We start from the raw sequence: 57671 nt of genomic DNA on the forward strand, positions 1-57671 counted from the left end.
GTTCTTTTTCGAATCTCTCGATTCCATTACTCTTATATTTCTGTCCCGATCAATCGGGACGGCTGTCAATTCAATATGTCTACGAACGTAATTTCTTTGTCTTTCGCCTATCTCTCAAAGCGGATGCAAAACTAAAACTTCTTTTTGTTTCCTGCAAGAAAAACTTAAAAAAAATTTGAAGCTTTTTTTTCGCCTCATTCTCTCAATTCTTCTCCCAATCTATCAATGAACTTTCCATGTTTTGCGGGGTGCAAATGTAGAAAGCATTTCCGAATCCCGCAAGCTTTTCCGAATCTTTTTTTTTCGAAAATTTCTTTTCTTCAGATCCTTCCTTCCTGCCGGTATTTCGAAGAGCGCCTTTCGCTGTTGCGGGTGCAAAAGTAGAACCTTTTTCCGCTTTTCCAACACTTTTGCCCAGCTTTTTTCCATCTTTTTTTTCCTTTTTTCTTAACACTCTGATAACGGACGGTTTACATCTCAAAGTTTTTTCAATACGTGTAAGTTTTTACTGATTATGTTGTGATTTTCATATTCTACGCGAAGTTTTCCTTCTACATTTTACAGAGTTTTCAGGCTTCATCTCTGTTTTTATATGATTTTTTAATTTTTAAAACTCCTCTTTCCCCGAAAGCCTCTTTATGAAAACAGGTTTAATTAGCCCCGATAGGAGTGGAAATCCTTTTGTGCCGAGGTTCGGCACAAAAGATTGTAATGGATAGCGGGATTAAGCTCCTGAAAAATCATAATATTCAAATCATACTTATATATATGCATAAAAAAACAAACCCGACTGCTTCTCAAAAACTGTCGGGTTAGATATTAGGATTTTACTTTTTACTTAGTCAAAGCGAATTGCTTTTACTGGAGATATTTTAGTTATTATATAAGATGGGATTAACAACACTAAAAAGCAAACTCCAATAGTTAGCAAGTTTAACAGCAGTATATAGATCCAATTTAGATATACTGGAGCTTGGTTTACGTAATAGTTTTCAGGGTTCAGCTGAATTATTCCAAACTGTTGCTGAATTAACAGAATTGAAATCCCGATCAAATTCCCCCAGAACAGTCCTCGAAGAATTAAGTAGAAGGCATTATATAAAAATATCTTACGAACCGACCAGTTATTTGCTCCCATTGATTTTAGAATTCCAATCATTTGGGTTCTTTCTAAAATAAGAACTAAGAGCGCTACTATCATATTAATAGTAGCAACCATTATCATGACTCCTAAAATGATTATGATATTAAAATCAAACAACTCAAGCCAATCAAAAATATAACTGTATTTCTCTATAATTGTTTTCGTATCCAGGTTAGACGAAGTTGCTTCGTACACTTTATTCCCAACTGCTTTAATTTCGCCAAAGTCATTGACAAAAATCTCAAATGCGCCAACTTGATCTTCGTTCCATTTATTGATTCTTTGAATGTGTCGAATATCGCCAATAATATATGTAGCATCAAAATCTTGAAAACCGGAATTAAATATTCCAGCAATTTTAAATCGTCGGCTGTTTGGGAGTTTTCCTTGTTCTTCTTTTATAAAAAAGGTGTTGAATTGATCTCCAATTTTTAAATTCAAACGATCTGCAAGGAATCTTGAGATAATAACATCTTCATTTAGTGCTTTTGTAAAATCAGGCAATTTACCTTCTACAATATATTCTTTAATATTATTCCAATCATAATCGGATCCTACTCCTTTAAATATAATTCCTTCAAATGCATTTTCTGTTCTTATAATTCCCGCTTTACTTGCCACTGCTTGAATATGGCTTACTTCTGGAACGGATTTAAAGTTAGGATAGAAATCTTGTTTTTTTGAAATTGGAACTGTCGTTACTTCCGAATTGTTATTATCATAATTAGAAATTATAACCTGCCCATTGAAAGCCGAAACTTTGTCACGGATTTTTTTCTGCAAACCTATTCCAGTTGCTACAGAAACAATCATCATAATTATTCCGATTGCAATTGCAGAAATAGCAATTTTTATAATGGGTGCCGAAATACTGCTCTTATAATCTTTTGCAGTGATAAGTCTTTTGGCTATAAAATATTCTAAATTCAAATTATAAGTCTTCTTTGGGTTCTTTAATTATTCCTTTCTCAAAAGTACATTTTAAAAAGAGAAATTGAGATATTCTTGCAAACAATTGCCAATTTTCATTTATAGTGGCAATTTCTTTTTCATTTCTTCTACTATATTATATGCCGCTGGACAAATTTCGACGTTTTTCAAAGTCAAATTTGAAATCTGGTAAAATTTATTTCGATCTGTATGAGGAAACTCGCGACAGGCTTTTGGACGAACATCATAAATCATACAATAGTTTTCATTATCCAAAAACGTACAAGGAACACTTTTCAAAACATAATCTTTATCCTCATCAATTCTTAAATACTGATCTATAAATTGCTGTGGCTTTTGCCTAAAATGTTTTGAAATTCGCTCGATGTCCGCCAAAGTAAATAATGGCCCTGTTGTTTTACAGCAATTAGCACACTTCAAACAATCCGTTCTTTTAAATTCTGCATCGTGCAAATCTTGCATAATGTAATCTAAATTTTTAGGCGGTTTCTTTTTAAGCTTATCGAAATACTTTTTATTTTCGTTATGCTTATCTTTGGCTAACTTACTTAAGTTATTTAAAATCTGTTTCAAGTTTAAAATTTAAAGTTGATGTGCAAAATTAAACAACTTTGAACTTGAAACCTTAATCTTTGAACTAAAACATGAAAGATCTTTTTGGAAAAGCAATATTTGATTTTTACACCAAAAATTCACCTGAGGACATCATTACCGAAACTTCGATTTCTGAAGAAGACGAAATGAGTGTTGAATACCTTTTCCGTACTTATAACGAAATGCCAAAAATAGAACAAAAGGCTTTACAATTGGCTAAAGGAAAAATACTAGATGTGGGATGCGGAGCTGGAAGTCATGCGTTATCACTACAAAATGAGCGCAATCTAGAAGTAAGCGCTATTGATATTTCAAAAAAAGCAATTGAAACCTGTCTTCTTAGAGGAATTAAAAACGCTAAAGTTGAAAATATTTTAGATTTTGAAGGGGCAAAATTTGACACAATCCTTCTTTTAATGAATGGAACAGGTATTTTTGGTAAATTAAAAAACTGCAATTCTTACTTAACTAAATTAAAATCACTTCTAAATCCAGGAGGCCAAATTTTAATTGATAGCTCTGATATCATTTATATGTTTGATGAAGATGAAGACGGCGGCAAATGGATTCCGTCTGAAAATGACTATTATGGTGAACTTGTTTTTAATATTAGCTATAAAGGGGAAAAAGAAGAATCTTTTGATTGGTTATATTTGGATTACAATACGCTTCAAAATGCAGCAATTGCCAATGGTTTAAATTGCGAACTTATTCTTGAAGGTGAACATTATGATTATTTAGCTAGACTTTCCATTTAAAACAAACTAAAAAACAATGAACGAACTAGATTTAGAGAAATTAAAATACCCTATCGGAAAATTTATTGAACCAGAACATTTTTCTTTGGAATATCTTTCTGAAAAAATTAGAGAAATTGAAACGCTTCCAGAAAAATTAGCAAAAGAAACCATTCATTTAACTGATGAAGAATTGAATACTCCTTATCGCCCGAACGGATGGACCGTGAGACAGGTTATTCATCATTGTGCTGAAAGTCATATGAATTGTTACATTCGCCTTAAATGGGCTTTGACTGAAAACAATCCTGTCATTAAACCATATGATGAAGTTCTTTGGTCTGAATTAAACGATAATTTAACAATGCCTATTCAGCCAACCATAGAATTATTGAAAGGACTTCATTTTAGATTGGGGTATATTATGAAAAACTTATCTGAATCTGATTTGGAAAAAACTTTTGTACATCCAGTCGACAATTCAGAAATTAAACTCAAAAGAATGATTGGAATGTATGCTTGGCATGGGAACCATCATTTAGCACATATTACCACATTAAAAGAATACAAAAAATGGGATTAACAAATGTTCCCTTTTTACACAGTTACACACTCCTAGTAAACAAGAAATCTCTTCATGTGAAGAGATTTTTCTGTTTTTACGGAATATTAAGATATTTATGAGTCTGTAATGAAACTCTCCATTTTGGATTATTCATAACATAATCAACAATAAGTGGAGTCATTTCTTCTTTTTTGCTCCATTCTGGCTGAAGGAACAAAATCGCATTATCGTTCACTAATTCTGCTTGTTCTTCGGCAAAAATAAAATCATGTTTGTTATAGATGATCACTTTTAATTCGTGCGCATTGTCATATACTGTTTGTGTTGGCAGTTTATTCTTTTTTGGCGAAAGACAAATCCAGTCCCACGTTCCAGACAATGGAAAAGCGCCAGAAGTTTCAATATGTACTTTTAAATTTTTCTCTTTTAAACGTTTTGTCAAAAGTGTCATATCCCAAGACAAAGGCTCTCCACCAGTTACAACAACAGTATCTGCATATTTTGCTGCATTTTCAACAATTAAATCCACGCTTGTTGGCGGATGAAGCTCAGCATTCCAGCTCTCCTTCACGTCACACCAATGACAACCTACATCACATCCCCCAATCCTAATAAAATAAGCAGCTCGTCCTGTATGCGAACCTTCTCCTTGAATGGTATAGAATTCTTCCATCAAAGGAAGCATAGCTCCTTTATTTACTTCTAATTGTATTTCTTTTGGTAACATTTTAATATTTTAAGAGTGCAAAGATAGTCAATAAAATACGTAACAAAAAAACCGATAGTTTTTTTGAACTATCGGTTTTCTATTCTTTTTTAAAAACTTAATTATTTTAAAGCTTTTATAGATTGTGTAGCATATGAATTTGCAGGATCTAAAACTAAAGTTTTATTGAAATACTCAATAGCTTTAGCTTTATCTGTATTAGCATAAGCAGCACCAATACCATTGTAAGCTTCTACAAATTTCTTTGCTACAGCTGGTTTAGCAACTTCTTCTGCACCCTTTGCTGAAATTTTAGAAACATATTCTTCATAGTTTTTAATGATTAAATCATCTTTATCTAATAAAGAATTAATTCTTGCTTTGTATAAATATGCTTCATCATAACTAGGAGCTGTAGCCAAAATTTTATCAAAAACAGCATCAGCTTTCCCTAGAGCAACAGCATCACGGCTTTCTTTTGGTTTGCTAGCATTACCATAATATAAAGAGATACCATAATAAACACTGTCGTCCAAATAGTTTTTAGACTCTGGATTACTTGCACCAAGTTCGAAAATAGAAGCTGCTTGTCCATATTGTTTTTTACTAAACAATTCTTTTCCAAAGTCAGCAAATTCTTCAACTACTAAAGGCTCTAATTCAATAGCTTTTTTAATATCAGCCAAACCTGAATCAAAAGCAGCTTGATCTACTGTACCATCAGCTCCAGTTCCTTTTTTAATTTTCGAAAGTCCTAAATAATAGTAGTCTCTACCGATTACTTTGTTAGATGGAGTATTGATATAATCTTGAAGAGATTTAATCGCTACATCAACATTTCCGTTCTCATAAGCAGCATATCCTAAATATCTGTAAATTCTAGGATTCACTTTATCTTGAGCAATCATTTTGTTAGCAACAGTTTCCAATTGCTTGTAATCTTTAACTAAGATCAAGAAATCAGCATGACGCATTTTAGAATCAAGAGAGTAATCTGTCAAACTTAAATATTTCTCGTAGTTTGTAATTGCGTTTTGCAAATTAACTTTAGCAGTAGAAGGTTTGTTTCTTGCCCATTTGTAATACGTTTCAGCTAACTCTCTGTAAACTGGTCCATAATTAGCATCTAAAGCGATAACTTCATTGAAAGATTTAATTGCTTCATCGTAAGATTTAGCTCCTTTCAACAAAACTCCTAATTGCATTTTAGCTCTCAACAAAGTATTATCAGCTGTAAAAGCGTCACGGTATGCTTTGTAAGCATCATTTTGATTGTTTGCTCCATAATAAGCATCTCCAATTGCTAAAAGTGCTTGTGCATTTTGTGGATCAATCAATAAAGCACGTTTTAAGATATCTGTAGCGCTTTTATAATCAGGATTTTCAGAATTCATATAAGCTCTAGCGATGTAAATAAATTCATTTACATCTTTTTTCTTCATGTCTTTAGTTGCTAAAGCGAAGTTAGCTTGAGCCGCTGCTGCATTTTTTGCATCAAGATCTAACTGACCTAAACCAATATAGCTTAAGTTTTTCTTGTCTGAAGCTTGTAATCCATTATTGTAATAGATTTTTGCAGAATCAACAACAGATTGGTTTAAATAAACATTCCCTAGCACAAAATTAGCTTCACCATCTGACGGTTTTGCTTTAATAATTGATTTAAGAAGCGATTTTGCTTTATCAAATTGTTCAGCATCTATTGCCTTCTTTGCTTGGTTGATGTCTTGCGCTTTTGCTGCAGTGGCTGAGGCAACTAATGCAAGACTAAAAATTTTAAATTTATTCATCTTTATCGTAATTAATTTATTCTTTATCTTTTATAATTTCACTTCTAATTTTAAGTTTACGCCCTGGAGTTTTATACGGTAGCAATCCAGATTTTAAAACGATACGCTGTCCAATATCTCCTGCTATGAATGAAGCAAACCCCATTCCAAGCCCAGAATAACCTTGACAATTGATAATAAACAAATCACGTGCCAAAGGATATTTTCCAATTTCTAAGTCATTTTGAGTAGGACTGTAATATTCATTACTATCCAAACCTTTAACATAAAGGACATTAATCTTATTAATCGTTTCAGTCATATCAGGTGTTGGTTGATAAAACCAATTAATACCAATTACACCAATCATTCCCTCATTTTCAGAAACAAATTTGATAACTTCATTATTCGTTTTAAAAGAGAAAACTCCCGACTTAGGTATTTCACCAATCTTCGCTAAATCTTTCATGTAACGAACAGTACTCGAATTAGGATTATCGAAAACAAGACCTTTAATTTTACCATCTGGTTTTCCTTGCATAAAATCGATTACACTTTTCAACGCAATTAGAGTATCATTATTGCTTTTGTTTGAAATAAAAGCAATCGCATCGTGCGCAAAAGGAGTTACCCTAGGATTAATTTTACTTTTATCGAAACGTGCTTTTTCTTCTTTAGTTAAATCACGAGTTGTAATTACAACTTTAGCTTTTTGATTTAATAAATCATTAATTACTTCAGCTTCTGATTTTGGTTTTACCGTAATTTTTGCATCATAGTAAGTACCCTCAAAAACAGCTACCTGATCATCTACAATTTGCTTTACTGTTTCATCAACCGTAATATCAAGTGATCCTTTTAAAATGGTTTCTTTATTAGTTTCATTATTGCTTTTTTGGTTGCACATGACAAACAAAAAGACAAAAACGATCAAACCTAGAGCCTTACTATATTTCAACATAATTATTCTTCCTTTGAATTAATTAATCTTAAAAATCTTATTCCCGAATATACAATCAGTAAACCTCCAAAAGCATATCTATATTTCCATTCCATGTTTAGCGGAAGTTTCTCCCAAAACATAATCATTAAACCGAGCACAAGATATATTAAAAAAAACAGTATTCCTAAAACAAGAAGAAATCGCTCTTTGAGCGATTTCTTCTGAATATTATTAAGCATATCTTTTAACATTATTCTGCAGATTGAATAGTAATAGGCAGAGAGTATAATACCCTAACTTTTTTACCATTTTGCTCGCCGGGAGTCCATTTTGGACATTTTTTAAGAACTCGAATTGCTTCTGCTCCTGTACCGTAACCGATATCTCTTAAAACTTTGATATCTGTTAATGACCCGTCTTTTTCAACTACAAACGTAACGTAAACTTTACCTTTTAAACCTTCTTCTTCTGGAGTTTTGTAATTGTTTCCTACGAATTTGTAGAATTTATCAATACCTCCTGGGAAATCTGGTTTTACTTCGATACCAGCTGTGTTATATACAGTGTTATCTTCTTGTACCACCTCTGCTACTGGTCCTTTTCCAACTGGCTCATCAACAGTTAAAACTGCGTCTGGATCTCCTTTGATAGTCTCAGCACCAACTTTTTTGTCTTTTAAATCAACAATTTTTGGTGGGTCTTCAGTTACTTCTTCTGCCTTAGCAACCACAGGTTTAACGAATTTTACCTGATCCACTTTTGGTGGCGGTGGCGGTGGCGGTGGCATGTTAGGTTTAATTTCCTCTTTTTTTGGAGGTAATTTTACCGTAGCCATCTTAACCTCTTTAACCTCTTCTTCTTCTGCAGAGTCTGGTAAGAAACTTGCAATAAGAGGAGCAGCAATAGCAGCACTAAAGATAAGAGAACCAATAACAAGTGCTTTCACAGTTGTTTTTCCGTTTGATTTTCTCAGCTCATATGCACCATATATCTTATTACGACCTTCGAATACGATATCAAGCCACTGATTTTTTATAATATCTAATTTCATACTTCTTGATTTTAAGTCGATAAAATTTAAGATTGCTCTTATTTTTTATCTATCACTTTTGTTTCTTCTGGTGTAAACTCAGGAACGATTGCATACGTTTCAACTCCAGTGATAGCCATTTCATCCAAGATATCAACCAAATTACGGTAATTTGATTTTTTCGTTGGTTTAATGATCACAATGATTCCGTTTTTAGGTTTCCCTAAAGCAGTAGAATACGCTAAAACATTTTTCTTTTGTTTTAATAATTCTCTACGGATGCCATCTTTACCATATGCAATATCTTTTGGTCCCACTTTTGGTGTTGCCAATAACCCCATATAGTAAACCATCTTATTATTCTCCCCTAACATTACTGTCATGGTACGATTTTCGTCTACTTTGGTGTCCTCAGTTTTCTTATTTGGATCATCGTCTTTATTTGGCAAAGACAAATCCATCGATTGAGGTTTTGACAACGAAGTAGTTAACATAAAGAACGTGATCAATAAGAATGCCAAATCCACCATCGCCGTTAAATCGACTTTCGAATTTTGCTTTTTACTTCTTACTTTACCACCTTTACCACCACCGCCGTCGCCGGTATTTAATTCAGCCATCTTAGTGTATATTTTTTAATTAAAAGTCTCTTCCTCTCTTACCAGTAACTAAGTTAAAGGAATTGATTTTCTGATCTTGCAAAATATCCATAATTTTTTTAATTTTTGGATATTGCTCTTTAGCATCTCCTTTAATCGCAATCTGCAATTCTTTATCATCTAAATCAATTGTAGCTCTTCTAGAAATTAGAAGCCAGTCTTTTAATTGATTATCTAACGAATCCAAAGGAATTCCAGGTTGGTTTGCTTTAGTTCTGTCTGCCGCTTTCATATCAATGATTTGCTTAAGACCTGTAATTGGCACACCAAAATCATCCATCAATGCAAATTTGGTTTTATCTTCTTCTGAAAATTCAATACCATATTTTGCACCCATACCTTCAAGAGTTCTTTTACGAACTTCTCTTCCTTTGATGTCAAAAAATACTTTCCCTTTTCCTACTGTAATAATAGCCAAATCAGTATCTGGCAATTTAGTTATAGCAACAGAAGCAGGCATATCTACAGGCAATGCCTCAGGCACTTTAGCAGTAGCGGTCAAAATAAAGAACGTTAGCAAAAGGAACGCTACATCACACATCGCAGTCATATCTGTCGATGTAGACTTTTTTTTCATTTTTATTTTAGCCATTATCTTTTATTTTATTTTTTTGATTGTGAAAAATCAAAAATTAATTATTGTCTTAAACTTCCTCTGAATTTTCTGTAAGTATTAACGATAGTAGTACCAGCCTCATCGATAGAGTAAGTTAAATCGTCAATTTTAGCAGTAAAGAAGTTGTAAGAAACAATTGCTAAGATAGAAGTAGAGATACCTGTAGCAGTGTTGATAAGTGCCTCAGAGATACCTGTTGCAAGAGCAGCTTGGTCAGGAGTACCAGCAGAAGCTAACGCACCAAACGCTTTAATCATACCAGATACAGTTCCTAATAATCCTCCTAATGTACCTAAAGATACTAAAGTAGAGATGATAGTCATGTTTTTCTCTAACATTGGCATTTCTAATGAAGTTGCCTCTTCAATTTCTTTGTGGATTACTTCTGAAGCTTCTTCGCTGTTGAATCCTTCTTTTTTAACATCTTGGTATTTTACCAAAGCAGATTTAATTGCGTTTGCAACTGAACCTTGTTGTTTGTCACATGAAGCGATAGCAGCTTCGATGTTTCCTTCTTTAATACTACCTTGAACGCTTTTCATAAATTTGTCAAGGTTAGTTTTTCCTGCAGCTTTACCGATAACAATAAATCTTTCAATAGAAAAAACAACAACCATTAAAAACATACCTAATAATACTGGTACGATGAAACCTCCTTTATATACTTGTCCTAATGTATTGATTGGATGTCCTGTTTCTGGATTACCTCCTTCGAAGTTCGCAGCATCTCCCATGATTACTTTCCAAATAAACACCCCTACTAAGATACACGCTACAATAATGATTCCTGTGATCATTCCTCCGCCATTTGAAGTGCTTTCTTTTTTAACTTTAACGTTTGCCATTTTTTTTAATTTTAATAGTTTTAAATAATTTTTATTTTTTAGTTATATTTAACTTGTAGAGGAGCAAATTTATACGTTTAGTTTAAATAAAAAAACTTTTTTTAATTTAATTGACCGAAATTTAACTTCAAATTAAAAAATATCTCATTAAATTGCCGGTATCATTTTTTAGATAAAACAAAAAAAAGGACGATAATTAGAAAAATTACAACGTTTTAGTAAATATTCAAAGATTCCTTTGATATCTTCTTAAAAAGCTGCGAATTTTTTTTTTATTAAATTTTCAATCAAAAAAAGCTTTTTCTTACTAAAAAAAACCACATAAAAAGTACCCAAAAACAAAGCAATACTCATATAACAATCTAAATTACAAATAAAAACATGAATAAAAAAGAGAATTTTATTTCAGATATAACTACAGGGTATTCTTCGAAGGGAGACAGTATTATACTTGGAGGCGCAATGCTTGACGGTGAGCCAATTGCAGAAGCCCATGTAAAAATTCCGCTAAAAACTTTAAACCGACACGGATTAATTGCTGGTGCAACTGGAACAGGAAAAACTAAAACAATTCAGGTTTTTTCTGAGCAACTTTCTAATGCAGGAATTCCTGTATTAATGATGGATATTAAAGGAGATTTTAGCGGTATAGCCAAAGAAGGTAAAGAAGAAGGTTTTATCACAGAGCGCCATGCCAAAATAAACATACCTTATAATGTAGCCGCATTTCCTGTCGAGTTGATGTCTTTATCTAAACAAAATGGTGTACGCTTGCGTGCGACAGTTTCTGAATTTGGACCTGTTTTATTCTCGCGTATTTTAGATCTGAATGACACACAGGCCGGAGTTGTAGCGGTTATCTTTAAATATTGTGATGATAACATGATGCCTCTTCTTGATTTAAAAGACATTAAAAAAGTAATCAATTATATTACAGAAGAAGGTAAAGATGAAATTGCTGCTAGTTATGGTAAAATCTCGACTGCCACAACTGGAACTATCCTTAGAAAAATTATAGAACTGGAACAGCAAGGCGGTGATTTGTTTTTTGGCGAATTGTCTTTTGAAACGGATGATTTAATGCGAATTGACGAAAACGGAAAAGGTTACGTTAATATCATCCGCTTGACGGATATCCAGGATAAACCTAAATTATTCTCAACTTTTATGCTGAGTCTTTTGGCTGAAATTTACCAGAAGATGCCCGAAAAAGGAGATGCAGACCAACCTGAATTAGTCATTTTTATTGATGAAGCACATTTAATTTTCAATGAAGCTAGCAAAGCCTTATTAGAGCAAATTGAAACAATTGTAAAATTAATTCGTTCTAAAGGTGTTGGAATTTATTTTGTAACGCAAAATCCAATGGATGTTCCAAGTGGTGTTTTGGCCCAATTGGGATTAAAGATCCAACACGCTTTGAGGGCTTTCACTGCAAATGATCGCCAGGCTATTAAAAAAACAGCAGACAACTACCCTACTTCTCCTTATTATAAAACGGATGAATTATTAACGAGTTTAGGAATTGGAGAAGCTTTGGTTACGGCGCTTAACGAAAAAGGAATTCCAACTCCTCTTGTGGCCACGATGATGCGTGCACCAATGAGTAGAATGGATGTTTTATCTCAATCTGAAATTGACGAAATAAATGGCAAATCGAAACTAGTTAAAAAATATGCTGAAGAAATCGATCGTGAAAGTGCTTTTGAAATCTTAACCAAAAAATTATCGGATGCAGCAGAAGTCGCTGCCCAACAAGAAGAACAAGCTCCTGCCAAATCATCAAAAGCAGGACCGAGTACAACAGAAGTTGTTACAAAATCTGTTTTGAAAGTCGTAACAAGCGCTACTTTTATAAGGGGTGTTTTTGGTGTGCTAACCAAAATCTTCAAAAAATAAAAAAAATTAAACCATATAAGCGATATAAGTCAATATAATACTTTCTATAAAGATTTTAAACGAACTTATATCACTTATATGGTTTAAAAATTCTATCTATTTTCTAACAATTCCAGAATCTTATTTTCTACTTCAGGCGTGTTCCATATATTTTCGATATTATCGAGTTTTAAAACCTCTTCCATAATCGCATTTTGATAATCTCCGATTGCTAAAGCTTCGGCGTACGGACGATCACTAAAAGTAACACGGCTGTAAAGCGGAATCCATTTATCTGGGTGTTTGTCTGAAAAAACTTTTTCTATTTTCTTTTGCAGCAAGAATTTTTCATCTGCCGTTTTGGTGCTCATTTCTAAGAAATTTCGATATGAAAGCTCTGCAATGGCGTCTGCATTTGGTTTTCTAGAGATCTGATATTCTGCAAATATTTTTTTCCAATCGTCTTGGTACTTTTCAATCATTTCACTCAAAACAGTGATATCTTCAAAACCAGCATTCATTCCTTGTCCGTAAAATGGAACAATCGCGTGACAGGCATCTCCAATCAAAGCAATTTTATTTTCGTAAGTCCACGGAAAACATTTCATAGTAACCAAAGTACTGGTTGGATTTTTAAAGAAATCATTTGCCAGTTCTGGAATTACTTCAATCGAGTCTGGAAAATTTTTCTCGAAGAAATCTTCGACCATTTTACGGTCTGTTAATGATTCAAAAGAGTTTTCTCCTTCAAAAGGCATAAACAAAGTACAAGTAAAACTTCCATCAAGATTTGGAAGTGCAATTAACATGTATTCGCCTCTTGGCCAAATATGAAATGAGTTTTTATCTAATTTATGTGTTCCGTCTGGATTTGCCGGAATATTTAATTCTTTATATCCCATATTCAAAAATTCCTGCGAATAATTGAACATGCTCTGACGCTGCATTCTGTGACGAATTCTAGAAAAAGCTCCATCAGCGCCAAAAACCATATCAAACTTTCTTTCTTCCCACTCGCCTCTTTCGCTTTCACCAATATGAAGTGTCGCATCGTTTAAAGTGACGTCCCAAACTTTCTGTTCAAAATGAAACTCTGCTCCAGCTTCTTCGGCAAGATCGATCATTTTTCGATTTAATTTTCCTCTTGAAATAGAATATATAGATTCGCCTTCCTGACCGTAATTCTGAAAATTTAATTTGTCTACCAAGTGAATGGCACGTTTGTCCATCGGAATTGCAATTTCTCGAACCGAATCACCAACGCCAACTGCATCCAAAGCTTTCCATCCACGGTTGGACATTGCTAAATTAATAGAACGACCAGAAAAATTTATTTTTCGGATATCTGGACTACGATCATAAACGTGAACGCTGTGTCCAGCTTTTTTAAGATAAATTGCCAGAAGCGACCCTACAAGTCCAGAACCAACTACAGCAATTTTTAATGATGTTTGCATCGAGGGAAAATCTAATATTGGGTCGTAAAAATAACTAATAATAATACATGAGCCGTAAAATAAATGAACAAATTGTTCGTAAATAGTGATTCACAAACATTATCCTGTTTTTTGATATTTTATAAATATAACAAATTGTTGTTTTATTAAATTTATTTACAGAAATTAAACATTTAATTTCGTTATTAGATTTATACAATTAGTAAAACAGAAATCATGAACATCGAAATTTTACAATCAGACATTATTTTAGAAAATGACAAAGTGCTTTTGATTCCTTTTGAAAGCGAAAGAAATATAGAACTCAAAGAAATCATTTTTGATGATGAAATCTGGAAATACATGGGAATGTATGTTCGAAATGATCAGGATTTTGAAAACTATATCCAGAATACTTTACAACAGAAAGCGGCAGGAATTTGCTATCCCTTCCTTATTATAGACAAAGCTACAAACACAGTTGCGGGAAGCACACGGTATGGCTATTTAAATAATGCGAGTCAGAAATGTGAAATTGGGTGGACTTGGTACGGAAAAGCATTTCAAGGAACAGGTTTAAACAAAGCGTGCAAATATGAGTTATTGAATTTTGGCTTTGAGAAAATTGAGTTTCGAAGAATACAATTCAGTGCCGATCTTGAAAATATAAAATCGCAAAAAGCTATTGAAAAATTGGGAGCTGTAAAAGAAGGCGTTTTTAGAAACAATTATGTCGACTCTGAAGGAAAAAGTAAAACTGATGTTTACTACAGCGTAATTTTGGAAGAATGGCAGAATACTAAACGAGATAATTTTGGAAAGTTTATCTAAACAATAATTCAGAAAACTGTACTTTAGTATGCGATTTCAAATGATGAAATCGCATACTAAAATGCAGCTATACTCCGAACATTATGTAACTCCAAAAACGGAAAGATTCATCAATAAAATCTGGTGTCTCGACAACAGCATCGGCGAAGGCCTAATCGAGAACAAACTCGTTCTTCCAAACGGCTGTTTTAATCTAGCTATTATAACTGGAAATTCTATTGAAGTTCATACGAGTAAAGCTAAATATGCAATGAACGCAGGCGTTTACTTCTGTTCGCAAATGACTAATAAAGTTTTAGTCAATATTCATCCAAAAACTAAAGTTACTATTGTTCAACTTCAAACTTGGACACTTTCTATGTTTCCGAAATACGATTTAAGCAATTTTACAGATTCGATTATTAAAATTGACACTGCAGAACTGCCTTTCAAAATTCAAATTGATGCTGATATTAAAATTGTATTAAACACTGTGAATACTTATTTTGAAACATTATCCGACTTACATTCTGAGAAAAATATAATTGAAAAAATCTGCGAAATCATAAAATTAAGAGACTTTGAAGTTTCAATTTCAGAACTTAGCAAATTATTGAATTCTTCTCAGCGATTATTGCAAATCAAATTTAAAACCGCAACCGGATTAACACTTAAAAAATATATCCAAATCTTGAAATTCAGAAAATCAGTCGATCAGATGGTAAATTCTGATTTAGAAAAACTAAAACTGACTGATATTGCACTTTACAATAAATATTTTGATCAGTCTCATTTTATCAAAAAGTTTAAAGATGTAACTAAAACCACTCCGAAAACATTCGATCCTGATTCCTATTTTCTTTCTCACAAAAGATAAGTTTTCGCATTTGTACAATTTTGTAGATTTTGATTGATTTACTTTTGCAGTACCATCAATCAAAATCAATTACAAATGAAAATCAATCAATCTTTTTTTCAGTTAAAATTTCTTTTAGTTGGAATTTTATTCGCTCAAATCCAATTTGGATTTTCTCAGGAAGCTAAAAGTTCAGCTTTATATAAAACCATTGTTTCAAAAGACAGTCTTCTTTTCAATATTGGTTTTAATACCTGCGATGTAAAACAATTTGAGAATCTTTACACGGAAGATTTTGAATTTTATCACGACAAAGACAGTATTTCTGATAAGGCTAAGTTTTTGAAAACGTTTCAAAACGGAATTTGTTCTCCAACAAGAAAATATAATTATCGCAGAGAATTAATAGACGGAAGCACAGAAATTTATCCTTTATATAAAAATGGCATTTTATATGGTGCCATTCAAATGGGAACGCATCGTTTTTACGAAAGTTCTGCTGAAAATAAAGAACAAGCTGGAAGCTTTGCCAAATTTACCCATTTATGGCTTTTAAAAAATAAAGAATGGAAATTAGCCCGATCGCTTAGTTATAATCATCAAATGACAAGTTCTACTGCTGGCATATCAAATCTTTTTGATAATGATAAGGAAACCGAAAAATGGCTGAAAGAAAATAATGTTCCCGCTTTAGGAATTGGAATTATTACAGATGGAAAACTAAAACAGATTAAAGTTTTTGGTGAACTTAAAAAAGGAGTTTCAGCACCTTACAATACGATCTGGAACGTAGCCTCATTGACAAAACCCGTAACTGCTATGACCGTTTTGAAATTAGTAAATGCAGGAAAATGGGATTTAGACGAACCTCTTTACAAATATTGGATTGATCCTGATATTGAAAAAGACCCAAATTTAAAATTACTGACTACAAGAATTGTTTTGAGCCATCAAACAGGTTTTCCAAATTGGAGATCTTTTAACGAGTCTAAAAAACTAGATTTCAAATTCAAACCTGGAACACAATACCAGTATTCTGGAGAAGGTTTTGAATATCTGCGAAAAGCATTAGAGAAAAAATTCCACAAAACATTAGATCAATTGGCTTCAGAATTAGTTTTTGAACCTTTAAAAATGACCGATTCTCAATTAATTTGGAATGATAAAATAGACCTTTCGAGATACGCCGTCAATTATGACAAAAACGGCAATGCTTATGAACCAACAAAAAATAAATCTGCAAATGCAGCAGACGATTTATTGACCACGATTGAAGATTATGGCAGATTTTTATCGAGCATCATGAACAACGAAGGATTAAGCAAAAAAGTTTCTGAAGACATGATTTCGCATCAAGTTCAGACCAAGAAGAATAAATATTTTGGTCTAGGTTTCGAAATTTACGATTTAGGAAATGGAAATTATGCTTTGTCTCATGGCGGTGCAGATCAAGGTGTCCAAACCATTTTTGTTTTGCTTCCAAAAACCAAACAAGGTTTAGTCATTTTTACCAATGTTGATGACGGTTATAAAGTTTACGAAAATATCGTGGTGCATTACTTAGGAGAAAATGGTCAGAAAATAGTTGAGATCGAAACAAAATAATTCACATACAATTGAATATCAATACAAGAACATGCTAAAGTTATTTATCCTTTTTTTATTATATATAAGTAAAGTTTTGACTAATTAATTGTGTTTAAAAATATTTGTTAGTTATGAGCATAGATCTACTTTTAAAGTAACTGGTCTGTGCTCTTACTTTTTTATATTCTGAAAAAAATAAAAAATTTGGGTTAATCTTGAAACCAAATCGCGAATCAGTCGTCTAACATTTTAGGACACCTTATTTATTTCATTTAAGAAGTTTCAATCATCAATCAAAAACGAATTTCATTAATCTAAAACCATAATCAATCCATTATGAAAAAATCAATCAAACTTATTGCACTATTTGTCGCTTTTCAGCTTTCAGCAATGAGCGTTTTCGCTCAAGATAAAGCACAACAAATTGAGCAGCTTTTAAACAAATACAACGAATACGGACAATTTAATGGTTCGGCTTTGGTGGCCGAAAACGGGAAAGTAATTTTCAAAAAAGGTTTTGGTTCTGCAAACATGGAGTGGAATATTCCGAATGAGCCTGATACTAAATTCAGATTGGGATCTATAAGCAAACAATTTACCGCTCTATTAATTGTAAAGCTGGCAGAAGAAGGAAAAATAAAACTAGATGTTCCTATTACAACTTATCTTCCTGACTATCCAAAAGAAAACGGCGACAAAATCACTATTCACCATTTACTAACACATACTTCAGGTATTCCTAATTACACAAGCGCGCCAAACTTTCTAAGAGACAAAGCAAAAAATCCATATACGCCTGAAGCCTTTGTAAAAACATTTTCTAGTCTACCGCTAGAATTTACTCCAGGCGAAAAATTCAATTACAGCAATTCGGGTTATTTTTTATTGGGTTACATTATCGAAAAAATTACAGGCAAAACGTATGAGCAGAATTTACAAGAAACAATCTTTAATCCTTTAAAAATGGTGAATTCTGGTTACGATCATAGCGATGTGATTCTAAAAAACAGAGCAGCTGGTTATGAAAAAGAAGGAAAGAAAATTGTTAATGCCTCTTATATTGACATGAGCATTCCGTATGCAGCTGGGTCTTTATACTCTACTGTAGAAGATCTAAATTTGTGGGATCAGGCGCTTTATACCAATAAAATGCTTTCTGAAAAATCGATGGAATCTTTATTCAAACCTTACATTAAAGCGTGGAATGGTTTTTACGGATACGGATGGTCAACTTATGAAGTGCCAAACGGCAACGATAAATTAACTGTTATTGAACATGGTGGCGGTATCAACGGATTTAATACTGTTATCTCTCGCATTCCAAAAGATAAAATTCTTATCGTTTTATTGAATAACACCGGCGGAACTGTTTTGGGAGAAATGAACACAGCAATTCGCAATATTTTATACAATCAGCCCTTTAATCAGCCCAAAAAATCTCTGGCTCTTGATCTATTAGATGTTTATAATGAAAAAGGAGCTATTTCAGGAACAGATACTTATAAAAAACTTAAAAATGATCCAACTTATGCCATTAAAGAGGGTGACATGAACAGAGTTGGATATCAATTATTGCAAACTGGAAAAAAGAAAGAAGCCATTGAAGTTTTCAAAATCAATGTTGAGACTTTCCCAAAATCTGGAAATGCTTATGATAGTTTAGGCGAAGCATATTTGGCTGACGGAGACAAAAAACTAGCAATGGTCAACTATAAAAAATCTGTTGAATTGGATCCTACAAATCAAGGAGGAAAAAAAGTTTTAGAAGAACTTTCTAAAAAATAGACGCATAATTATAGTTTAAATTTTTAAAAATGACTCCGAAAAAGTAGGTTTTAAATCTATTTTTTCGGAGCCGTTTTTTGTTACAACTTGGGACATTCAAATTCGGTGAATTATTTTTTTTAAATATTATTTTAGCCTCACCCAAAATAATTGAATAACCTATGAAAAATTTGAAAAACTATCGTTTTCTAACTGTCTTGCTATGCCTATTTGTTTCTTTCAAATCTTTATCTCAAAGCAATCAACCGTTAATGCCTAGCCAGCAAAACAAAATTATAATCGATAAAATTGTTGAAGCTACTCATTACAAAAACTACGTAATTGATTTCTGTCTCTCAAAAATAAATGAAGCTTCGGCAAAAGAAGGCTGGAACGAACAAAAGGCAATGGAAATTACGCAGAGCATTAACTATAAAAACTTTAGAGATGCGATCTACAATAGTTTTGTAGTGTTTGACGAAGTTGAACTGGAAACTTTATTAAAAGCTTACGAAAAAGACACTGCTTATCAGACTCAAAATGTCATGACCAACAATAGGGTTCTGATTAATAATCTGAACATTTTTGCAAATGATATTGTGCTTGGGAAATATATTTCTAAATAAGGTGCTAAGGTTCTGAGGTTCTTAACCTTTGTCAAAGTTTTAAACTTTGACAAAGGCTGTAACTTCAAACCTGAAACATGAAACCTCAAACAAAAAACCTCAAACAAAAAACCTACTTCTTAGGTTTTAAAATCAGTTTTGTTGATGTTTTTATGATTTCGTCTTTGTTTAATTTCATTTTTCTGAACTTTCCTGCATTGTACATTTCGGCTTGATCGTCGTAATGTTTGCTAAACGGATTTCCAGATTGGCCAGTTGGCAAAATACTCCAGCTGTTTTCTACATCTGAAAAATCTACAATTCTTCTGGTTGAAGGTCCACCTTTGGTATAATATTTACCTTCATCGTTAAATCCGAAAAATAAATTATTGATTACCTCATTTGAACCTGGAGAATTAAATGGCCCAACATTAAACAATCCGCGAAGCGCTTTGACTTTTCCTAATGGATGTTCGTGTTCTACTGTATGTACTTTCCCCCAATTCCATTCTGAAATATTTTCACCTAGCTGATTCTGCAGAGCAACAACAGCATCATGAAAAGATTTTGAAACAACGTCTGTTCTGATTTCTTTTATATTTTTTGTTTTGATGTTATCCCACCAAACCGAATTTTCATTTTTTATCTGATTGGCAATAACTTGTTTTCCAAGAGAAATTCCCAAAAACAAATTGAAATCGTCTTTCCCCATTTCGTCTTCAAATGTATTTTTCAAATACAAATAAATCCATTTATTGTAAATCGTTGGCGCGACATCTTCAATATTTGTGGTTCCTTTCCAAGATTTTAAAGCATTTATAACCTCCTTTTCTTTATCAGAAAGCGATTTATTATCTAAACTTGCAATTAAGTTTTTAGTCGTTTCAACAGCAACATCAGAAGTATTATCATAAATCATTTTACTGATGGCTTCTTTGTCCCAATCTGATTTGGCATCTAAAATTCCTGAAATTCTTTTTGCACGATCTTCCGGTAGATAATATCCTGGATATAAATAACCATTATCTATTGCTTCTGGTTGATTATTAGCAGAATACACATATCCCCATTCTGGATTTTCAGCTGATGGATTTTCTTCAAAATCTAAAAACTTCGTAATATCATCTTTTCCGCTTGAACCATCCAAAATCAAATGCGTATTAACACCCTCATTATGTCGGTACAATTTCCCACTTGCCCACCAAGCAACATTTCCTTTAGCATCGCCATACATTACGTTTAATCCTGGCGCTGCAATTAAAGAAACTGCCTTTTTAAAGTCAGTTGTATTTTTGGCATGCGAAAGCCCGTAAGCAGCATCTAAAATTTGAATTGGCTCTCTCGTATACGTCCAAGACATTGCAATTGGATTCTTCTTTCCTAAAAGATCTATAAAATCGTTCATAACTGGTCCGTGACGAGTAATCTTAACCTCCAAAACAACATCTGATGAATCTTTTACTTTAATCGTTTTTCTTCTGATTTCGTATTTACTGAAACCTGTTGGTGTTTGATATTGAAAAGGATCATCTGCTTTATTTTTTTCTTGGTAAAAATCGATATCATCATTTTCAAACATCGTTAAACCATAAGCGTAATCCCTGTTATGCGCCAAAAGCGGAAACGGAGTTCCAGCCAAATAACATCCATACAATTCATGTTTTGGTGTTACAATATGTGCTTCATACCAAGTTGCAGGTTGCGAAAATCCAATATGCGGATCATTAGCAAAAATAACTTTTCCTGTTTTTGATTTATGTGGCCCAACAACCCAGCTATTGCTTCCAACAAATGGAGGAATTGGAGATTGATCCAACATGGCAGTTATAGATTTTGAAATCTCGGTATACTCTTCTGTTTTCTCTTTTGAGATTTTAATTCTTGTATTATTAAATTCTCCTTCAATACCTAAATCTTTCAAATAAGCAGTCCCATATTTATTTTTAATATCAGTTAACAAAGGATCTGTTTTCTGAGCCATGGCAAAACTAAAAGACATATATCCAAAAATATTATAAACGTCTTTTATGGTAAATTTTTGCTTTTTTACACCCACCAAAGTAAACTCGATTGGCGTTACTCCTTCTTCTAGATATTGATTGATTCCATCTAAATACGCTTGAGTCAATTTATAACTTTCACTGTTTTTATCCAATTTTGCAATGGCTTTTGCCGAAGCTTCTTCGATTCCGATTCCCGCAAAAAATTTATCATTTTTAAGCGCTACACCGCCAAAAAGTTCAGATAAACGTCCTGGAGCAATTCGACGTAACAATTCCATTTGCCATAATCTTTCCTGCGCATGTACATAGCCAAGTGCAGTCATAGCATCTTTTTCAGAATCGGCATAAATATGAGGCACTCCAAAATCATCAAAATAAACTGTGGTTTCTTTCTCGAGATTATTCAATTGCAAAGAGCCTTCATATTTCGGTTTTAGATGAAAAATGTAAGCGCATAAACCAATCGCAAGAATTACAATAAGAACCAATAATGTCAGCAGGATTTTTTTAATTATTCTCATATTTTAAAAAAGGATGAAATTCGTAATAATGTAACTTTTCTTAAAAATCTTATAAGAGACAATAGTCTTTAAAAGTCTAAATTTATGTATTTAAAATTAATCCTATAAATGTCTGTATATAAAAAAATAGCGATTGTCTTAATTTCTCTTCTTACACTTGTAATTCTTGCCAATGTCGGGTTGAATTACTGGATCAAAAAACAGCTTCCAATCATTATTCACGAAAAAAATAAAACCGCATATAATATCAATTATGAGAAAATTGAAGTCTCTCTTTTTTCTCGAAATATTAATGCACAGACTTTACTTGTCAGTCCAAAAAACGAACCGAAAGACAGCAAAAATGGACTTTTTTCTAAAATTGAATCTATCACAATAAAACATTTCAATATTTGGGATTTGGCTTTTCGCGATATCATTCAGGCAGAAAGTATAATTATCAATAAACCGCGAATCATTTTATACAAAAAAGGCGAAAAACTCATCAATAATAGCAAAAGCATTGAAAAAGAAATTATTGATCCGTTTCGAAAAATTATTGCAGTTTCTAATATTTACCTCAACGACGGATCGGTTGATGTTGTTTCTTTAGACACAGATAAACCTATTTTTAGCATAAAAAAAATACTTTTAAAACTAGAAGGCATTTTAATTACCGATGCAACTTTAAAAGAAAAAATTCCGATTCAATATAAAAAATATGCTCTCGTTTGCGACAGTTTATTTTACAGACCAAATGGTTTTTATTACATCAACATTGGAAAAATAAGTACCGAAAAGAATTTTTTAAAGATTAATAATTTCTCAAATCTGCCTCAATTTGAGCGTCGAGAATTTTTAAAACGTCTTGAAAAAGAAAAGGATATTTACAATTTAAAATTTGATTCGGCTCAAGTCGCAAAAATGGACTGGGGTTTCAAAAATAACCAGTTTTATTTCAAAGCAAATTCGCTGATCATTCATCATTTTGACGCTAATATCTACCGCGGAAAAATGCTGAAAGACGATCCAAGCAAAAAATATCTTTATAATCATTTATTGCGAAATCTGAAATTTCCGCTTCAAGTTGACACATTACAAGTTTTAAAATCGAAATTGGTTTATGAAGAAGAACTTGATTTTGCCAAAGGTCCAGGAGTTTTAACTTTCGATAGATTCAATCTGCAAGCAACTAATTTAAGAAGTGGTTTTGGTCTGAAAAAAACAGATGATGTAAAAATCAAAGTCAAATGTATTTTTATGAAAAACTCTCCGCTTGATGTCGATTGGCGTTTTAATGTTTTGGACAAAAGTGACGGATTTCATATTCAAGGTGTGATTTCAAATTTTGATGTTGGAGCTATGACAAGATTCACTAAACCCTACATCAACAGTACTTTTACCGGAACTTTCAATAAATACCGTTTTAATTTTTACGGAAACGACAACGGATCGAAAGGAAATGCTTCTTTAGATTATGAAGATCTGAAAGTCAAATTATACCAAAAGAAAAATCCTGAAAAAGAAGCTAAACTCAAAACAGCAGTTGCTAATTTACTAGTCAAAAACGATTCGAAAGAAAAACCCAAATCCGCCGAAGTCGAAGTAGAAAGGCTTCAAGATAGATCATTCTACAATCTTTTGTGGAGAAGCATTGCTGAATCCTTGAAGAAGATTTTGATTTAGGAGTTTTTTTTAGCCAAGAATTGCACGAATTGGCACTAATTTTTTATTCGCAGTGTGAAAAAAAGAAAAATTCGAGAAAATTTGTGCAATTCGAGGCAATCTTTTTGCAATATCCGCAATCCCTTTCAAACCTGACAATTATCAGGTTTTAGGACAATTTATTTTTCTTCATTTGTTCCTATTTTAATCCGAATACAAATGACAAAAAATAATCTGCATACTTTTCATATTCCAGTAATGGGACTTGCTTATACCATAGACAGTCCGATTCGAGTAGCGCAGTACGGAATTTCATCGGTTGTTGCTTTGGCAGACGATGATCTGATTGAAAAGATGCGTAATTTTTACAGCACAAAATTCAATATTCCTTACGAAGAAATTACTCAAAAATTTCATGACTACCGCGCTGAAAGAATTACCTCTTATTTAAATTTAGTCGATAAAATTGTAAAAGAGAAATTCGAAAACTTCAAAACAGAATTGGCAGAAAGCAAAACGGCTTTAGAAAACTTCATGTCAATGCTGCCGAATACTTCTGATATTAAAAAGGGATTTCAGGCTTTATTGGATGACGGAATTGCTTTTAAAGAAAACATTCAAAATTACATTGAGTCGCATCTTTTTCCAGGAGAAATCGATGTGAATATCATGACGAAATTAGACAAAGATAATTTTATCAAAAACGAACAGCTTCCAGTTGAGTTTAATGACGCACACGCAGCTTTAAGAGGTTTTGCCAATAGTAACCTGGAATCTTCTGTAGTTCTTTCTGCTGGAATGAATCCAAGGTTGTTTGGTTATTTCGAAAACTTCAAAGATTTTTTTCCGAATGAAAATAACGAACTAAAAAAGAAAATCATTTTAAAAGTAAGCGATTTTAGATCAGCAATGATTCAAGGAAATTTCTTGGCGAAAAAAGGACTTTGGGTTTCAGAATATCGAATTGAATCGGGATTGAACTGCGGCGGACATGCCTTTGCAACTGATGGGCTCTTATTAGGGACCATTTTAGAGGAATTCAAGCAGAAAAAAGATCAATTGATACAATCGGCCCACGATTTAATGATTAAAGCTTTACAGGCAAAAAATCAGCCTACTCCTGAAAATCCTTTAGAATTAAAAATTACGGTTCAAGGCGGTGTTGGAACTGCTGTAGAACATGAATTTTTGTTAGACGAATATAAAGTCGATTCTGTAGGTTGGGGTTCGCCTTTTTTATTAGTTCCCGAAGCAACGTCTGTCGATAAAGAAACTCGCAATTTGTTGATGAATGCCAAAGAAGATGATTTTTACTTAAGTAATATTTCGCCACTTGGAGTTCCTTTTAATACTTTGAAAGGAACTACAAATGAGTTTTTAAAGCAAAAACGAATTCATGAAAATAAAGCTGGAAGTTCTTGTCCGAAGAAATTTTTAGCATTGAGCAAGGAATACGACCCGCATGGAATTTGCACAGCTTCAAAAAAATATCAGGATATTAAACTTGAAGAATTGGAAGCAAAGAAAGATTCGCTAACTAATGACGAATTTGAAAAAAGCAAAATCAAAATCACCGAAAAATCATGTTTGTGTGTTGGTTTAGCCAATGCTTCATATCTGGAAAATGATATTAAGATAAAAGGTCAGGCTCAAGGCGTAGTAATTTGCCCTGGGCCGAATTTGGCTTATTTTGATCAGGAGGTTTCTTTAAAAGAAATGATCCAGCATATTTATCAAGGCAAATCGATTATTAGAACAGACCGCCCGAACTTATTTATAAAAGAGCTTAAAATGTATGTTGAATATTTTAGAAATGAACTTCAGTCTATTTCTGGAGAACTTACAACAGCTCAGCTTAAAAAATGGACTACTTTTAAATCTAATCTGTTAGATGGAATTGAGTATTATAAAAATTTATTTGAATCGACGTCAGTCTTTAAGGGTCATCTTGATCAACTCGATTCTTGTAAATCAGAATTAGTTGGTATTAAAATTCCCGTTTCAGAGTTGGTTTAAAATTGAAAACCCCAAATTAAAATTTAATTTGGGGTTTGTTTTTATTTATAGAATAATTATTCCTTCTTCTTATTTTTACTATCAATAACAGCTCCTGTTCCAGTTCCTAATGCTGCTCCCGCTAAACCGCCAATAATGGCACCTTCGCCTTTTTTCTTACTGACAATTGCTCCTGTTGCAGCACCTACTCCAGCACCAATTACAGCTCCTTTAGCAGTTGCGCTCCAACCTTTCTTTTTAGCTGGTGCAGCTGTCGTTGTTGCGTCTTGCTGATGCACCACAACAACTTTTTCTTTTTGAGCTTCGATCTTTTCCTCGTTTAATTTCGCCATTTCAGTCTTCATCGAATCGATAACACGCTGTTTGTTAATCTCAACTTTCATTGAATCAATACTGGCTTGCTTGGCTTTATTTATATCTACTTTGCTCTGATTTTGGCAAGAAGTTAAAAATATCACGGTCAATAAAATATATAAGCCTTTCATGATTGTAAGTTTTAAAAAATTATACATACAAAGTTCTTAATATCTGCTATAATGATTATTACAGAATTTCTTAGAAAGTTTATAAGATTTGAAGATTTTCTCGCTGCGTTTTATTTTTCAAGCTGAATGAAATTAATCTCGCAATCCCGATAGCTATCGGGAGCGAAGACGCAAAGTTTTATTATTTAAGTTTAATAGCATCCAACTTCAGCTGGATGAAAAAAAGTGATCAAAAGAAAAAGGCTTTAGCCAAACTGCACTAGTTTCGCTAAAGCCCCCTTAACTTCATCTTTAATACCCCTAGCTAAAGCTGGAGGCTATTTAAAAAATCTTTTTAATCCTTTTAATCTGTGGCAAAAAAACTTTGCGCCTTCGCTCCCGATAGCTATCGGGATTGCGAGATTAATAAATCCTTACTTCCCTAAAATTCCTTTTTTCAAAATTTGCCCGAAATCGTACATATCTTCATAAGAACAATACAAAGGAACAGGCGCCAGACGAATTACGTTTGGTTCACGCCAATCTGTAATTACCCCGTTTTTCATTAAATAATCAAATAATGCCCTTCCTTCACCGTGAAGAAAAACAGATAACTGTGAAGCTCTTTCTTCTGGATTTGAAGGTGTGATAATTTCAAACGTACTTTCTACTTCTTTATCGATTTCATGAAGAATAAACTCTAGATAAGAAGTAATATGATCACGTTTTTTAATTAAAGCATCCATTCCAACCTCAGCAAACATTTCTACTGAAGCTAAATATGGTGCTAGAGAAAGAACTGGAAGATTACTAATCTGCCATCCATCTGCACCATGAACAGGATCAAAGTTTGGTTCCATTTTAAAGCGACGTTCTTTGTTATGTCCCCACCATCCTGCAAATCTTGGCAAATCTGAATTATGATGCTTTTCGTGAACAAAACAACCCGAAGCATTTCCTGGACCCGAATTCATATATTTATAACTGCACCAAGCGGCAAAATCTACATTCCAATCGTGAAGTTCTAGTTTGATATTTCCTGCAGCGTGAGCCAAATCCCAACCCACTTTTGCTCCAGCTTTTTGTCCTGCGGCTGTAATGGTTTTAATATCAAAAACTTGTCCAGTATAATAATTTACTCCTCCAATTAATACCAAAGCCAGTTCGTCGCCAACTTCTTCAATCTTGGCTAAAACATCTTCCAGACGAATATTATGTTCTCCTTCTCTTCGTTTTATTTCTACAATTGCATCTTCAGGTTTGTATCCGTGAAAATTCACCTGACTTTGAAACATATATTGATCTGACGGGAAAGCTTTCTCTTCGCAGATAATTTTATAGCGTGTTTTAGTCGGCTGATAAAAAGAAACCATCAGCAAATGAAGATTCACTGTTAAAGTGTTCATAACCGTAACTTCAGACGGAAGCGCACCCACAATTTTACTCAATGGCTCAGCAAATCTTTCTTGATAATCCCACCAAGGTTTTTCAGCATAAAAATGACCTTCGACAGCTAGCTCTGCCCAATCGTTCATTACTTCATCAATGTATGCTTTGGTACGTTTTGGTTGTAATCCTAAAGAGTTCCCTGTAAAATAAATTACTCGTTTATCATTTACTTTAGGAAAAATAAATTGCTCTTGATAATGATTTAATGCGTCTTTCGAATCTAGCTCTCGTGCAAATTCGCGTGTATTTTGAAAAGTCATTGTGTTTTTGTTTTGCCTGCTAAAATAACAAAAATTGTTTGTTTTGTTTCAGATTGATATGCTTTGTGTGTTTTTTAACGCAAAGTTCGCAAAGTTTTTTTTATCAAGGCTAACGTTTATAAACGCTAAGTTCGCAAAGCTTTGCGTTCTTTTGTTTCTGGTAAACACATACTGAGCAAGAAAACTTTGCGCTCTTTGCGTTTAAAATTTCTCAACGAATGTCAAACTTGAAACCTGAAACTTGAAACAAATAAAAAACCCGACAGGTTATAAAACTTGTCGGGTCTTCTCTATAATATAAATTCTAATTAAAGAATTAACATCGCATCTCCGTAAGAATAGAATTTATATCCTTCTTTAATCGCTTCGTCGTATGCTTTTTTCATTAAATCGTGTCCACAGAAAGCAGAAATCATCATTAATAATGTTGATTTTGGTGTGTGGAAGTTTGTAATCATACAGTTTGCAATACTGAAATCGTGAGGAGGGAAAATAAATTTATTTGTCCAACCTTCGTATGGGTTCAAAGTATTTGCAGAAGAAACAGAACTTTCAATTGCACGCATAGAAGTTGTTCCTACAGCACAGATACGTTTTTTCTTTGCTTTTCCTTCGTTAACGATATCACAAGCTTCTTGAGTAATGATTAATTCCTCAGAGTCCATTTTGTGTTTAGATAAATCTTCAACCTCAACTGGGTTAAAAGTTCCTAAACCAACGTGTAAAGTTACCTCAGCAAAATTTACTCCTTTGATTTCTAATTTCTTCAAAAGGTGTTTTGAGAAGTGTAAACCCGCAGTTGGTGCAGCTACAGCTCCTTCTTCTTTTGCGTAGATTGTTTGGTATCTTTCAGCATCTTCAGCAGTTACTTCTCTATTGATGTATTTAGGAATTGGAGTTTCTCCAAGTTCTGTCAATTTATTTCTGAATTCTTCATAAGAACCATCGTATAAGAAACGTAATGTTCTACCACGAGAAGTTGTATTGTCAATTACCTCAGCAACTAACGAATCGTCATCACCAAAATAAAGTTTGTTACCAATACGGATTTTTCTAGCTGGATCAACTAAAACATCCCAAAGGCGTTGCTCCGAATTTAATTCTCTTAATAAGAAAACCTCAATTCTCGCTCCCGTTTTTTCTTTGTTTCCGTACAAACGCGCAGGGAAAACTTTTGTATTGTTAAGAATTAAAACGTCTCCGTCATCAAAATAATTGATAACATCTTTAAACATTTTATGCTCGATAGTGTTTTTTTTACGGTCAATTACCATTAAACGAGATTCATCTCTGTTTTCTGCTGGAAATTCAGCCAAAAGTTCTTTCGGTAAATTGAAATTGAAGTGTGATAATTTCATATTTGAGTTGTTGATTTTAGAGTGTAGCTTTTAGATTTGTTTATCTAAAAATTTAAATCGGTTGCAAATATACGATTGTGAGATAGGCGTTGTCAAGTGTTTTGATGTTTATTTTCAAAAGCCCTTGATTTACTGCACTTTCAGATTGACTTAAAAAGCTATTCTTTAAGTCAATTTTAACTTTTTTGAACTATATTAGAAATATAAGTTCATTTAAAGCAAACCTATAATTTGGCTAAAGCCAAAAAAACATCTATAAAACCTTGAGCTAAAACTGAAGGCAAATCAATTACAAAAAAATATCTAAAATTCAACCATAAAAAAACCTCTGGTTAAAACCAGAGGCTATGTTTTTAATTTAAATGAACTTATATCTCTTATATGGTTCAAAAACTACAATTCTGAGATTTGAAAGTTCAAGGCTTTTAAATCGTTCCAAAAATCTGGGTATGATTTAGAAACTACTTCGGCATCATCAATAATAATTGGAACTTTTATTGCCAAAGGCGCAAATGCCATTGCCATTCTATGATCATTATAAGTTGCAATATGAATATCGTGTTTTATATTATCAGACTTTACTAAAGTTAAACTGTCGTTTGTAACAGAAATATTTGCTCCTAATTTAGTAAGTTCAATTTTCAAAGCTTCTAGTCGGTCTGTTTCTTTAATTTTTAAAGTATGAAGACCTGTTAAATGGCATCCAATTCCTAAACCTAAACAAGTTACTACGATTGTCTGAGCAATATCTGGCGTATTGTTTAATTCAAAATTTACATCTTGATAATTAAACCCTTCCACTTTCTCCAAAGTCATTTTGTTGTTTTGGAAAGTAGTTTTCACTCCCATTTTTTCATAAAGAGAAACTAATTCTGAATCTCCTTGAAGGCTGTTTTCTTTGTAACTGCTTAAGGTTATTTTTGCGGCATCTGCCAAAGCTACAAGACTAAAGAAATAAGAAGCCGAACTCCAGTCAGATTCTACAACCATTTCTTTTGATTCAACAGTTTCTTTCGGATAAACTTTGATCACGTTTCCTTCAAAACTTGTTTTAATATCTAAATCATTTAGCAAAGCCAAAGTCATTTTGATGTACGGAATTGAAGTAATTTCTCCTTCTAAAGTAAGCTCTAAACCATTATCTAATTTTGAAGCCACTAATAAAAGAGCCGAAATATATTGGCTGCTCACATTTGCTGCCAAGTTTACTTTTGAAGCCGTAACTTTTTTTCCTTTAATTCGTATTGGCGGATATCCTTCTTCCCTTTCATAAGAAATCTCAACTCCCAATTGTCTTAAAGTGTCTACTAAAATTTTGATTGGGCGTTCCTGCATTCTACTAGAACCTGTTAAAACTACTTCTCTACCTTCGTTAACCGAAAAATAAGCAGTAAGAAAACGCATTGCAGTTCCAGCATGATGAATATCTACAATTTCGTCATTTCCTGCTAAAGCTTTCTGCATTACTTCGCTGTCGTCTGAATTTGAAGTATTGGCTAAAGTAATATTTGGAAATAATGCTTTTAATAACAATAAACGGTTCGTTTCACTTTTAGAACCGGTGATATTTAGTTGCGAATCATCAATGGTGAATGGTGAATTCGTCGTTAATTTTAAATTCATGATATTAGTTATGAGTTGCAAATTATGAGTAACATAATCCAAGCGCGCAATTTACCACTCCTCGCTCGTAAATCAAAATTCACACTGAAATTTCACAATTATTTCAATTTATCGTTGTTTTTGTGACGATCTTTATCTCTAACCGATTTTAAGTCCATTTTTTTATCAAAAGCCGCTTGTAAATCTATTCCTGTCTGATTTGCCAAACACAGCACAACAAAAACAACATCTGCTAATTCTTCTCCTAAATCTTTGTTTTTGTCGCTTTCTTTTTCAGATTGTTCGCCATAGCGGCGTGCAATAATTCTGGCAACCTCTCCAACTTCTTCGGTTAGCTGTGCCATATTAGTCAATTCGTTAAAGTAACGAACTCCATGTTCTTTTATCCAAGTATCAACATCCAGCTGTGCATTTTTCAAATCCATCTTCTATATTTTTTTAAGAATTATTTTTTCATTTTGGCTTACGATCATTTTCTGAAAAAACTCTTTTATCATTCCGTACTCCTCAGCTGCAAAAATACTATTGTTGATTTCTTTTTGACTTACAATTTGAATTTTGTTTTCAGTAACTGAAAAATTTAAGATAAAAGACATCTGTTTGTCTTCTGAGGTTATCTTTACTGGTTTTGGCATAGATTCGACAACATATCCTTCTGGAATCTGAATATTAAAATTATACTTTTCCATGTTTTTATATCCGAAATAAATAGGCATTTGTCTTCTTTCCTGATTGAAAGGGTTTTTGCTTCGGGTAAAAAATAACAATGGATTGACAAAAACCTTACCTTGGATAATATCTGATCGACTGCCTGAAGCAAAAGAAAAAGTTTCAATAACAGACTGATCTAAATTTGATTTCTGATTTTCTATTTTATAATTTGAAATATTCAAACCTCCTAAATTATTTTCAAATTTTTCAAGATAAGCGTCTTCCGTTTTGGCTTTGTTTTCTTCTCTGAAACTGTATGCATCATATTCTGTTCGCTGCACTCTGCCTTGGCCATTCATTTTTCCATCAGGATCAATTTTGACTATAAGGCTGTAAATTTCTTTTGACTGTATTGCCGGATCTAATTCAATTTCTTGAGAATTTCCATCTTTCATAATTAATCTTCCCTTCCAATTTAAAACATTTAATGGTAAAATGTTAGGAGCTGTAAGCTTACGAGATGCATCCAAAAGAATTCTTTTCCCGTCAATTTCGGCTGCCGCTATAACGTAATTGAATCCTGTTCTTGTGGGATAAACCGGAAGTCCGTTCTGGATTGTACTTACTAAAACCGGATTTGCTTCTATACCAGCCGCGCGAAGCATATTTATCAGAATAAAATTGATTTCCGCAACATTTCCTGTTTGTTCTTTATAAGCTTTTGCGACGCCTTTTTCTGTATAACAACTATTAATTTCATTCCAGTTCATTCGATTTTTAACGTAAGTAAAAATCAGGTTTAATCTTTCATTTTTATCTTCTACGTTAGACAATAATTTATTTAAATCATCTGTAAATAATGTAATTTCATTAAGCTGCTTACCAAAACTTTCGTCTTTAAAAATAGTTTTGGCAACACCTTCCCAAGTTAAACTGTAATCTTTAACAGGCTGATCAGGAAGACGAACCCTTTCAAGTTCCTGCTGAATGCTTCCGCGATAATTTTCGAGGTTATTGATGTATGGTTCTTCTTTTAATGCCGGAACGTCTTTTCCTGTATAAAAAGTTTCAATTTGTTTATAGCTAAATGAGTTTGTCTGATTATAAGCGTTATCAAAGTTCTGACTGGCATTTGTAAATTTAGATTCCGTTTCTAGCGGAATTCCTCCGATTAAAAGCGGTTTATAGATATAAAACTCTGGAATCTGTGTTTTATAATAAAAATAGTTAACAGGAATATCAAACTGAATATCGAAATCTGGAAATTTTATAAGGTTTTCGGATCGTAAAACATATTTGTATTCAATAATAGAGCCCTCTTTCACATTTGGCAGAGTGATCGTTTTTTCTTTCCAATACTTATTAATCTTAGTTTTAAATTCTCCCTGATTATTTAGTTTTGTTTTTACAATATTTCCGTTTTCTAAATTATATGTCATTGCTTCCGAAAATTCTAAACGATCCTCGTTTAACTTTTCATAACCAATATAAAAACGCACTTTCTGATCGGCCCAACTTAAACCTTCTTTCTTATAAATTTTAATTTTTACCTCGCAGACATGATTGGCATAAAATCCAACATCTTTGTTGTAGCCAAAATAAGTCCTTCCTTTTTTAAACAAGATAGCAGCGGGTGCGCTGCTGTCTTTAGGATGGACTTTCTCATTTAATTCTGCAATCGTTACTTTGCCCAATTCATAATTTTGAGCTTGAATGGTTATTGTACTCCAAAAAAAGGCGATACAAATTAGGAGAAATCTTGGCATACTATTTTTAGATACGTTTTAAAACTATTTTTTCAGTCTGTTTTGCAATCATTTCTTTATAGTAATCTTTAAGAACTCCATATTGTTCTCTAGATACTATAGGAGAATTAATTTGGTTTGATACTAACAACTGCAGCATATTATCCTTAACCGCAATATTATATCTAAAAACTCCAAGGCCTCCCTCCATTGACAATACGCCTGCAAGAGGAACTGTTTCTAAAGCAAATCCCTCGGGAATTCTTATACTAATAGTGTATTTTTCTACAAAAGGGAATCCAAAATCTACAGGATATTCTCTTGTTTCCTGTTTAAAAGGGTTTTCTGTATTGGTAAAAAAAAGCAGTGGTTTAATATATATTTTATCTCCAATTAACTCACACAAATTGGTACTAGCAAATGAAAAACTTTCTACAGCAGGCAATAAGATATCTTTTTGATTTAAACGACTGTATTCGGTTATTTCGATTTTACCGTATTTGTTTTCAAGATCGTCGATATAAACATCTTCTTTAACGTTTTCAAAATTATTTCTAGACTCCATTCCTTTGTGTTCGGTATACTGACGTCTTACTTTTCCATTTATTCTATCTCCAGATTCAATTGTATAATCAATCGAAATATTATCAACTGCAAATTTTTTAGGGACTAAATCAATGCTTTCTGAGGTTCCATTTTTACGAATTAATCTTCCTAACCAATTTAAATCTCTCAAAGGAAGTACATTTGGAGCTGAAAACGGATCTGTTGCATCGAGTAATATCATTTCACCTCCTGTCTCAACAGCTGCAATTACATAATTAAAAGCAGTCAAATTAGGAAAAAAAGCAATTCCGTTGGAACGCGTACTAATCAAAACAGGATTTGCGGTAAGTCCAGCACTTCTAAGCATTGCTGTGAGCATCAAATTAACATCTGCGCAATTTCCTGTTTTTTCTTTGTATGCTTTTCGGACACCTTTTTCGCATGAATATCCCGTATGATTATTCCATTTTACGTTTGATTTCACATATTCTAAAATCGCTGCAATTTTGGCGGTAACGGTCGTCTTTCCTTCCAATACTATTTTAAGATCATCTTCAAAATACCCTGATTTGTTTAATTCCTGCCCAAAAGAATCGAAATCATAAATAGTTTTAGCAACACTTGTCCAATCTGATGAAAATGTTTTAGACAACTGTCCAGGAACGGCAATCCTTTCTAACTCAAAAGAAATCCCTGTTCTATAATTATCAATATTATTTACATAAGCTTCTTCTCTAATTGCTGGGAGATTTTGAAAAACGTAGCTTGTTTCTGTAGCGACATAATTATAAGTATTTGCAATTTTTGAATTTATTTTAGGAGGAAAAAAACCTTTAAGATTTCTTTTAAATACAAAGGCATCTGGGAAAATTGTTTTAAATTCAGAATAATTAACTGGAATGTTTTCTTGAAAATTGAAATTATAAGTACTTAAAAATCCTCCTTCTTCTGTATACTGATATTCAATAATAGAACCTTCTTTTACTTCTGGAAAAGCTATTTTTTTTATCCAGTAATTATTATTGGTTTTTTCAACAAATTCGTTTTCAGGCTTTAATTTTGTCTTTACAATCTTTCCGTCTACTAAATTGTAGGTAAATGCACTGACAATATTTACATAATTTGTTTTTCCAGCTGCGAAATAAATCTGGATATTTGACAGATTATATCCTTCTCCCTTATAAATTTTAATTTTTTTTGCGGTAGTCTTTTGAGAATTTCCATTCATATGAAGATCTATAGTAACATTGCTATACAAAACAGCAGCAACAGAAGCAGAATCTTTAGGATATTTTTTTTCTTCCAGCTGTGCTATTGTAACATTTCCCAAAGAGTTATTTTGTGCATTGCCTTTTAGAAATGCACAAAACAAAAGAATCGAAATTAAGAGCCTCACCATAATCTAAATACGTTTTAAAACGATTTTTTCTGTTTCTTTGGCTATCATTGTTTTATAATATTCCTTTAGCATTTCGTACTTTTCGGCAGAAACAATAGCCTCATTTATCTGATGTAAGATAGCCAATTGTAAAGTATCTCCATTGGCTATAATATTAAATTTAAAAGCCCCAAGATTATCTTCCATAGATACAACAGCTGGAGCTGGCAATGTTTCTACTGCAAAACCTTCTGGGATTTTAATCGTAATATTATACTTATCTGCAAAAGGATAGCTAAAATCAACTGGATATTCTCGCGTTTCTTGTTTAAAAGGGTTTTTATCGTTGGTGAAAAACAACATCGGACTTACATATATTTTATCACCAATTAGTTCGCATAAATTATTTCCTTTAAAAGAATAAGTTTCTATAATAGGAAGAAGTATATCTTTTTCATTAGTTCTAGAGTAGTCACTAATTTCTATTTTATTATTTTGGTTTTCTAGCTTCTCTAAATATTCTTCTTCTTTTAAACTTTCAATATTACTTCGGGTAATCATTGCATTATAATCCATGGATTGTCTTCTTGTTTTCCCTGTAATCATTCCAGTATTATCGATACTATAAGTTAGAAAAACATTATCAGCTGATGTCTTTTCTGGCATTAAATTAATTTCTTCTGACGAGCCGTCTTTTCTAATCAATCTTCCTGACCAATTTAAAACTCTTAGCGGTAAAATATTTGGAACCGAAAATTTTTCTGATGCATCTAGTAAAATATATCCATTTGGTGTTTCAACCGCAGCAATTACATAATTGAATGCTGTTCTATTAGGAAACAAAGCAATACCATTTGATCGCGTACTTACTAAAACTGGATTGGCAGTTAAACCCGAATAACGAAGCATTGCCGTTAACATTAAGTTTATATCTGCAATATTACCTGTTCTTTCTTTGTATGCTTTCTTAACTCCATTATCACAGCCATAACCAACATAACTATTCCATTTTACGTTTGATTTTACATGATTTAATATCACTGCAATTTTTTCCTCAGGGGTGCTAATTCCTGTAAGTATTTTTTTTAAATCCTCTTCAAAATAACCCGTTTTATTTAATTCAGGACCAAAATCTTCATATTCATAAATCGTTTTCACCACAGAATTCCAATCTGTCGAATATTCTTTCATTGGACTATTCGGAAAATGTGTCAATGACAGTTCATGCTGAATACTAGAAGTATAATTATCGATATTATTTACAAAACTTTCTTCTTTTAAAGCAGGAAAGTCTTGAGCCACGTAGGTAATTTCTGTTTCTAAATAGTCTATTTTATCAGAATAAAATTCCGTTTGAGATACGCGCCCTCCGCCTCTTTCTTTTCCGTTGATTGTTATCGATCTTGAGTTTTTTAATGTTGTTGCTTTTGGAAATATATACCCTTTCTGTCTTGGTTTAAAGACATAATATTCTGGATAAGCTACTTTTAACTCTGAATAATTTACAGGAATTGAGGTTTGAAAATCCCAATCACGAATAATACCGGCATTTGGACATTTGATCGTATAGCGAAATTCTATTACCGAGCCTTCCTTTACATTTGGCATTGCGATTTTCTTTTGCCCTCTGTATTTAGAAATAACTTCATCAAAAGTTCCGTCGCTTTTTAATTTAGTTTTTTCAATTTTGCCATTAACTAAATTATAAGTTACTGCATCTGCAAAAAATACGCGTTCTTTTAAGTTATTCGTATTATAGTACCAAACTTGCTGATTAGCCCATTCGTAACCTTCTTTTTTATAAATTTTAATACGCGTTTCTACATCGGTCATCATGTAAAAACCATCATTTTGATCATACTCCATTCTAGAAACACCTTTTTTATAAAGGATTGCCGCTACAGCCGAAGTATCTTTTGGATGTACTTTCTGTTCAAGTTCTGCAACAGACACTTTTCCGAGTTTAAATTCTTGCGAAATTATTTTTGGACCAAGTAATAAAATCGCACAAAGGCTAAATAGTTTAATAATTTTCATTGGTAATTTTTGGTTGGTTTTGGTTTAAAATAGTTAGTTCTTGGTTAATATAATCTTAGCATTATCGTTTCTAGAAACTTGTTCCATAAACAAACGGTATTCATCATATTCTTTATTTGAATATTTTCCTTTGTTAAGGAACATAGATCTTTTATACGTTAATTTGTTGTTGTCTTTTTTAATAATCTCAGTCTTGTATTCACCAAATTTTCCTTTTAGCTCATAATTTGACGGAAGAAATTCGATACTGTATCCTTCCGGAAGATTAATCTCTATTTCATCGGTATCCAAATAGCCACGCTGAATTTGAAATGGATTTTTACGATTTCGAACCCGTTTTATATTCCCTGTATTCTGATTAAAGGCATCAACAACAAAAATCATTTTATTACCCGTCAGCGTTCCATAATTTGTTGCACTTAACTGAACATCCTCAGTAAAACGAATATTCTCTTTATCGTTGCTAAAAGTAATCTTACCCAATTTCAAGTTATTGATATTCTCCCAATAGTCTTTATAATGCTCCTCTTTTTCATTTGGCTGCATGTTTTCTACTCGAGATTTAAGTGCGTATTGGCTTCCTTGGGATACTATTTTTAACGTTCCTGAAAAATTCCCAGTTCCATCAATTGTATACGTTCCTTTACCGTCTTGAATGTTTCCTTTGTCATCGTAAATTTTGGTACGAACAATTTCTCCTCCTTCTGGTTTTACCACCAAAACATCACGATCGTCTGTAAAAATTCCTTGGTAACCAAAAGGATCATCTTGGCTTGTACATTCTAGCCAGATGTAATTATCTTTATTCGGAATCGCCAGAATCATGTGGTTTCCCTGCATCGAAACAAAATCAGACTGGATATCGGATTTATAGCGATCTCCGTATAAAATAGTGTTATACGAAGGAACATCTACAGCCTGTAAAAGTGCTTTTGTATAATTAGACAATGCTTTACAATCTCCATATCCTAGACGATCAACATCAGTTGCAAGCATAGGTTTCCAACCACCAATACCAACTGCAATGTTTACATATCGGGATTTTTTCTGGACATAATCATAAATGATTTTAGCTTTCTTTATAGGATCTTTTTCATCACCAACAAGAGCTTTAATTTTGGCTTTGGTTTCTTCAGTTAAAACTGTAGTTCCAGTTAAGATTTTATCATCATACCATTTGCCAAATGCTTCCCAAGTAGTAGCATTTCCATCAACTCCTTCCAAGTGGAAGTTTTCTAATCCCATCATAACCTTAGGAAAAAGATCTGACGGAGAAGGACTAAGATCTTCTTGTTTTTGAGCAACTATATTTGTTGCTAAATAACTTAAATTGGTGTCGGTATCGGCTGTTTTTTTTATATTGAAATTATCAAATCGGAACTCTTTTTTCTTAAATCCCAATCCTTTTGGAAAAGTAACATTCAAGATACATTTTTCCACACTTTCGTAGTAATTACCGATAAAATACCATTGCGGAATAAATGCTGTATTTGACGTTTCAGTTTCGCATGTAAAAGCAATTGTAAAAGGATATGAAATTGGAGTATAATCTAAATAAGCTACTCGATTATCTGAAAAAAGAGTGCTTCCGCTTACTGCGCTTTGATCTCTAAAATCTTTTCTTTTGATTTTCTTTATCTCATTTCCTAAAGCATCATAAACGATTGCTTCAATATTTTTTATTGACTTTGTTTTATCATAATGACTAAAAGCGTCAATGTGATTCAATCCTTTTTCATTTAAAACAGAAACGACCCTTTGAGTTTTAATGTTCATGCTTCTTTGTGAAGCAATGACAATATCCATCTGGTCTAAACGAAGAACAGCGTTGGCATTTTGTGTTAAACTATCAGGAATAGAAAATATTGGATAAATGTTCTTTTGAGCAGAAGAATTCGCAGTATATAATAATAAAAATAATGCGCAAAAAAGGTTTTTCATTAGTAGGTATTTTCGTCAAATATATAGTATTTTCAGAAATCCTTAACAAATGTTTAATAATATTTTTATTCCCTATTTTTGCTGTCTATTACAATAGTAACTGGACCGTCATTTAGAAGACTAACTTTCATATCGGCACCAAAAATTCCAGTTTGGACTTTCTTACCAAATTCTTTTTCAATCACTTGAACAAAGTTTTCATACATTGGAATTGCAAAATCTGGTTTTGCTGCTTTTATGTAAGAAGGACGATTTCCTTTTTTAGTGGATGCGTGAAGCGTAAATTGACTGACAACGATTATATCTCCGTCAACATCTTGCACCGAGCAGTTCATAACATCATTTTCGTCTCCAAAAATTCTCATTTTAATGATTTTTCCAGCAAGCCAATCAATATCTTCCTGAGTATCGGCTTCTTCTATTCCGACTAAAATTAATAAACCTTTTTGTATATCGGCAACAATTTTAGAATCAACTGTTACTGACGCTTGGGAAACCCTTTGAATTACTACTTTCATTTATTTTTAAGTCTGAAAGTCAAAAGTCAAAAGTCAAAAGTCTAGCACGTTTCTAAAAAACTTTAAGACTTTTGACTTTTGACTTTCGACTAATTTTACTTTCTCGTTTCATCACTCGCAGCACGATCTTCGCCATAAGTATCGGTACGATAATGTTCGTCGTCACCTTCAAGGATTTTAAGGTAACTATTATAGCGTGACCAAGCAATTTCATCTTTTTCTAAAGCTGCTTTTATGGCACAATGTGGTTCTTCTTTATGCAAACAGTTATTAAACTTACATTGATCTTTCAATTTAAAGAATTCTGGAAAATAATCGGTGATTTCTGTTGGCTCCATATCAACGATTCCGAAACCTTTAATTCCAGGAGTATCAATAATTCGGGCATCAAAAGACAAATCGTACATTTCGGCAAAAGTTGTAGTATGCTGGCCTTGTTTGCTTTGTTCTGAAATTACCGAGGTCTTCAAATGAAGACTAGGTTCCATTGCATTTACCAAAGTTGATTTTCCAACACCCGAATGTCCAGAAAACATACTAACTTTTCCAATCATCATTTCTTTTAGCTTATCAACACCTTTATTTTCTGTTGATGAAATTCGGAGACATTTATATCCAATTTCCTGATAAATATGTTGCAAATAAAGCTGATCATCTAAAGTCTGTTCTGTTAAAGTATCGATTTTATTAAAAACTAGAACAGCTTCAATTCCGTATGCTTCGGCAGTAACCAAAAAACGATCAATAAAGCTAGTCGTTGTTGGCGGATTATCAATGGTAACCAATAAAAAAACCTGATCGATATTGGAAGCAATAATATGAATCTGCTTGGACAAATTAACCGATTTACGAACGATATAGTTTTTTCGTTCATGAATATTATGAATCGTACCGGTAACGGCATCCGAAGTTTCATCTAATTCATAATCGACAATATCGCCTACAGCAATAGGATTGGTACTTTTTATGCCCTTAATTCTAAATTTCCCTTTCATACGGCATTCCACAAAATCTCCTTGTTCAGATTTTACGGTATACCAGCTTCCTGTAGATTTGTATACGGTTCCTGTCATTCTTTTATTTTAGATTTCTGATTTTAGATTTTAGATTAAAACCTAAATCTTTTGCAAAGATAAATGAATAATTTTAAAGATGACTCACAGTTGAAACCGTATGCTATATTATGCAAAACAAAAATCCCCACCACTTTTTTCAAAGCAATGGGGATTTAAAAAAAACAATCTATTTTTAATATTGTGTTATAAGAAAACTTAACATTAGTTGCGAAACAAACTTAAATCAACTTATATCACTTATATACTTTAAGACAAAATTATGCGTTGAAAATTTTCTCTTGGTGACCAATACTTTCTTGGTGGATCGCTTTGAACATTCTCAAAACGAATTCTTCAGTAAGACCTTTTTTCTCACCTTCTAAAATCATTTTCCCTAAGATTTCATTCCAACGGTTGTTTTGAAGGATTGCAACGTTAGCATCTTTTTTCACCTGACCAATTTCGTCAGCTACTTTCATACGTTTTCCTAACAATTCTAATAAGTTAGCATCCAAAACATCGATGTTAGCTCTTAATTTTTTCATTTTTTGGCTGTACTCATCTGTAGTATCATCCGTTTTTCTGATAGTCAAATCTTTAATGATTTGTTTCAAAGCCTCAGGAGTTACTTGCTGAGCAGCATCAGACCAAGCATTATCTGGATCAATATGCGTTTCGATAATCATACCATCGTAATTCAAGTCTAAAGCCTCTTGAGTCACTTCGAAAATCATTTTACGATCTCCAGTAATGTGAGATGGATCGATGATTAATGGCAAATCAGGGAATTTATTTTGCAATTCGATAGCAATCTGCCATTCTGGAATGTTTCTGTATTTTGTTTTTTCGTAAGTAGAGAAACCTCTGTGAATAACACCTAATTTCTCGATACCTGCCATGTGTAAACGCTCAACACCACCTAACCATAAAGCTAAATCTGGGTTTACAGGGTTTTTAACCAAAACAATTTTATCAGTTCCTTTTAATGTATCAGCAATTTCCTGAACTGCGAAAGGGTTTGCCGTTGTACGTGCACCAACCCATAAAACGTCGATATCGTGTTCTAAAGCCAGTTTACAGTGAGCTGCAGTTGCAACTTCAGTTCCCATTAATAAACCAGTTTCAGCTTTAGCTTTTTGCAACCATTTTAATCCAATTTCTCCAACACCCTCAAATCCTCCTGGACGAGTTCTTGGCTTCCAGATTCCAGCTCTGAATACGCTTACTTTTGAATCTTTTAATTCGTGAGCAATTTTTAAAACCTGATCTTCAGTTTCTGCACTACAAGGTCCAGCTATCACAAGTGGGTGATTTAAATTGAAATCTTCTAACCACTTTCTCATTTCTTTTTTATTTTCCATCGTTTTTATAGTTTACTTTTTTATAGTTATTCCGTTTAATATTTCTCTAATTTTATTTACACTTTCCATTTCTTCAAAAATGGCGTTGTAATTGTCGTCTGCCAGCAAATCTCTAAACTGAGTCAAATTTGCAATATAACCTTCTAAGGTTTCCAGAACGTATTCTTTGTTTTGTTTAAAAATGGGTGTCCACATTGCGGGTGAACTTTTTGCTAGACGAACGGTACTCTCGAATCCACTTCCCGCCATATCAAAAATATCCTGCTCGTCTTTTTCTTTTATCATTACTGTTTTTCCGAGCATAAACGAACTAATGTGCGATAAATGCGAAACGTAAGCAATGTGTTTGTCGTGCGAAATTGGGTCCATATATCGAATCCTCATTCCTATTTCGCTGAAAAGCTGCAACGCTTTTTCCTGCAATTTGAAAGCGGTTTTTTCCACTTCACAAATAATGTTTGTTTTTCCTTGAAACAAACCTTTTATCGCCGCCGAAGGTCCAGAAAATTCTGTTCCTGCAATTGGATGCGTGGCAATAAAATTTCTCCTTTTCGGATGATTGGCCACCACATCACAGATGGGCTTTTTGGTCGATCCTACTTCAAATACAATTGTTTTGTCTCCAACTGCATCCAGAACTTTAGGCAACACTGTCAGCGCAACATCTACCGGAACCGAAACGATTACAAAATCTGCCTTTTGTAAATCTTCGAAGCTTCCCGCTTCATCAATAACTCCAAGATCAATCGCTTCCTGCAAATGTTTTTCGTTATTGTCAATTCCGAAAATAGTCGCATTCGGATGCTTATCTTTGATGTCCAACACCATCGAACCGCCAATTAATCCTATTCCTATTACGTATACTTTCATAATTTTTTAAATTCCAAAATTTTAAATTCCAAATTCCAGTTAAAAAGTTTCGACTTCGCTCAGCCTGACAATCTGGATAAAAATCTTGATTCTTGATTCTACAATCTTAATACTCTAAAATCGATCAATCGCTTCCTGTACTTTTTCTTCTTTTACACACAATGAGAATCTAATATATCCTTCGCCGTTACTTCCAAAAATGGTTCCTGGTGTGATGAAAATATGTTTCTCATATAATATTTCGTCAATGAACTTCTCTGCTGATTCGATTCCTTCTGGCAATTTCGCCCAAACAAAAAGACCAACTCCTTCTTTATATACTTTACAGTTTAGCTTTTCAGCTAATTTCTCCGTTAATTCTCTACGGCGTCTATAAATTTTGTTTTGATCTTCAAACCAAGATTTATCACATTTTAAAGCTGCGATAGCTCCTTTTTGAATTCCGTAATACATTCCGCTGTCCATGTTACTTTTTACTTTTAGAACTGCATCGATAATTTCAGCATTTCCTAAAACCATTCCGACTCTCCAGCCAGCCATGTTGAATGTTTTACTTAATGAATTCAGCTCTAAAGCCACATCTTTCGCGCCTTCAACCTGCAATAAACTCATCGGATTATCATTCAAAACAAAACTATACGGATTGTCATTGATCAATAATATATTGTGTTTTTTAGCAAAAGCAACCAATTTTTCAAATAACGCTAAACTTCCTCTCGCTCCTGTCGGCATGTGCGGATATCCAAGCCACATAATTTTTACTTTTGAAAGATCTAGTTTTTCAAGAGCTTCAAAATCTGGTTCCCATCCATTTTCTTCTTTCAAATCATAATAAACTGGAACTGCTTGAACCAAATTGGTTACCGAAGTATACGTCGGATAACCTGGATTTGGAATTAAAACGTGATCGCCTTCATTCAAAAATGCTAACGAAATATGCATTATTCCTTCTTTCGAACCCATTAATGGTAAAATCTCATTATTCGGATTCACTTCAACACCAAACTGATCACGATAAAAATCGGCCATCGCCTGTCTCATTTCTGGTAAACCCTGATAGCTTTGATAACCATGCCCGTTTTCGTCTTGAATTGCTGCAGCGACTGCTTCAATTACTGCTTTTGACGGACTCAAATCAGGGCTTCCAATTCCCATGTTGATGATCGATTTTCCTTCAGACATCAACTGACGAACTTCTCTAAGTTTTGATGAGAAGTAGTATTCTTCAACTGTGTCTAATCGTTTTGCTGTTGTAATCATTTTTTTTATTGCTTTAGGCCGTAAGCTTTAGGCTTTAGGCTCTTTTAAACTCTTTAATTTATTTTTTTGACTTTAAGACTTTCGACTTTCCAACTTTATGACTAAAATTTAAGACTCACTTAAAGGTTTTGTGTTTTTATATTCTCCTAACACTTTAAAATATTCTGCCATGATGTTTAATAACGTTTTGGCTTTTGCAAAATCTTCGTATTTCTCGAATGTTACATCTACGAAGAATGAATATTTCCAAGGTGTTTCAATTTTTGGAAGCGACTGGATTTTTGTCAAATTCAGTTTGCAGTCGCTCATTACATTTAAAACTGCTGCTAAGCTTCCTCTTTTATGATCTAATTCAAATTTTACAGAGGCTCTGTTGATTTCGTTTTCTGGCAAAAATGAATTTTGCTTTTTAATGATTACGAAACGAGTCATATTGTTTTTGATCGTTTGAATCGATGATGCAATAATATCTAGATCGTACATTTCAGAAGCGGTTACACTTGCAATCGCTGCAATTCCAGTTAACTGTTTTTCTTGAATTCTTCTAGCTGTTTCAGCCGTATCTTTATCCTCAACCAATTTGATATTAGGATATTGTTTCAAGAAATCCATACACTGCAAAAGTGCCATCGGGTGTGAATGAACTTCTCTTATATCTTCAATTTTCTGACCTTTTAAAGCCATTAAATTTTGCTGAATATTTAAATAATGCTCTCCAATTATGTGCAAATTATTCTTATCAATCAATGCATAATTCGGAATAATTGGCCCTGCAATTGAATTTTCGATCGCCATAACGGCCTGATCAGATTTTCCGGCAATAAGGCTGTCGATCAATTCTTCAAAAGACAGACATTCATCAATATCCACATTTTCAGAGAAATACTCTTTCACAACCTGATGATGAAATGATCCTTTAATACCTTGTATTGCAATTTTCGTTGTCATATAGTCAAAAAAAAATCCTGATTTGCATCAGGATTGTATATTAGTTTTATTTGTCTTAAATTTTATCTCAAATAACCATAGCACAATCCTGACTTCTACTAAAGAAGAAATAAAAATTGTTGCTAAAATAAAAACGGTTACTAGCCATTTTGTTTGTGTTTTGTTTTAAATTCTCTGCGAATGTATAAATTATTTTTAGCGCACCAAAAAAAAGATTGCATTTTATGAAACAAAAAGGGATTTCTTAACAAATTTAGCAGGTTTTGTATGATAATATAAAAAAATCGGCTTAAAATGAGAATATTAGAATGAGGTTCTAAGATTCTGAGATGCTAAGGTTCTAAGTTTTTTCGCCACGAATTCACGAATTAGTACAAATCTTTGTGGTTGATTCATTCAAATTACACAGATTACTCTCGATGTTTTTGTCATTTCGAGGAACGAGACTCGAGCGATAGCGAACAGGCGAAGCAAATCTCCACAAGAAGCTCGACAAAGATTGGCGATTTTGATTGTAGAGTTACTCGCGAAGATTTCTCGTTCCTCGAAATGACAAGATTGCGGTTATCCAAACAACCCCGAAACTGGTTTATTTATAATCCCAATTTTAGAATAATCGAAGTTCATTTTTTCTTTTAATAAAGAGGCATAGACACTTCTGAAATCAATTTCATATTTTAAATCGCCATTATCTAAGTCTGCCAGATTTGGATTTCTTCCTAAAATAGTTCCTTTATTATTTCCTCCTATGATAAACATTGGCGCTGCAGTTCCATGATCGGTTCCGTTGCCGTTGTCTTTTACTCGTCGCCCGAATTCTGAAAAAACTACAACTGTTACATTCTGTAATAACTGCGACTGCTTTAAATCAGAATAAAAACTATATAAGGAATCATTTAAATCAGTCAATTTTCGTTCGTGGATCGAAAGTTGATTATCGTGTGTATCAAATCCATTCAAGGATGTATAATATACTTTTGAGTTTAAATTTCCCTTTATCAATCTCGCAATCCATTCTAAATTTTTAGATAATTCAGTTTTTGGATAACTGATTTCTGTTTTAGATTTCGCCAAAGCTTTCTGAATTTCATCTGAACCTTCGGTAACTGAATTCGCAATTTTTCGAACAAAATCCAAATGCGGATTTTTGGATAAAGTCACATCTTCTTCTTTATCTGATTTTACTTTAAATCGATTCGGATCTTTTACAGTTATAAAATTCGGCTCCACTCCTTTTAAAGCCAAATTATCAATCGAATCTAAATTGATTCCTGCAGTCGCCTGATGTCCGTTGCATTGCAAATCCAGAAATCTTCCAAGCCAGCCTTCATTTATATATTTATTAGAATCGGTTGCAGTCTGCCAAATTTCCTGACTTCTAAAATGGGAACGAATTGGTTCTGGATAACCCACATTCTGAATTACCGTTAAATCGCCGTTTTGTTGCATTTGAGCGAAATCTTTCAACGAAGGATGAAAAGCCATTCCTTTATTTTTACTAATCACCAAATCTTTATTTAAAGCTATTTTGGTTCTATAATCATAATATAATGGATCATCGTACGGGATAAAAGTATTTAAACCGTCGTTTCCGCCATTGAGCTGTACAAAAACAACACATTGTTCCCCCACAATCAAATTGTTCTGAGAACCAAAAGCGTGTAAAAAATCAGGAAGCACAAGCAATCCGCCTGTAAAAGTTCCCGTCAATGTTAGAAAATTTCTTCTGTTCATGATTACTGCCTTTTAGATTAATTGATATTCTGGGAGTTTGGTGATATAATTAAAAAGTCGGACCACAGCAAAATCAGCGTGCGGATCTTTGGGATCAAAATCGTATTTCAGAAGATTCTCCATGTCTTTTTGCATCGATTCGTTTACATCAAATAAAAGTCTATTCGATAATTGGGCAATAATGGTTTTATTATTTCCGCTGGAATCAAAATCAATCTTCACATCGATTTTTTCGAATTCTGCTTTTGGCGACTGAATTTGCCCATCCATTGTGTTTAATATTTTTCTCGAAATTGTCCTTCCATTACAAAGTAAATCTGAGGTATTGTTTCGTTGCAAATAAACCTGAGAAGTCAACCATGAATTTCCGCCATCCCAACCTTTTACATTTACCTGATTATACAAATCCATTCCTTGCTGTCTCAAGAAAAGTGCAATCATGGCATTGTCAAAATCTTTAATTTCTAACTCATCAATAAGCTGAATAATATAAACCAATGGATCTTTGATTTTGTTTCCGGCATTTTCTTTCGCGTATTCTTCTGTGAAAATTTTGGTCAGCAAAGGTTCAATTTCGAAATTTTTCTTTCGAAAGTAATCGCCATAATGAACCACCAAATCTTCTGACGGATTATCATAAACAAACCATTTAAGAATTTTTCGCGTGATTAAATATGGAATGTTTTTCTGTTCAAAAATAATATCGACTAAGTCATCTGCTTTCCAGTTTCCGGTTTTTCCGAAATACGTTTTGTCGCTGTTATCTTCTATATTTTTTCGATAAACTGCGCCATCATCACCATAATTTAACCCAGCCAAAGCCCGCGCGCCGTTCTTAATATCGCTTTCTGAATAATTCCCAATTCCGATTGTGAATAATTCCAATAATTCCCGACTTAGATTTTCGTTGAATTTGCCCTTTTTATTATCAACATTATCTAGATATTTAATCATGGCATTCGATTTCAGAATCTGTTTGGTTAATTCCTTAAAATTACCAAAAGCATTTTCGCGCAAAATCATGTTGTGCTGATAAATCCAATAATTGACTTTAACTTTTTGGGTTGTCGACACGAAGTGATTGTGCCAGAAACAGACCATGTTTTCGCGAAGCGGAAATTCATCCGTCCGCATTTTATCAATCCACCACTTTCTGAATTCTATAGCCGAATAAACTTCTTTTTTGAGAACTTTCTTCTTAGCTACTGAATCAGCATCTTTAATGGATTGTTTTAATTCCTTTAGCTGAAGAAGTGTTTTAGGATCGTCTTCTAAAAAAGCGGGGAGTTGTTTGTCAACTTTTGAAGCATAAGATTTTTTCAGAAATTTTTCAATTCCCAATTTCTCGATTTCATCGGCTTCTTTTCCTGAGAAACCTAATCGTAAGGACCAAAGACTGCTTTTTTTCATCGTTCAGAAATTATTACAATAAGACTTGAATTTCTTTTAAAGGTTTAATTTTAAAAGAGGCTAAGTCACTAAGATTCTGAGGTGCTAAGTTTTAAAAATCTTTGGTAATAATTTAAACGGGGAATTCTCGGAGATATTGTTTACGCAATATTTGACAATCATTAGCAAATATAGCCCGTGGTTTCAACCACGGGTTATGTTCAACAAAAAATTATTAAAACCTTCTTAATATAAAAATTCATCTACGAATTCTTTGTTTTCATTAACGTATAGAAAATAATTAACTGTCTTTTTTTCATTCTTAGAAAGTTCTAATTTGATTTCAATACATGGAATTGGAATAAAATCATGGTCGACTACGATTGAAATAGATTTTGGAACTATATCGTCAAACTTAACATTCTCATATTCTTCGGGATCTATATTATTGAAATATTCACTCGCAAGATCATAGTACTCATTTTTATTTTGAAATATTCTTTCTAATAAATCCATCTATTTTAAAAACTACAATTTAATGGATAACTCTAAATGTCCTCCTAAACCAAGTTCGACAATTTTTTGAAGAGTAGAAAATTTCACTTCTTTAACATTATTCTCAATCTTGGAAATATACGATTTTGTTGTTCCTGCTTTTACTGCAAGTTCTTCTTGAGTCATTCCTTTTTGAAGTCTCGCTTCTTGAAGCAAAACTCCAATTTTAAAATTTTCGTAACCCGCTTCTAGTTCGTCACGTTTTGGTGTTCCAATTTTCCCGTAATGTTGTTCTACAAAATCTTCTAAGCTAACCAAATTTTTATTTTTCGCTTTCATATTCTTTCTTAATTTTCAACGCTTTTTTAATTTCTTTCTTTGGTGTTTTCTGAGTTTTCTTTTGAAATCCATTAGCTAGAACAACTAATCTTCCTTCATCAAAAAAACAAAAGACCCTAAATATATTACTTCCAAGCTGGATTCTAATTTCAAAAAGTCCATCTGTATTTTCAATATGTTTTAAGTATGCTGATGGAATTTTTTCAACATATTCAATTACTCTTATTGTCCAGATTATTTTTGCTTTTACTTTTTCCTCTTGATTATCAAAAAACTTTTTAAAATAATCTTTAAAGAAAAAAACAGACCTAATCTTTTGATTATTATTCATAAAATACAAATGTATAAAAGTTGCACTAAAGTACAACTGGTTAATTCAAAAAACATTTTAAAACAATTAAATTTCTTCCCTATTTGCAATATCTCGCAATACATCAGTAATAGTTATTGAATTGCTACCTTCGTAACCTAATGCAATTGCTATCGCTTCCAACGCACTGGGATATTTATCTGACGAACTAACTGCCAATCCATTTTCTAAAATTTGATTTCTTTGTATTTGAATCGCTATTGATAAAATTTCAAACTCTGATAGTCTTGAATATTCTTCTTTTAATTGTTTCGCAATCTGACTATAATCTTTAATTTCTGTTTTCAATATTTGTATTATTTTTACTGTTAAAAAAAACAAATATAAAATAAAAAAAACAGTTATCATTACAATAACTGCTTTTCATATATCAAATAAAAATCTAAAATCTCAGATCTAAAATCATTTAAGACCCACACATCTCACAATCCTCAGGATCTGCTGCTTGCGCTTTTAAAAGCATCGCTTTGTAATCCTCAACGCTGATTGCTTCAGTTTCCTGAACTAATGACGGAGCTGTCTCCTCTTTTTTATCGTTGTTTAATGTGAATTTAATTGCATCTACAGCCGCTTTTGTTCTTAAGTAATACATTCCTGTTTTTAAACCAGATTGCCAAGCGTAAAAGTGCATTGACGTTAGTTTAGAATAGTTAGCATCCTGCATGAACAAGTTTAGCGATTGAGACTGGTCAATAAAATATCCTCTTTGACGAGACATATCGATAATATCTTTCATCGACATTTCCCAAACTGTTTTATAAAGATCTTTCAAGTCTTGTGGAATCTTATCAATGTTTTGAACAGATCCGTTATGACGCATAATTTCTTGTTTCAAATCTTCGTTCCATAAACCTAGTTTCACTAAGTCTTCTAGCAAGTGTTTGTTTACTACGATGAACTCTCCAGACAATACACGACGAGTGTAAATGTTTGATGTATATGGTTCGAAAGCTTCGTTGTTTCCTAAGATTTGAGAAGTTGATGCAGTTGGCATTGGCGCTACCAACAATGAATTGCGCACTCCATGCTCTACCACTTCTTTTCTTAATGAAGCCCAGTCCCAACGTCCTGATAATTCTTCATCTTTCATTCCCCACATATTGTGTTGGAATTCTCCTTGAGACATTGGCGAACCTTCGAAAGTTGAATACGGTCCTTCTTCTTTTGCCATTTCCATAGAAGCAGTTACAGCAGCGAAGTATAATGTTTCGAAAATCTCTTGGTTTAATTTTTTCGCTTCATCACTTGTAAACGGCATACGCAACATAATGAAAGCATCTGCTAAACCTTGTACACCTAAACCAACTGGACGGTGGCGTAAGTTAGAGTTTTCAGCTTCTTTTACTGGATAGTAGTTTCTGTCGATTACTTTATTCAAGTTACGAGTTACACGTTTTGTAACATTGTAAAGCGCTTGGTGATCAAATTGTCCGTTATCAATAAACATTGGCAAAGAGATTGAAGCCAAGTTACAAACCGCGATTTCATCTTTAGATGTAAACTCCATAATCTCTGTACACAAGTTTGAAGAACGAATTGTTCCTAAATTCTTGTGGTTCGATTTACGGTTTGCTGCATCTTTGTACAACATATATGGTGTTCCAGTCTCGATTTGAGATTCTAGGATTTTCTCCCATAACTCACGAGCACGGATTGTTTTTCTTCCTTTTCCTCTAAATTCATAATCCGTATACAATGCTTCAAATTCTTCTCCGTAAACATCATATAATCCTGGACATTCGTTAGGACACATTAAAGTCCATGTAGAATCTTCCTGAACACGCTTCATGAATAAGTCTGAAGTCCACATTGCGAAGAATAAATCTCTTGCACGCATTTCTTCTTTTCCTGTATTTTTCTTTAAATCTAAGAAATCAAAGATATCAGCATGCCAAGTTTCGATATAAATCGCAAAACTTCCTTTACGTTTTCCACCACCTTGATCTACGTAACGAGCTGTATCGTTGAAAACTCTCAACATCGGAACAATTCCGTTTGAAGTTCCGTTTGTACCGCGAATATAAGATCCTGTTGCACGAACGTTATGAATAGACAAACCAATTCCTCCCGCTGATTGCGAGATTTTTGCTGTTTGTTTTAATGTATCGTAAATACCGTCAATACTATCATCCTGCATTGCCAAAAGGAAACAAGAAGACATTTGCGGTTTTGGAGTTCCCGCATTGAACAACGTTGGCGTTGCGTGTGTAAAGAACTTTTTAGACATTAAATCGTAAGTTTCAATAACCGATTTTAAATCGTCTAAGTGAATACCAACAGAAACACGCATTAACATGTGCTGTGGACGCTCCACGATTTTTCCGTTTATTTTAAGAAGATAAGAACGCTCTAAAGTTTTGAAACCAAAGTAATCGTAATTAAAGTCTCTTGTATAAATAATATGAGAATCTAAAAAAGCAGCATTTTCTTGAATCACTTTGTAAACATCATCAGCAATTAACGGTGCATCTTGACCGTTTCGTGGATTTACATAGTGATACATATCTTTCATCGTTTCTGAGAAAGATTTTTTTGTATTAGAGTGTAAATTTGAAATTGCCACACGCGCCGCTAATTGTGCATAATCCGGGTGGGCAATCGTCATAGATGCTGCAGTTTCTGCCGCAAGATTATCCAATTCAGAAGTCGAAACTCCGTCATACAATCCTTCGATAACTCTCATCGCTACCTTTACCGGATCTACAAGCTCATTTAAGCCGTAGCACAATTTTTTGATTCTTTCTGTAATCTTATCAAACATTACGGGCTCTCTGTGGCCATCTCTTTTTACTACATACATAAGCTTACCTTTTATAGTTATTGAAAAAATGAAAGTAACTAGAGAACGGACTCCAGCACTTAAACATTGCGTGTTTTTAAATTAATTTTTGAGAATTACCAAATTCTCAATAGTTACTCATTTCAAATTCGAAAATCGAATTTAAATGCGTCAAAAATTGCTATTGAATCTGCGACTTGGGGAAAGAGATTCAACCTTAAAATATTCTTGTAATCTTTTTTTAGTATCTCTAGAAGATAGACACTAAAAGTATTTTTGTTGTCTAAAAATCTGCATCAAATGAAATTTTCTGAGCATCACTGTCTGTGTTCATCACACCAGATTTTTGATACTCTGCAACACGTTTTTCAAAGAAATTAGTTTTTCCTTGAAGAGAAATCATGTCCATGAAATCAAATGGATTCGCTGATCCGTAAACACGCTCGCAACCTAATTCTACTAAAAGTCTGTCAGCTACGAACTCTAAGTACTGTGTCATTAAACCTGCATTCATACCAATTAAACTTACCGGAAGAGATTCAGTTACAAACTGTCTTTCAATATCCAAGGCATCGACAATAATTTCTTTAATTCTTTCTTTTGGCACTTTATTTACCAAATGATGATTGTGCAAGTGAACCGCAAAATCACAATGTACGCCTTCGTCACGAGAAATCAACTCATTAGAGAAAGTTAAACCTGGCATTAAACCACGTTTTTTCAACCAATAAATTGAACAGAAGGCTCCTGAGAAAAAGATTCCTTCAACTGCAGCAAAAGCAATAAGTCTTTCAGCAAATGAATCTGACTCGATCCATTTTAAAGCCCATTCTCCTTTTTTTGCAATAGCTGGGAATACTTCCAATGCATTAAACAATTCTGTTTTTTCTGCTTCGTCTTTTACATAAGTGTCAATCAATAAAGAATACGTTTCACTATGAATGTTTTCCATCATAATTTGGAAACCATAGAAAAACTTTGCCTCAGCATATTGAACTTCGTTTACAAAGTTCTCAGCAAGATTTTCATTTACGATTCCGTCAGAAGCAGCAAAGAATGCTAAGATATGTTTAATAAAATATCTTTCGTCGTCATTCAATTTATTATTCCAGTCTGTCAAATCTTGGTGTAAGTCAATTTCTTCTGCAGTCCAAAAACTAGCTTCCATCTTTTTATACCACTCCCAAATATCATGATGTTTAATCGGAAAAATAACGAAGCGATTTTTATTTTCTTGTAATATTGGTTCGATTTGTGACATGACAGATTCAGTTAATTTTTTTATTGAATTTTTACACATTCAGTGCACTACAAAGATTGTCAATTAAGGTCAAAAATAAAAGCCAAACTTATTCACAATCGGACGTAGTTTTTAACAAAGGCTTAAATTTGAAAAATTTTTCAGACAATAATTAATTTACTGCAAATGAATGATTTAAAAGCTATTTTACACTTCAAAAGTCCCGTAAAATATAGACTTTTTAGAATAAAAAGCAAGAAATTTTAAATAGTTTTAAAAAGTTTTTTTCGAGTCAAAATTTTATTTTTTTGAATCAAAAGTTGTAGTCAAAAAGACTATAATTTTTACTGTGGATTTTTATGAATTTTTGAGCTCTTCGGCTACTTTTTCTAGCTCCAGGTACCAGTCTTCGCCAAAACGTCTTATCAACGCTTCTTTTACAAATTTGTAAACTGGAACTTCCAATTCTTTTCCTAACGAACAGGCATCATCACAAATATCCCATTTATCATAATTGACTGCAGCAAATTCTGTGAAGTCTTTTACACGAATTGGATACAAATGACAAGAAACTGGTTTTTTCCAATCAACGAGTCCTTGGTTATAAGCTTGCTCAATTCCACAAAGCGCAGTTTTTCCGTCAAAAATTACGTAAGCACAATCTTTGTTATCAATAAGCGGCGTTTCGAGATCTCCGTCAGTTCCTTTTACCCAAGTGCCTTGAGCTTCGATTGCAGCAATTCCTTCTTTTCTTAAAAAAGGCTTTACTTTTGGATAGATTTCTTCTAAAATTTTTGTTTCGGCTTCGTTTAAGGGCGCGCCGGCATCTCCATCAACACAGCAAGCTCCCTTGCACGCTGATAAATTACAAACAAATTCTTTTTCGAGGATGTCCTCTGATACTATGGTTTTTCCTAATTGAAACATTTTGCAAAGGTAACTAAAGATTCAGGAAATAAAAACACTCCTAAATATATGTTCTTAGTCTAAATAACCTGACTTACAAACCCATTTTACATGAATTTATAATCTGATTTATTAAAAGTAAAAGCGCTCTTTTCTAAACTAACACATTTCAGCGTTGTCACTTTTTTGCTTTTTAGATCTTTCATAGTCATATCCATCAGCAGAGTGCGTTCTTCAGGTTTAAAGTAATTTACAAATTCATCTGGCACTTTCCAGCCTTTTTGATTTTTAAACATATCTCCAAAACTCACTTTTGCTTCGTTTGTGTAATAACAAATAATATCGTGTTCATCGTTTGTCATTTGTATTCCTTTACAATTGTATCCTAAAAAAGTTTTATTTGGTAATGTCTTAATTGTGTATTTTGATTTTTCTCCCTCTTTTTTTGCCATTGCCGAATAATCTGGCATTTTTGAAGCTGTCGCCATTTTGCTTTTACCGTCACCAAAACCCGTCACCGTTATATTATTCTTAGAATCCATTATCATCATCATATTCTGCCCTTTCCCCTGATCAATATTCATTGCAAAATAAGAAGCGTTGGGCTCCAGAAAATAATTTGCATTCATTGCCTTGCCTTCATCCGTTTTAATTTCCATGATATATTTCCAGCTAAAAGAATAAGAATCTGGAACTACCGAAGGATCAACTTTATTTTTTCCATAATTTAAAACAGCATTTTCCATACTTGCATTTTGATCAGCAGTTTTACTGCTATTCTGCGTTTTTTGTTCAGCTGCTTTTTTAATTTGCTGCCAGATTTGGGCTTGTGAACTATTGAACGAAAACAATAAACACAAGAAAACTATAACAAACACCATCTTTTTCATAACCTCCTCTTTTTAAATTACAACAAATTTACCAATTGATTTTCAGTAAGTTATATTTTTTAACGTTTGATTTCATGAACTCTCTCAAGACAAGTGTTCAAATAAATTAAGTTCAGAAACAAAACGTCTTTTTTTCTCCGAATCAATAATTTAAACATAACAATGTTATAAATATCACATTTTATACGTGTATTAGATGTTTTTATAACAAAAATACATTGTATCGAAAAAACACCTAACTTTATTAACTACTTTTGCAGCTGTTTTTTAAACCCTAAAAATCAAAGCGATATGTTAGAAATCGATTTTAAAGAAATCATTACCGTTAGTATGGTACTTTTTGCCGTAATTGATATTGTTGGTTCAATTCCGATTATTGTGAATTTAAGAGCTAAAGTCGGACATATCGAATCTGAAAAAGCTTCTATCGTGGCCGGAGCCATCATGATTGTTTTTCTTTTTGTTGGAGAAGGTTTATTGAATTTAATTGGTATCGATGTCCATTCGTTTGCCGTTGCAGGATCGTTTGTTTTGTTCTTTTTAGCTTTAGAAATGATTTTAGGAATCAGAATTTATCGTGATGAAGAACCTGGTTCTGCTTCTATCGTGCCATTGGCTTTTCCTCTAATCGCTGGAGCAGGAACGATGACAACCCTACTTTCACTTCGATCTCAGTTTCATACAATTAACATTATCATTGCAATTGTGTTGAATATTATATTGGTTTACATCGTTTTAAAGTCATCCAAAAAAATCGAAAATCTATTGGGAGAGAACGGACTTGGAGTGGTTCGCAAGACATTTGGAGTAATACTTTTGGCGATTGCTGTTAAATTATTCGCTGCTAATGTTAAAGGTTTGTTTGTCTAAAATTTATTTTTATAAATTTACCCCGTAAAATTTCTAAAATACAACTTTAAGGCATTTTCTCCATAGAGTTCTACTTTATTATTTTAGGCAAAAACAAAAACAACCTTATGAAAATTTTCACTTCAATCTTAGTGCTTTTGGCATTAGCTTTAATCGTTTTTAATATTACGCTATTAGACTTTCAAAACCCTTTCCAAGGAGATAGTATGGTAGCTTTTATTGGAATCGCCGCTTCATTTTGCGCTGTTTTGATTCTTTTGATTTTTAGAATTTCAAAAAGAATTGAAGAAAAAATGAATGATAACAGATAATATGTTTGATGTTTTAATTATCGGCGGAGGAGTATCTGGAATGTCATGTGCTCTTGTCTTAGGGTCCGCAAAAAACAAAACTTTTGTTACTGATAAAAAAATCGGAATTTTTACCCACCAGAAAAATTCTTCTTTACAAGAGGCAATATTTTATAACGCTTACGGAATTACACCAGGAAAATTAGGTTCTGAACTGCTTTCTGAAAGCACACAGGATTTAGCGACAACGTACCCGCACATTACTCAGATTCCAAATGAAAAAGTAATGAAAATTGAGGGCAGTTACCCAGAATTTACTGTCGTAACCAACAAAAATTCATACCAAACAAAAAATATCGTGGTTGGAATTGGTTCTGCCAATACTTTCGACATTGAAGGTTTAATGCAATTTGTTGAACCTCACAAAAAAGCACTTCCTGAAAAACAGCGTATTCAGCTTAAAAACGAAGATCATAAAGTTGCTGACGGCATTTATGTAATCGGGACTTTAGCGGGTTGGAGAAGTCAATTGGCAATTGCTGCCGGAAGTGGTGCAGCTGTAGCAACAGACATTCTTACTTTATGGAATAACGGTGTACAGACTCACGCTCACGATAGTATTCGATAAAATTATTAAACCATATAAGTGATATAAGTTCATTTAATCTATACGCAAAGTATAATATGAACTTATATCACTTATATGGTTTATTTTTTGAGTGACTGTTTTTTTTTATTTAACCGAAACGATTTGGGTTACTTTAATATGGTTTTCGTCTTCAGTTTTCCATTTTTCTCCTTTAACAGATACTACATCTCCAATTTTTAGTTGTTTGTAGTTTTGAGGCCCGCCTACGTTTACAATACTGATTGTTGCAAAATATACTTCTTTGGCGTCGGTTGTAATTTTGGCAGTATAGCCATCTTTACCAGCTTCTATACCATCCACTTTTCCTGAAACTACAGCATTTGTATCGTTTTTCATAGTGGCGCAAGAGATTACAAAAGTCATTAAGAGTACTAGAAAACTTATTCTTTTTAAATTTTTCATATATTTTAGCTTAACCGCGAAGTTCGCGAGGATTTACGCAAGGTTCGCAAAGTTGTATTTTAAGTTAACATTAAATTATTTAATCAAACTTTACGCCAGCTGAACACAGCTTCCTGCTATAACTTTTAGATTTTTTCCTATTTTTTTCCAGACTCTTATATACTTGAAAACTCCA

Annotated in this window: 53 protein-coding genes (1 of these 53 running past the window's edge); 13 read left to right on the forward strand and 40 right to left on the reverse strand. The window is 33.1% G+C overall.

Features of this window, described 5'->3' with window-relative positions; translation table 11 throughout:
- Window positions 1-202: 202 nt before the first annotated feature.
- The 3 genes from AC5ZCW_RS18890 to AC5ZCW_RS18900 form a co-directional block, all read right to left on the reverse strand.
- Entirely contained in the window at window positions 203-454 is a 252-nt protein-coding gene (locus AC5ZCW_RS18890) for a hypothetical protein (RefSeq protein ID WP_496121252.1), read from the reverse strand.
- A 384-nt stretch (window positions 455-838) separates the two neighbouring features.
- On the reverse strand, window positions 839-2074 hold the full coding sequence (locus AC5ZCW_RS18895) for an ABC transporter permease (protein WP_496121253.1): 1236 nt from the start codon (window positions 2072-2074) through the stop codon (window positions 839-841).
- A gap of 99 nt (window positions 2075-2173) precedes the next feature.
- Window positions 2174-2668: a YkgJ family cysteine cluster protein gene (locus tag AC5ZCW_RS18900; protein ID WP_250348398.1), complete on the reverse strand. Its 495-nt coding sequence runs from the start codon at window positions 2666-2668 to the stop codon at window positions 2174-2176.
- Between the two features lie 71 nt (window positions 2669-2739).
- Between AC5ZCW_RS18900 and AC5ZCW_RS18905 the strand changes: the two genes are divergently transcribed.
- Window positions 2740-3447, forward strand: coding sequence for a class I SAM-dependent methyltransferase (locus AC5ZCW_RS18905; RefSeq protein ID WP_496121254.1), 708 nt, complete (start codon window positions 2740-2742; stop codon window positions 3445-3447).
- Between the two features lie 16 nt (window positions 3448-3463).
- Window positions 3464-4009, forward strand: coding sequence for a YfiT family bacillithiol transferase (locus tag AC5ZCW_RS18910; RefSeq protein ID WP_496121255.1), 546 nt, complete (start codon window positions 3464-3466; stop codon window positions 4007-4009).
- Window positions 4010-4085: 76 nt separating this feature from the next.
- Here the strand turns inward: AC5ZCW_RS18910 and AC5ZCW_RS18915 are convergent, their stop codons facing one another.
- From AC5ZCW_RS18915 to AC5ZCW_RS18950, 8 genes are all read right to left on the reverse strand, one after another.
- A complete protein-coding gene (locus AC5ZCW_RS18915) occupies window positions 4086-4718 on the reverse strand; it encodes a 7-carboxy-7-deazaguanine synthase QueE (RefSeq protein ID WP_198855500.1) in 633 nt (210 codons plus the stop codon).
- A gap of 101 nt (window positions 4719-4819) precedes the next feature.
- Window positions 4820-6487, reverse strand: coding sequence for a tetratricopeptide repeat protein (locus tag AC5ZCW_RS18920; protein WP_496121257.1), 1668 nt, complete (start codon window positions 6485-6487; stop codon window positions 4820-4822).
- Between the two features lie 16 nt (window positions 6488-6503).
- On the reverse strand, window positions 6504-7427 hold the full coding sequence (locus tag AC5ZCW_RS18925; protein WP_496121258.1) for a PstS family phosphate ABC transporter substrate-binding protein: 924 nt from the start codon (window positions 7425-7427) through the stop codon (window positions 6504-6506).
- Window positions 7428-7429: 2 nt separating this feature from the next.
- Complete coding sequence (locus AC5ZCW_RS18930; RefSeq protein ID WP_111365906.1) at window positions 7430-7660, reverse strand: hypothetical protein; 231 nt, start codon at window positions 7658-7660, stop codon at window positions 7430-7432.
- The gene (locus AC5ZCW_RS18935) at window positions 7660-8460 is read right to left on the reverse strand and encodes an energy transducer TonB (RefSeq protein ID WP_343545090.1); all 801 of its coding nucleotides are present in this window, start codon (window positions 8458-8460) and stop codon (window positions 7660-7662) included. The genes AC5ZCW_RS18930 and AC5ZCW_RS18935 overlap by 1 nt, the downstream gene beginning before the upstream one ends.
- Window positions 8461-8498: 38 nt before the next feature.
- Entirely contained in the window at window positions 8499-9059 is a 561-nt protein-coding gene (locus AC5ZCW_RS18940) for an ExbD/TolR family protein (RefSeq protein ID WP_343545089.1), read from the reverse strand.
- A 19-nt stretch (window positions 9060-9078) separates the two neighbouring features.
- A complete protein-coding gene (locus AC5ZCW_RS18945) occupies window positions 9079-9690 on the reverse strand; it encodes an ExbD/TolR family protein (protein WP_177211949.1) in 612 nt (203 codons plus the stop codon).
- Window positions 9691-9734: 44 nt separating this feature from the next.
- Window positions 9735-10559: a MotA/TolQ/ExbB proton channel family protein gene (locus AC5ZCW_RS18950; RefSeq protein ID WP_177211948.1), complete on the reverse strand. Its 825-nt coding sequence runs from the start codon at window positions 10557-10559 to the stop codon at window positions 9735-9737.
- A 381-nt stretch (window positions 10560-10940) separates the two neighbouring features.
- Between AC5ZCW_RS18950 and AC5ZCW_RS18955 the strand changes: the two genes are divergently transcribed.
- Window positions 10941-12458, forward strand: coding sequence for a helicase HerA-like domain-containing protein (locus AC5ZCW_RS18955; protein ID WP_343545088.1), 1518 nt, complete (start codon window positions 10941-10943; stop codon window positions 12456-12458).
- A gap of 92 nt (window positions 12459-12550) precedes the next feature.
- On the opposite strand, the gene AC5ZCW_RS18960 is transcribed toward AC5ZCW_RS18955, so the two are convergent.
- Window positions 12551-13894, reverse strand: a complete 1344-nt coding sequence (locus tag AC5ZCW_RS18960; protein ID WP_343545087.1) for an FAD-dependent oxidoreductase — start codon at window positions 13892-13894, stop codon at window positions 12551-12553.
- A 216-nt stretch (window positions 13895-14110) separates the two neighbouring features.
- On the opposite strand from AC5ZCW_RS18960, the gene AC5ZCW_RS18965 reads away from it, so the two are divergent.
- The 5 genes from AC5ZCW_RS18965 (at window position 14111) to AC5ZCW_RS18985 (ending at window position 19516) form a co-directional block, all read left to right on the forward strand.
- Window positions 14111-14704 carry a GNAT family N-acetyltransferase gene (locus AC5ZCW_RS18965; RefSeq protein WP_343545086.1) on the forward strand — a complete coding sequence of 198 codons (594 nt, stop codon included), beginning with the start codon at window positions 14111-14113 and terminating at the stop codon, window positions 14702-14704.
- Between the two features lie 61 nt (window positions 14705-14765).
- Entirely contained in the window at window positions 14766-15560 is a 795-nt protein-coding gene (locus AC5ZCW_RS18970) for a helix-turn-helix domain-containing protein (protein WP_343545085.1), read from the forward strand.
- Between the two features lie 75 nt (window positions 15561-15635).
- Window positions 15636-17144, forward strand: coding sequence for a serine hydrolase domain-containing protein (locus AC5ZCW_RS18975; protein WP_343545084.1), 1509 nt, complete (start codon window positions 15636-15638; stop codon window positions 17142-17144).
- 318 nt (window positions 17145-17462) lie between these two features.
- A complete protein-coding gene (locus AC5ZCW_RS18980; RefSeq protein ID WP_343545083.1) occupies window positions 17463-18911 on the forward strand; it encodes a serine hydrolase in 1449 nt (482 codons plus the stop codon).
- A gap of 161 nt (window positions 18912-19072) precedes the next feature.
- Entirely contained in the window at window positions 19073-19516 is a 444-nt protein-coding gene (locus tag AC5ZCW_RS18985) for a hypothetical protein (RefSeq protein WP_343545082.1), read from the forward strand.
- A 112-nt stretch (window positions 19517-19628) separates the two neighbouring features.
- Here AC5ZCW_RS18985 and AC5ZCW_RS18990 read toward each other — a convergent pair whose 3' ends face one another.
- Complete coding sequence (locus tag AC5ZCW_RS18990; protein ID WP_496121259.1) at window positions 19629-22019, reverse strand: penicillin acylase family protein; 2391 nt, start codon at window positions 22017-22019, stop codon at window positions 19629-19631.
- Window positions 22020-22127: 108 nt separating this feature from the next.
- Here AC5ZCW_RS18990 and AC5ZCW_RS18995 point away from each other — a divergent pair, with 108 nt between their 5' ends.
- Complete coding sequence (locus AC5ZCW_RS18995; protein WP_343545080.1) at window positions 22128-23684, forward strand: hypothetical protein; 1557 nt, start codon at window positions 22128-22130, stop codon at window positions 23682-23684.
- 198 nt (window positions 23685-23882) lie between these two features.
- Entirely contained in the window at window positions 23883-25679 is a 1797-nt protein-coding gene (locus AC5ZCW_RS19000) for a hypothetical protein (protein WP_496121260.1), read from the forward strand.
- 56 nt (window positions 25680-25735) lie between these two features.
- Here the strand turns inward: AC5ZCW_RS19000 and AC5ZCW_RS19005 are convergent, their stop codons facing one another.
- The 25 genes from AC5ZCW_RS19005 to AC5ZCW_RS19125 form a co-directional block, all read right to left on the reverse strand.
- The gene (locus tag AC5ZCW_RS19005; RefSeq protein ID WP_496121261.1) at window positions 25736-26164 is read right to left on the reverse strand and encodes a YMGG-like glycine zipper-containing protein; all 429 of its coding nucleotides are present in this window, start codon (window positions 26162-26164) and stop codon (window positions 25736-25738) included.
- 413 nt (window positions 26165-26577) lie between these two features.
- Entirely contained in the window at window positions 26578-27852 is a 1275-nt protein-coding gene (gene kynU / locus AC5ZCW_RS19010; protein WP_281634000.1) for a kynureninase, read from the reverse strand.
- Window positions 27853-28160: 308 nt separating this feature from the next.
- Window positions 28161-29210, reverse strand: coding sequence for a tRNA preQ1(34) S-adenosylmethionine ribosyltransferase-isomerase QueA (gene queA / locus AC5ZCW_RS19015; RefSeq protein ID WP_177211934.1), 1050 nt, complete (start codon window positions 29208-29210; stop codon window positions 28161-28163).
- 393 nt (window positions 29211-29603) lie between these two features.
- Window positions 29604-30833, reverse strand: a complete 1230-nt coding sequence (gene aroA, locus AC5ZCW_RS19020) for a 3-phosphoshikimate 1-carboxyvinyltransferase (RefSeq protein WP_496121262.1) — start codon at window positions 30831-30833, stop codon at window positions 29604-29606.
- Between the two features lie 98 nt (window positions 30834-30931).
- Window positions 30932-31258 (reverse strand): nucleotide pyrophosphohydrolase, encoded by a 327-nt coding sequence (locus AC5ZCW_RS19025; RefSeq protein ID WP_012022600.1) that lies wholly within the window; start codon window positions 31256-31258, stop codon window positions 30932-30934.
- Between the two features lie 3 nt (window positions 31259-31261).
- The gene (locus tag AC5ZCW_RS19030; RefSeq protein ID WP_496121263.1) at window positions 31262-33250 is read right to left on the reverse strand and encodes a DUF3858 domain-containing protein; all 1989 of its coding nucleotides are present in this window, start codon (window positions 33248-33250) and stop codon (window positions 31262-31264) included.
- 7 nt (window positions 33251-33257) lie between these two features.
- Window positions 33258-35174 carry a transglutaminase family protein gene (locus AC5ZCW_RS19035; RefSeq protein WP_496121264.1) on the reverse strand — a complete coding sequence of 639 codons (1917 nt, stop codon included), beginning with the start codon at window positions 35172-35174 and terminating at the stop codon, window positions 33258-33260.
- A 3-nt stretch (window positions 35175-35177) separates the two neighbouring features.
- Window positions 35178-37190 (reverse strand): DUF3858 domain-containing protein, encoded by a 2013-nt coding sequence (locus AC5ZCW_RS19040; protein WP_496121265.1) that lies wholly within the window; start codon window positions 37188-37190, stop codon window positions 35178-35180.
- 33 nt (window positions 37191-37223) lie between these two features.
- The gene (locus tag AC5ZCW_RS19045; RefSeq protein WP_496121266.1) at window positions 37224-39131 is read right to left on the reverse strand and encodes a DUF3858 domain-containing protein; all 1908 of its coding nucleotides are present in this window, start codon (window positions 39129-39131) and stop codon (window positions 37224-37226) included.
- Window positions 39132-39196: 65 nt separating this feature from the next.
- Window positions 39197-39649: a D-aminoacyl-tRNA deacylase gene (dtd, locus tag AC5ZCW_RS19050; protein WP_496121267.1), complete on the reverse strand. Its 453-nt coding sequence runs from the start codon at window positions 39647-39649 to the stop codon at window positions 39197-39199.
- Window positions 39650-39744: 95 nt separating this feature from the next.
- Window positions 39745-40722 (reverse strand): ribosome small subunit-dependent GTPase A, encoded by a 978-nt coding sequence (gene rsgA, locus AC5ZCW_RS19055; RefSeq protein WP_343545070.1) that lies wholly within the window; start codon window positions 40720-40722, stop codon window positions 39745-39747.
- 260 nt (window positions 40723-40982) lie between these two features.
- Window positions 40983-42065, reverse strand: coding sequence for a bifunctional 3-deoxy-7-phosphoheptulonate synthase/chorismate mutase type II (locus AC5ZCW_RS19060; protein ID WP_281634009.1), 1083 nt, complete (start codon window positions 42063-42065; stop codon window positions 40983-40985).
- Between the two features lie 12 nt (window positions 42066-42077).
- Complete coding sequence (locus tag AC5ZCW_RS19065; protein ID WP_496121269.1) at window positions 42078-42935, reverse strand: prephenate dehydrogenase; 858 nt, start codon at window positions 42933-42935, stop codon at window positions 42078-42080.
- 114 nt (window positions 42936-43049) lie between these two features.
- The gene (locus tag AC5ZCW_RS19070) at window positions 43050-44195 is read right to left on the reverse strand and encodes a pyridoxal phosphate-dependent aminotransferase (RefSeq protein WP_289663404.1); all 1146 of its coding nucleotides are present in this window, start codon (window positions 44193-44195) and stop codon (window positions 43050-43052) included.
- 108 nt (window positions 44196-44303) lie between these two features.
- Window positions 44304-45143, reverse strand: a complete 840-nt coding sequence (locus AC5ZCW_RS19075; RefSeq protein ID WP_496121270.1) for a prephenate dehydratase — start codon at window positions 45141-45143, stop codon at window positions 44304-44306.
- 564 nt (window positions 45144-45707) lie between these two features.
- Window positions 45708-46877: a DUF1501 domain-containing protein gene (locus AC5ZCW_RS19080; RefSeq protein ID WP_496121272.1), complete on the reverse strand. Its 1170-nt coding sequence runs from the start codon at window positions 46875-46877 to the stop codon at window positions 45708-45710.
- A 12-nt stretch (window positions 46878-46889) separates the two neighbouring features.
- Window positions 46890-48287, reverse strand: a complete 1398-nt coding sequence (locus tag AC5ZCW_RS19085) for a DUF1800 domain-containing protein (protein WP_496121274.1) — start codon at window positions 48285-48287, stop codon at window positions 46890-46892.
- Between the two features lie 225 nt (window positions 48288-48512).
- Window positions 48513-48782, reverse strand: coding sequence for a hypothetical protein (locus AC5ZCW_RS19090; protein ID WP_496121275.1), 270 nt, complete (start codon window positions 48780-48782; stop codon window positions 48513-48515).
- Window positions 48783-48794: 12 nt separating this feature from the next.
- Complete coding sequence (locus AC5ZCW_RS19095; protein ID WP_496121277.1) at window positions 48795-49100, reverse strand: helix-turn-helix domain-containing protein; 306 nt, start codon at window positions 49098-49100, stop codon at window positions 48795-48797.
- Window positions 49084-49431 carry a type II toxin-antitoxin system RelE/ParE family toxin gene (locus AC5ZCW_RS19100; protein ID WP_496121278.1) on the reverse strand — a complete coding sequence of 116 codons (348 nt, stop codon included), beginning with the start codon at window positions 49429-49431 and terminating at the stop codon, window positions 49084-49086. The genes AC5ZCW_RS19095 and AC5ZCW_RS19100 overlap by 17 nt, the downstream gene beginning before the upstream one ends.
- 66 nt (window positions 49432-49497) lie before the next feature.
- Window positions 49498-49758, reverse strand: a complete 261-nt coding sequence (locus AC5ZCW_RS19105; protein WP_496121280.1) for a histidine kinase — start codon at window positions 49756-49758, stop codon at window positions 49498-49500.
- A gap of 118 nt (window positions 49759-49876) precedes the next feature.
- Entirely contained in the window at window positions 49877-52270 is a 2394-nt protein-coding gene (locus AC5ZCW_RS19110; RefSeq protein ID WP_496121281.1) for a ribonucleoside-diphosphate reductase subunit alpha, read from the reverse strand.
- A gap of 262 nt (window positions 52271-52532) precedes the next feature.
- On the reverse strand, window positions 52533-53510 hold the full coding sequence (locus tag AC5ZCW_RS19115; protein WP_109190762.1) for a ribonucleotide-diphosphate reductase subunit beta: 978 nt from the start codon (window positions 53508-53510) through the stop codon (window positions 52533-52535).
- Window positions 53511-53846: 336 nt separating this feature from the next.
- Window positions 53847-54416, reverse strand: coding sequence for a DUF3109 family protein (locus AC5ZCW_RS19120; protein WP_177211919.1), 570 nt, complete (start codon window positions 54414-54416; stop codon window positions 53847-53849).
- Window positions 54417-54502: 86 nt separating this feature from the next.
- A complete protein-coding gene (locus AC5ZCW_RS19125) occupies window positions 54503-55285 on the reverse strand; it encodes a hypothetical protein (protein WP_496121282.1) in 783 nt (260 codons plus the stop codon).
- 291 nt (window positions 55286-55576) lie between these two features.
- Between AC5ZCW_RS19125 and AC5ZCW_RS19130 the strand changes: the two genes are divergently transcribed.
- The 3 genes from AC5ZCW_RS19130 (at window position 55577) to AC5ZCW_RS19140 (ending at window position 57073) form a co-directional block, all read left to right on the forward strand.
- Window positions 55577-56155: a MarC family protein gene (locus AC5ZCW_RS19130; protein WP_008465051.1), complete on the forward strand. Its 579-nt coding sequence runs from the start codon at window positions 55577-55579 to the stop codon at window positions 56153-56155.
- 107 nt (window positions 56156-56262) lie between these two features.
- Window positions 56263-56466: a hypothetical protein gene (locus tag AC5ZCW_RS19135; RefSeq protein ID WP_095928256.1), complete on the forward strand. Its 204-nt coding sequence runs from the start codon at window positions 56263-56265 to the stop codon at window positions 56464-56466.
- A gap of 1 nt (window position 56467) precedes the next feature.
- Window positions 56468-57073 (forward strand): FAD-dependent oxidoreductase, encoded by a 606-nt coding sequence (locus tag AC5ZCW_RS19140; RefSeq protein ID WP_496121383.1) that lies wholly within the window; start codon window positions 56468-56470, stop codon window positions 57071-57073.
- A 105-nt stretch (window positions 57074-57178) separates the two neighbouring features.
- Here AC5ZCW_RS19140 and AC5ZCW_RS19145 read toward each other — a convergent pair whose 3' ends face one another.
- Together AC5ZCW_RS19145 and AC5ZCW_RS19150 are read right to left on the reverse strand one after the other, a co-directional pair.
- Entirely contained in the window at window positions 57179-57496 is a 318-nt protein-coding gene (locus tag AC5ZCW_RS19145; RefSeq protein ID WP_496121284.1) for a hypothetical protein, read from the reverse strand.
- A 90-nt stretch (window positions 57497-57586) separates the two neighbouring features.
- Window positions 57587-57671, reverse strand: partial view of a nuclear transport factor 2 family protein gene (locus tag AC5ZCW_RS19150; RefSeq protein WP_496121285.1) — the final stretch only. The gene runs 281 nt beyond the window's last position; only the last 85 of its 366 coding nucleotides appear in the window; its start codon lies off the right edge, out of view; its stop codon occupies window positions 57587-57589.

The sequence above is a fragment of the Flavobacterium sp. PLA-DH12 genome (assembly GCF_059511845.1).

Coding starts and splice junctions, on each gene's coding strand:
- AC5ZCW_RS19145 (WP_496121284.1), bottom strand. CDS start 57,496: ATGAAAAATTTAAAAAGAATAAGTTTTCTAGTACTCTTAATGACTTTT.
- AC5ZCW_RS18990 (WP_496121259.1), bottom strand. CDS start 22,019: ATGAGAATAATTAAAAAAATCCTGCTGACATTATTGGTTCTTATTGTA.
- AC5ZCW_RS18925 (WP_496121258.1), bottom strand. CDS start 7,427: ATGTTGAAATATAGTAAGGCTCTAGGTTTGATCGTTTTTGTCTTTTTG.
- AC5ZCW_RS18995 (WP_343545080.1), top strand. CDS start 22,128: ATGTCTGTATATAAAAAAATAGCGATTGTCTTAATTTCTCTTCTTACA.
- AC5ZCW_RS18945 (WP_177211949.1), bottom strand. CDS start 9,690: ATGGCTAAAATAAAAATGAAAAAAAAGTCTACATCGACAGATATGACT.
- AC5ZCW_RS19030 (WP_496121263.1), bottom strand. CDS start 33,250: ATGCCAAGATTTCTCCTAATTTGTATCGCCTTTTTTTGGAGTACAATA.
- AC5ZCW_RS18920 (WP_496121257.1), bottom strand. CDS start 6,487: ATGAATAAATTTAAAATTTTTAGTCTTGCATTAGTTGCCTCAGCCACT.
- AC5ZCW_RS18975 (WP_343545084.1), top strand. CDS start 15,636: ATGAAAATCAATCAATCTTTTTTTCAGTTAAAATTTCTTTTAGTTGGA.
- AC5ZCW_RS19000 (WP_496121260.1), top strand. CDS start 23,883: ATGACAAAAAATAATCTGCATACTTTTCATATTCCAGTAATGGGACTT.
- AC5ZCW_RS19060 (WP_281634009.1), bottom strand. CDS start 42,065: ATGGAAAATAAAAAAGAAATGAGAAAGTGGTTAGAAGATTTCAATTTA.
- AC5ZCW_RS18930 (WP_111365906.1), bottom strand. CDS start 7,660: ATGTTAAAAGATATGCTTAATAATATTCAGAAGAAATCGCTCAAAGAG.
- AC5ZCW_RS18980 (WP_343545083.1), top strand. CDS start 17,463: ATGAAAAAATCAATCAAACTTATTGCACTATTTGTCGCTTTTCAGCTT.
- AC5ZCW_RS19035 (WP_496121264.1), bottom strand. CDS start 35,174: ATGGTGAGGCTCTTAATTTCGATTCTTTTGTTTTGTGCATTTCTAAAA.
- AC5ZCW_RS19040 (WP_496121265.1), bottom strand. CDS start 37,190: ATGAAAATTATTAAACTATTTAGCCTTTGTGCGATTTTATTACTTGGT.
- AC5ZCW_RS19100 (WP_496121278.1), bottom strand. CDS start 49,431: ATGAATAATAATCAAAAGATTAGGTCTGTTTTTTTCTTTAAAGATTAT.
- AC5ZCW_RS19045 (WP_496121266.1), bottom strand. CDS start 39,131: ATGAAAAACCTTTTTTGCGCATTATTTTTATTATTATATACTGCGAAT.
- AC5ZCW_RS18965 (WP_343545086.1), top strand. CDS start 14,111: ATGAACATCGAAATTTTACAATCAGACATTATTTTAGAAAATGACAAA.
- AC5ZCW_RS18905 (WP_496121254.1), top strand. CDS start 2,740: ATGAAAGATCTTTTTGGAAAAGCAATATTTGATTTTTACACCAAAAAT.
- kynU (WP_281634000.1), bottom strand. CDS start 27,852: ATGACTTTTCAAAATACACGCGAATTTGCACGAGAGCTAGATTCGAAA.
- AC5ZCW_RS19135 (WP_095928256.1), top strand. CDS start 56,263: ATGAAAATTTTCACTTCAATCTTAGTGCTTTTGGCATTAGCTTTAATC.
- AC5ZCW_RS18960 (WP_343545087.1), bottom strand. CDS start 13,894: ATGCAAACATCATTAAAAATTGCTGTAGTTGGTTCTGGACTTGTAGGG.
- AC5ZCW_RS18950 (WP_177211948.1), bottom strand. CDS start 10,559: ATGGCAAACGTTAAAGTTAAAAAAGAAAGCACTTCAAATGGCGGAGGA.
- AC5ZCW_RS18970 (WP_343545085.1), top strand. CDS start 14,766: ATGCAGCTATACTCCGAACATTATGTAACTCCAAAAACGGAAAGATTC.
- AC5ZCW_RS18910 (WP_496121255.1), top strand. CDS start 3,464: ATGAACGAACTAGATTTAGAGAAATTAAAATACCCTATCGGAAAATTT.
- AC5ZCW_RS19025 (WP_012022600.1), bottom strand. CDS start 31,258: ATGGATTTGAAAAATGCACAGCTGGATGTTGATACTTGGATAAAAGAA.
- rsgA (WP_343545070.1), bottom strand. CDS start 40,722: ATGACAGGAACCGTATACAAATCTACAGGAAGCTGGTATACCGTAAAA.
- queA (WP_177211934.1), bottom strand. CDS start 29,210: ATGAAATTATCACACTTCAATTTCAATTTACCGAAAGAACTTTTGGCT.
- AC5ZCW_RS19090 (WP_496121275.1), bottom strand. CDS start 48,782: ATGGATTTATTAGAAAGAATATTTCAAAATAAAAATGAGTACTATGAT.
- AC5ZCW_RS18955 (WP_343545088.1), top strand. CDS start 10,941: ATGAATAAAAAAGAGAATTTTATTTCAGATATAACTACAGGGTATTCT.
- AC5ZCW_RS19095 (WP_496121277.1), bottom strand. CDS start 49,100: ATGAAAGCGAAAAATAAAAATTTGGTTAGCTTAGAAGATTTTGTAGAA.
- AC5ZCW_RS19085 (WP_496121274.1), bottom strand. CDS start 48,287: ATGAAAAAAAGCAGTCTTTGGTCCTTACGATTAGGTTTCTCAGGAAAA.
- AC5ZCW_RS19120 (WP_177211919.1), bottom strand. CDS start 54,416: ATGTTTCAATTAGGAAAAACCATAGTATCAGAGGACATCCTCGAAAAA.
- AC5ZCW_RS19080 (WP_496121272.1), bottom strand. CDS start 46,877: ATGAACAGAAGAAATTTTCTAACATTGACGGGAACTTTTACAGGCGGA.
- AC5ZCW_RS19005 (WP_496121261.1), bottom strand. CDS start 26,164: ATGAAAGGCTTATATATTTTATTGACCGTGATATTTTTAACTTCTTGC.
- AC5ZCW_RS19110 (WP_496121281.1), bottom strand. CDS start 52,270: ATGTATGTAGTAAAAAGAGATGGCCACAGAGAGCCCGTAATGTTTGAT.
- AC5ZCW_RS19130 (WP_008465051.1), top strand. CDS start 55,577: ATGTTAGAAATCGATTTTAAAGAAATCATTACCGTTAGTATGGTACTT.
- AC5ZCW_RS19070 (WP_289663404.1), bottom strand. CDS start 44,195: ATGATTACAACAGCAAAACGATTAGACACAGTTGAAGAATACTACTTC.
- AC5ZCW_RS18985 (WP_343545082.1), top strand. CDS start 19,073: ATGAAAAATTTGAAAAACTATCGTTTTCTAACTGTCTTGCTATGCCTA.
- AC5ZCW_RS19065 (WP_496121269.1), bottom strand. CDS start 42,935: ATGAAAGTATACGTAATAGGAATAGGATTAATTGGCGGTTCGATGGTG.
- AC5ZCW_RS19075 (WP_496121270.1), bottom strand. CDS start 45,143: ATGACAACGAAAATTGCAATACAAGGTATTAAAGGATCATTTCATCAT.
- AC5ZCW_RS18940 (WP_343545089.1), bottom strand. CDS start 9,059: ATGGCTGAATTAAATACCGGCGACGGCGGTGGTGGTAAAGGTGGTAAA.
- AC5ZCW_RS19115 (WP_109190762.1), bottom strand. CDS start 53,510: ATGTCACAAATCGAACCAATATTACAAGAAAATAAAAATCGCTTCGTT.
- dtd (WP_496121267.1), bottom strand. CDS start 39,649: ATGAAAGTAGTAATTCAAAGGGTTTCCCAAGCGTCAGTAACAGTTGAT.
- AC5ZCW_RS18915 (WP_198855500.1), bottom strand. CDS start 4,718: ATGTTACCAAAAGAAATACAATTAGAAGTAAATAAAGGAGCTATGCTT.
- AC5ZCW_RS18935 (WP_343545090.1), bottom strand. CDS start 8,460: ATGAAATTAGATATTATAAAAAATCAGTGGCTTGATATCGTATTCGAA.
- AC5ZCW_RS19140 (WP_496121383.1), top strand. CDS start 56,468: ATGTTTGATGTTTTAATTATCGGCGGAGGAGTATCTGGAATGTCATGT.
- aroA (WP_496121262.1), bottom strand. CDS start 30,833: ATGAATTTAAAATTAACGACGAATTCACCATTCACCATTGATGATTCG.
- AC5ZCW_RS19125 (WP_496121282.1), bottom strand. CDS start 55,285: ATGAAAAAGATGGTGTTTGTTATAGTTTTCTTGTGTTTATTGTTTTCG.